Source organism: Paenibacillus cremeus (genome assembly GCF_007786445.1).
In the GTDB taxonomy this organism is placed as follows: domain Bacteria; phylum Bacillota; class Bacilli; order Paenibacillales; family NBRC-103111; genus Paenibacillus_G; species Paenibacillus_G cremeus.
In genome coordinates this window covers 1-48998 of the sequence record NZ_VNJI01000056.1, presented here as the reverse complement: position 1 = coordinate 48998, position 48998 = coordinate 1, and the positions used below count along the sequence as shown (strand labels likewise).

The 48998-nt window shown below is 55.2% G+C and carries 43 protein-coding genes, 16 tRNA genes and 2 rRNA genes; 13 read left to right on the top strand and 48 right to left on the bottom strand.

All coding sequences use genetic code 11. The annotated features are described in order from the left end of the window. Positions 1 to 121, bottom strand: a 16S ribosomal RNA gene (locus FPZ49_RS29590); the annotation flags it as partial. A 623-nt stretch (positions 122 to 744) separates the two neighbouring features. Here FPZ49_RS29590 and FPZ49_RS29585 point away from each other — a divergent pair. Both FPZ49_RS29585 and FPZ49_RS37705 read left to right on the top strand, forming a co-directional pair. After that, positions 745 to 924 (top strand): AbrB/MazE/SpoVT family DNA-binding domain-containing protein, encoded by a 180-nt coding sequence (locus FPZ49_RS29585; protein WP_144853979.1) that lies wholly within the window; start codon positions 745 to 747, stop codon positions 922 to 924. 50 nt (positions 925 to 974) lie between these two features. Beyond that, the gene (locus FPZ49_RS37705) at positions 975 to 1313 is read left to right on the top strand and encodes a CBO0543 family protein (RefSeq protein ID WP_391563881.1); all 339 of its coding nucleotides are present in this window, start codon (positions 975 to 977) and stop codon (positions 1311 to 1313) included. 266 nt (positions 1314 to 1579) lie between these two features. Here FPZ49_RS37705 and FPZ49_RS29580 read toward each other — a convergent pair whose 3' ends face one another. Beyond that, on the bottom strand, positions 1580 to 2404 hold the full coding sequence (locus FPZ49_RS29580; protein WP_144853978.1) for a TrmH family RNA methyltransferase: 825 nt from the start codon (positions 2402 to 2404) through the stop codon (positions 1580 to 1582). 166 nt (positions 2405 to 2570) lie between these two features. On the opposite strand from FPZ49_RS29580, the gene sspI reads away from it, so the two are divergent. After that, positions 2571 to 2774, top strand: a complete 204-nt coding sequence (gene sspI / locus FPZ49_RS29575) for a small acid-soluble spore protein SspI (protein ID WP_144853977.1) — start codon at positions 2571 to 2573, stop codon at positions 2772 to 2774. Between the two features lie 135 nt (positions 2775 to 2909). Here sspI and FPZ49_RS29570 read toward each other — a convergent pair whose 3' ends face one another. The 6 genes from FPZ49_RS29570 to FPZ49_RS37330 form a co-directional block, all read right to left on the bottom strand. Continuing rightward, the gene (locus FPZ49_RS29570; protein ID WP_144853976.1) at positions 2910 to 4013 is read right to left on the bottom strand and encodes a Gfo/Idh/MocA family protein; all 1104 of its coding nucleotides are present in this window, start codon (positions 4011 to 4013) and stop codon (positions 2910 to 2912) included. A 37-nt stretch (positions 4014 to 4050) separates the two neighbouring features. After that, complete coding sequence (locus tag FPZ49_RS29565) at positions 4051 to 4773, bottom strand: ThuA domain-containing protein (protein ID WP_144853975.1); 723 nt, start codon at positions 4771 to 4773, stop codon at positions 4051 to 4053. 26 nt (positions 4774 to 4799) lie between these two features. Next, positions 4800 to 5960, bottom strand: a complete 1161-nt coding sequence (locus tag FPZ49_RS29560) for a Gfo/Idh/MocA family protein (RefSeq protein WP_144853974.1) — start codon at positions 5958 to 5960, stop codon at positions 4800 to 4802. A 65-nt stretch (positions 5961 to 6025) separates the two neighbouring features. Continuing rightward, positions 6026 to 7171, bottom strand: a complete 1146-nt coding sequence (locus FPZ49_RS29555; protein ID WP_186446170.1) for a LacI family DNA-binding transcriptional regulator — start codon at positions 7169 to 7171, stop codon at positions 6026 to 6028. A gap of 223 nt (positions 7172 to 7394) precedes the next feature. Then, entirely contained in the window at positions 7395 to 9167 is a 1773-nt protein-coding gene (locus tag FPZ49_RS29550) for an S-layer homology domain-containing protein (RefSeq protein WP_144853973.1), read from the bottom strand. Between the two features lie 117 nt (positions 9168 to 9284). Continuing rightward, positions 9285 to 15356: a pectinesterase family protein gene (locus FPZ49_RS37330; RefSeq protein ID WP_144853972.1), complete on the bottom strand. Its 6072-nt coding sequence runs from the start codon at positions 15354 to 15356 to the stop codon at positions 9285 to 9287. A 335-nt stretch (positions 15357 to 15691) separates the two neighbouring features. Here FPZ49_RS37330 and FPZ49_RS29540 point away from each other — a divergent pair, with 335 nt between their 5' ends. After that, positions 15692 to 16408: a response regulator transcription factor gene (locus FPZ49_RS29540; protein WP_144853971.1), complete on the top strand. Its 717-nt coding sequence runs from the start codon at positions 15692 to 15694 to the stop codon at positions 16406 to 16408. Positions 16409 to 16411: 3 nt separating this feature from the next. Then, a complete protein-coding gene (locus FPZ49_RS29535; RefSeq protein WP_144853970.1) occupies positions 16412 to 17899 on the top strand; it encodes a sensor histidine kinase in 1488 nt (495 codons plus the stop codon). A gap of 225 nt (positions 17900 to 18124) precedes the next feature. Here the strand turns inward: FPZ49_RS29535 and FPZ49_RS29530 are convergent, their stop codons facing one another. From FPZ49_RS29530 to zwf, 6 genes are all read right to left on the bottom strand, one after another. Then, entirely contained in the window at positions 18125 to 18883 is a 759-nt protein-coding gene (locus FPZ49_RS29530) for a YheC/YheD family protein (RefSeq protein WP_144853969.1), read from the bottom strand. Then, on the bottom strand, positions 18838 to 20028 hold the full coding sequence (locus tag FPZ49_RS29525) for a glycosyltransferase family 4 protein (protein ID WP_144853968.1): 1191 nt from the start codon (positions 20026 to 20028) through the stop codon (positions 18838 to 18840). Before FPZ49_RS29525 ends, FPZ49_RS29530 begins: the two co-directional genes overlap by 46 nt. A gap of 190 nt (positions 20029 to 20218) precedes the next feature. Further along, the gene (locus FPZ49_RS29520) at positions 20219 to 21790 is read right to left on the bottom strand and encodes a peptide chain release factor 3 (protein ID WP_144853967.1); all 1572 of its coding nucleotides are present in this window, start codon (positions 21788 to 21790) and stop codon (positions 20219 to 20221) included. Positions 21791 to 21880: 90 nt separating this feature from the next. Next, positions 21881 to 22960 (bottom strand): metallophosphoesterase family protein, encoded by a 1080-nt coding sequence (locus tag FPZ49_RS29515; RefSeq protein ID WP_144853966.1) that lies wholly within the window; start codon positions 22958 to 22960, stop codon positions 21881 to 21883. Positions 22961 to 23066: 106 nt separating this feature from the next. Next, positions 23067 to 23696, bottom strand: a complete 630-nt coding sequence (locus FPZ49_RS29510; protein WP_144853965.1) for a cyclase family protein — start codon at positions 23694 to 23696, stop codon at positions 23067 to 23069. Between the two features lie 22 nt (positions 23697 to 23718). Next, positions 23719 to 25239 (bottom strand): glucose-6-phosphate dehydrogenase, encoded by a 1521-nt coding sequence (gene zwf / locus FPZ49_RS29505; protein WP_144853981.1) that lies wholly within the window; start codon positions 25237 to 25239, stop codon positions 23719 to 23721. A gap of 255 nt (positions 25240 to 25494) precedes the next feature. Here zwf and FPZ49_RS29500 point away from each other — a divergent pair, with 255 nt between their 5' ends. Then, a complete protein-coding gene (locus FPZ49_RS29500) occupies positions 25495 to 25860 on the top strand; it encodes a hypothetical protein (RefSeq protein WP_144853964.1) in 366 nt (121 codons plus the stop codon). A 63-nt stretch (positions 25861 to 25923) separates the two neighbouring features. Here FPZ49_RS29500 and FPZ49_RS29495 read toward each other — a convergent pair whose 3' ends face one another. Next, positions 25924 to 26367, bottom strand: a complete 444-nt coding sequence (locus tag FPZ49_RS29495) for a GNAT family N-acetyltransferase (protein WP_144853963.1) — start codon at positions 26365 to 26367, stop codon at positions 25924 to 25926. A gap of 255 nt (positions 26368 to 26622) precedes the next feature. On the opposite strand from FPZ49_RS29495, the gene fliD reads away from it, so the two are divergent. Then, positions 26623 to 27333: a flagellar filament capping protein FliD gene (gene fliD, locus FPZ49_RS29490; RefSeq protein ID WP_144853962.1), complete on the top strand. Its 711-nt coding sequence runs from the start codon at positions 26623 to 26625 to the stop codon at positions 27331 to 27333. A 23-nt stretch (positions 27334 to 27356) separates the two neighbouring features. Here fliD and FPZ49_RS29485 read toward each other — a convergent pair whose 3' ends face one another. The 7 genes from FPZ49_RS29485 to FPZ49_RS29455 all read right to left on the bottom strand — a co-directional run bounded on the left by FPZ49_RS29485 (position 27357) and on the right by FPZ49_RS29455 (position 32186). Further along, positions 27357 to 28004, bottom strand: coding sequence for a response regulator (locus tag FPZ49_RS29485; protein ID WP_144853961.1), 648 nt, complete (start codon positions 28002 to 28004; stop codon positions 27357 to 27359). After that, the gene (locus tag FPZ49_RS29480; RefSeq protein ID WP_144853960.1) at positions 27985 to 29061 is read right to left on the bottom strand and encodes a sensor histidine kinase; all 1077 of its coding nucleotides are present in this window, start codon (positions 29059 to 29061) and stop codon (positions 27985 to 27987) included. Before FPZ49_RS29480 ends, FPZ49_RS29485 begins: the two co-directional genes overlap by 20 nt. A 17-nt stretch (positions 29062 to 29078) precedes the next feature. After that, entirely contained in the window at positions 29079 to 29729 is a 651-nt protein-coding gene (liaF, locus tag FPZ49_RS29475) for a cell wall-active antibiotics response protein LiaF (protein ID WP_144853959.1), read from the bottom strand. A 181-nt stretch (positions 29730 to 29910) separates the two neighbouring features. After that, a complete protein-coding gene (locus tag FPZ49_RS29470) occupies positions 29911 to 30603 on the bottom strand; it encodes a PspA/IM30 family protein (protein ID WP_144853958.1) in 693 nt (230 codons plus the stop codon). 2 nt (positions 30604 to 30605) lie between these two features. Continuing rightward, complete coding sequence (locus FPZ49_RS29465; RefSeq protein ID WP_144853957.1) at positions 30606 to 31151, bottom strand: PspC domain-containing protein; 546 nt, start codon at positions 31149 to 31151, stop codon at positions 30606 to 30608. Further along, complete coding sequence (locus FPZ49_RS29460; protein ID WP_144853956.1) at positions 31148 to 31825, bottom strand: PspA/IM30 family protein; 678 nt, start codon at positions 31823 to 31825, stop codon at positions 31148 to 31150. Before FPZ49_RS29460 ends, FPZ49_RS29465 begins: the two co-directional genes overlap by 4 nt. Before the next feature lie 40 nt (positions 31826 to 31865). After that, positions 31866 to 32186 (bottom strand): LiaF transmembrane domain-containing protein, encoded by a 321-nt coding sequence (locus tag FPZ49_RS29455; RefSeq protein ID WP_144853955.1) that lies wholly within the window; start codon positions 32184 to 32186, stop codon positions 31866 to 31868. A gap of 219 nt (positions 32187 to 32405) precedes the next feature. Here FPZ49_RS29455 and FPZ49_RS29450 point away from each other — a divergent pair, with 219 nt between their 5' ends. Beyond that, positions 32406 to 32957, top strand: a complete 552-nt coding sequence (locus FPZ49_RS29450; protein WP_144853954.1) for a hypothetical protein — start codon at positions 32406 to 32408, stop codon at positions 32955 to 32957. Positions 32958 to 33025: 68 nt separating this feature from the next. On the opposite strand, the gene FPZ49_RS29445 is transcribed toward FPZ49_RS29450, so the two are convergent. Continuing rightward, positions 33026 to 34108, bottom strand: a complete 1083-nt coding sequence (locus FPZ49_RS29445) for a copper amine oxidase N-terminal domain-containing protein (protein ID WP_144853953.1) — start codon at positions 34106 to 34108, stop codon at positions 33026 to 33028. A gap of 143 nt (positions 34109 to 34251) precedes the next feature. Next, positions 34252 to 35445, bottom strand: coding sequence for a GNAT family N-acetyltransferase (locus FPZ49_RS29440; RefSeq protein ID WP_144853952.1), 1194 nt, complete (start codon positions 35443 to 35445; stop codon positions 34252 to 34254). 438 nt (positions 35446 to 35883) lie between these two features. On the opposite strand from FPZ49_RS29440, the gene FPZ49_RS29435 reads away from it, so the two are divergent. Beyond that, complete coding sequence (locus FPZ49_RS29435; RefSeq protein WP_261381678.1) at positions 35884 to 37089, top strand: C40 family peptidase; 1206 nt, start codon at positions 35884 to 35886, stop codon at positions 37087 to 37089. A gap of 118 nt (positions 37090 to 37207) precedes the next feature. After that, positions 37208 to 37300 (top strand): sporulation protein YjcZ, encoded by a 93-nt coding sequence (locus FPZ49_RS29430; protein ID WP_144853951.1) that lies wholly within the window; start codon positions 37208 to 37210, stop codon positions 37298 to 37300. Positions 37301 to 37373: 73 nt separating this feature from the next. Here the strand turns inward: FPZ49_RS29430 and FPZ49_RS29425 are convergent, their stop codons facing one another. The 7 genes from FPZ49_RS29425 to FPZ49_RS29395 all read right to left on the bottom strand — a co-directional run bounded on the left by FPZ49_RS29425 (position 37374) and on the right by FPZ49_RS29395 (position 43991). Next, entirely contained in the window at positions 37374 to 38636 is a 1263-nt protein-coding gene (locus FPZ49_RS29425) for a molybdopterin molybdotransferase MoeA (RefSeq protein WP_144853950.1), read from the bottom strand. A gap of 7 nt (positions 38637 to 38643) precedes the next feature. Beyond that, positions 38644 to 39651 (bottom strand): GTP 3',8-cyclase MoaA, encoded by a 1008-nt coding sequence (moaA, locus tag FPZ49_RS29420; protein ID WP_144853949.1) that lies wholly within the window; start codon positions 39649 to 39651, stop codon positions 38644 to 38646. 107 nt (positions 39652 to 39758) lie between these two features. After that, positions 39759 to 40376: a molybdenum cofactor guanylyltransferase gene (gene mobA / locus FPZ49_RS29415; RefSeq protein ID WP_144853948.1), complete on the bottom strand. Its 618-nt coding sequence runs from the start codon at positions 40374 to 40376 to the stop codon at positions 39759 to 39761. 50 nt (positions 40377 to 40426) lie between these two features. Beyond that, positions 40427 to 41104: an MOSC domain-containing protein gene (locus FPZ49_RS29410; protein WP_144853947.1), complete on the bottom strand. Its 678-nt coding sequence runs from the start codon at positions 41102 to 41104 to the stop codon at positions 40427 to 40429. A gap of 24 nt (positions 41105 to 41128) precedes the next feature. Next, complete coding sequence (locus FPZ49_RS29405; RefSeq protein ID WP_144853946.1) at positions 41129 to 42409, bottom strand: molybdopterin-dependent oxidoreductase; 1281 nt, start codon at positions 42407 to 42409, stop codon at positions 41129 to 41131. Positions 42410 to 42538: 129 nt separating this feature from the next. Beyond that, on the bottom strand, positions 42539 to 43345 hold the full coding sequence (locus FPZ49_RS29400) for a pyruvate, water dikinase regulatory protein (protein WP_144853945.1): 807 nt from the start codon (positions 43343 to 43345) through the stop codon (positions 42539 to 42541). 19 nt (positions 43346 to 43364) lie between these two features. After that, positions 43365 to 43991: a helix-turn-helix transcriptional regulator gene (locus FPZ49_RS29395; protein ID WP_144853944.1), complete on the bottom strand. Its 627-nt coding sequence runs from the start codon at positions 43989 to 43991 to the stop codon at positions 43365 to 43367. A gap of 236 nt (positions 43992 to 44227) precedes the next feature. Between FPZ49_RS29395 and glpX the strand changes: the two genes are divergently transcribed. The 3 genes from glpX to FPZ49_RS29380 all read left to right on the top strand — a co-directional run bounded on the left by glpX (position 44228) and on the right by FPZ49_RS29380 (position 47237). Continuing rightward, complete coding sequence (glpX, locus tag FPZ49_RS29390) at positions 44228 to 45196, top strand: class II fructose-bisphosphatase (protein ID WP_144853943.1); 969 nt, start codon at positions 44228 to 44230, stop codon at positions 45194 to 45196. Between the two features lie 81 nt (positions 45197 to 45277). Then, positions 45278 to 46096, top strand: a complete 819-nt coding sequence (locus FPZ49_RS29385; protein WP_144853942.1) for a sulfite exporter TauE/SafE family protein — start codon at positions 45278 to 45280, stop codon at positions 46094 to 46096. 91 nt (positions 46097 to 46187) lie between these two features. Continuing rightward, on the top strand, positions 46188 to 47237 hold the full coding sequence (locus FPZ49_RS29380) for a polysaccharide deacetylase family protein (RefSeq protein ID WP_144853941.1): 1050 nt from the start codon (positions 46188 to 46190) through the stop codon (positions 47235 to 47237). Between the two features lie 173 nt (positions 47238 to 47410). On the opposite strand, the gene FPZ49_RS29375 is transcribed toward FPZ49_RS29380, so the two are convergent. From FPZ49_RS29375 to rrf, 17 genes are all read right to left on the bottom strand, one after another. Continuing rightward, a tRNA-Leu gene (locus FPZ49_RS29375) sits at positions 47411 to 47490 on the bottom strand. A 3-nt stretch (positions 47491 to 47493) separates the two neighbouring features. After that, a tRNA-Arg gene (locus FPZ49_RS29370) sits at positions 47494 to 47570 on the bottom strand. A 20-nt stretch (positions 47571 to 47590) separates the two neighbouring features. Continuing rightward, positions 47591 to 47679 (bottom strand) — tRNA-Leu (locus tag FPZ49_RS29365). Positions 47680 to 47688: 9 nt separating this feature from the next. Next, positions 47689 to 47762 (bottom strand) — tRNA-Cys (locus FPZ49_RS29360). Between the two features lie 10 nt (positions 47763 to 47772). Continuing rightward, positions 47773 to 47847, bottom strand: a tRNA-Gly gene (locus FPZ49_RS29355). Between the two features lie 5 nt (positions 47848 to 47852). Further along, positions 47853 to 47924, bottom strand: a tRNA-Gln gene (locus tag FPZ49_RS29350). Positions 47925 to 47947: 23 nt separating this feature from the next. Beyond that, a tRNA-His gene (locus tag FPZ49_RS29345) sits at positions 47948 to 48023 on the bottom strand. 21 nt (positions 48024 to 48044) lie between these two features. Beyond that, positions 48045 to 48118 (bottom strand) — tRNA-Trp (locus FPZ49_RS29340). An 8-nt stretch (positions 48119 to 48126) separates the two neighbouring features. Continuing rightward, positions 48127 to 48212 (bottom strand) — tRNA-Tyr (locus FPZ49_RS29335). A gap of 18 nt (positions 48213 to 48230) precedes the next feature. After that, positions 48231 to 48306: transfer RNA gene (locus FPZ49_RS29330), tRNA-Thr, on the bottom strand. A 14-nt stretch (positions 48307 to 48320) separates the two neighbouring features. After that, a tRNA-Phe gene (locus FPZ49_RS29325) sits at positions 48321 to 48396 on the bottom strand. 42 nt (positions 48397 to 48438) lie between these two features. After that, positions 48439 to 48515 (bottom strand) — tRNA-Asp (locus tag FPZ49_RS29320). A gap of 12 nt (positions 48516 to 48527) precedes the next feature. Then, positions 48528 to 48604: transfer RNA gene (locus FPZ49_RS29315), tRNA-Met, on the bottom strand. An 18-nt stretch (positions 48605 to 48622) separates the two neighbouring features. Next, positions 48623 to 48698, bottom strand: a tRNA-Val gene (locus FPZ49_RS29310). 8 nt (positions 48699 to 48706) lie between these two features. Beyond that, a tRNA-Glu gene (locus tag FPZ49_RS29305) sits at positions 48707 to 48781 on the bottom strand. A gap of 7 nt (positions 48782 to 48788) precedes the next feature. Continuing rightward, positions 48789 to 48864: transfer RNA gene (locus FPZ49_RS29300), tRNA-Asn, on the bottom strand. Positions 48865 to 48875: 11 nt separating this feature from the next. Then, positions 48876 to 48992: ribosomal RNA gene (gene rrf, locus FPZ49_RS29295) — 5S ribosomal RNA — on the bottom strand. Between the last annotated feature and the right edge of the window lie 6 nt (positions 48993 to 48998).

Sequence of the window (48998 nt, the reverse complement as noted above, 5' to 3'; positions counted from 1 at the left end):
GGCAGGTTGCCTACGTGTTACTCACCCGTCCGCCGCTAGGGTCCGAAGACCCTCGCTCGACTTGCATGTATTAGGCACGCCGCCAGCGTTCGTCCTGAGCCAGGATCAAACTCTCCATTAAAGAAAAGCTGATTGTGCTCAAAAATTTACTACTGGCGAGAATTTGCATTCTCTTATTTATTGCACTCACTCGATGTTCAGTTTTCAAAGGGCAATTTATTTCCTCACCGCTCTTCAGCGGCCGGAGTGACAATATATCATATTGCTTAGGAGCTTTGCAAGCTTTTCTTTTTTCCAATTCGAGGGACAATTCCGCTTGATTCAGATCAAGATTACTCTCTTAAGTTCCGCTGCATCCCTGCCGTTCAACGGCCGGAGTGACAATATACCATATTCATTCACTCGAGTGCAAGTGGTTTTTTTCAATCCATTTCGACCACTTTTCACATCTCACCGCCACCGTTCGTGACAGCGAAAAGTAATATAACACATACCCAGAATGCAAAGCAAGCTCTTTTTTGCGTAAGAACATATTAAGAAAGCAACCGCCCCCCCGCAAACGGAGAGCGGGAGCCAGTTCCGTAATCAGCAGCTTCGGTACCTCGGTGTAGTCCACCGTCGCCGCGCTAGTCCTGTCCACGCTCAGCGGCCTGAAAGGTCCGGCCAGCTAGCTGGCAATGGAAGCATTGACCGCTAGCATTTTGAACATAAGCAGTAAAGATCAGCTGGGAAGGGGAAATCATCATGAAACTATCGACAATCAGTTCGAAAGGACAAATTACTGTTCCAAAACGGATTCGGGATATGCTTAATCTGAACGAGGGTGACCAGATCGCATTTATTTTGGAAAACGGAAATATCGTTGTTCGGAAAGCGAATGTGCGGATTCACATCGAGGATTTAGAAGGGTTAGCTATTGAGTGAAGAGATTGCTCGTGAAGCAAAGAGGGATTTTATGATCATTTTCAACTCAATTGCTTGGGTATTCGCTTCTTTACGTTGGAGCGATTGGAGAAATTGGAAAAAATACTTACATACCATTCTTTTTTTATTTCTATGAATTTATTTGTTACGACTATACATTATGGAGATTTAATCCTTCATTTTTATTGCCTAATGATACCGTGACGGATATTTTTTTTGATCTCACTGTTTTTCCTCCAACTGTTTTGTTGTTCTTGTCTAACAAGCCTAATGGCGTTAAAAGAAGGATAGTATGGATCTTTCTTTTTGTTACTATTTATATCTCTTTTGAAGGGTTACTTGTTTGGTTAAAATGGTTTAGCTACGATCACAACTGGAATATATGGTGAGCGTTCTGTTTGACTCCATCATGTTTTCAACTTTACTGATTCACGAATCAAGACCTTTGTTAGCATATTTAATCTCATTAACATTTTCTTTGTTTCTCATCATTACTTTTCATGTCCCAATTACAAGGCTTAAATGAGTTTGAGAGCTTCCATTGCAGAAACCAATATAGACGCTAGGCTGGGGAGTTGGGTGCGAATAAAAAATCCCGATAATCAAGGTGGTTGACTCATCGGGAATGATTCTTCTTCGAAATCTAAGTTACAATTTAGCCCCGTTGCCGCATCGCCTCGAACAGCACAATGGTGGCGGCCATCGCAGCATTGAGCGATTCCGCCCGGCCCTGCATCGGGATCTGAACATGATCTCCGGCCAGCGCCTGTACGGCAGCAGAGACGCCTTGCCCCTCGTTGCCGATCACAAACCACGTCGGCTGGCGGAAATCGTACGCGTAGATGCTCACCGCATTCTCCAGTCGCGTCGAGACGATCCGTACCCCGCGTTCCGCGGCTTGGGGCAGCCACTCGGTCAAGTCGCCCTGCACAATGGGCAAATGAAACAGCGACCCCATCGTCGAGCGCACCGTCTTCGGATTGTACAAATCGACGGTGCCCTTGCCGAGCAGCACGCCGGACGCCCCTACCGCATCGGCGCTGCGGATGATCGTGCCGAGGTTGCCCGGGTCCTGGATGCCGTCGATGACGGCGACCAGCCCGGCCTTCTCGCTCGCCGCAAGCAGATCCGCCGCCCGCCAAGGCAGCTTGGGCACCACCGCGAACACCGGCTGCGGCGTCTCCGTGTCGGTGCACTTGGCCAGCACCGCCTCCGTCACCGCCACGCATTCCAGCCCGCGCGTCTCCGCCTCCCGCAGCAAGCCCGCGACCGCGTCACGGCGCTCCGCCGAAAAGACGAGCACGTCCGGCGGAATGTCCGATCCGAGCGCCTCCTGCACGAGATGCACGCCCTCGATCAGGAAGCGTCCTTGCTTGTCCCGTCCTTTGCGGTCGAGCAGCTGCGTCCACTGCTTGACCCGCTCATTGTGTACCGAGCTAATAAAATTCGAATCCATCGTTCCTCTGCCCTGCTTTTCCATGTATCGTTGGTTCTCCTTATCCCGTTAACGCGTTTCCCCCTCATTATAACAAATCCTCCTCCAGGTACCAAAAATAAGCATGAAAAATCGCCCCTCGGAGCATATTAAGGGGAGTGTGCTATAGCGCCCCAAGCAAGCAGAATTGATAAGAAGCGAGGAACCTTCGATGAATTTAAACTTAAGACAAGCCATCATCCAGCGTATGCAGGATAAAGACAATGAGGAGCTCCAAGGTGTAATTCAGGATTCCATCGATGGAGAAGAACGGGTGCTGCCCGGCTTAGGCGTCCTGTTCGAAATCATTTGGAAAAACAGCGAGGCCGGCCTTCAAAATCAAATGGTCTCCACGCTCAAAGAACATTTGGCTTGATTCAGCGAAGCATTCCAGAAGCCTGCTCCCAAGGTGTTCAGTACTTGGGACAGGCCTTTTTTTATGCAGCAAAAAAAACGCGGAAGACGTGCAGCCGTCTTCCGCGCTCTCCTACATTATGAATAATGAATTCGATTAGTCCAATACGCCTCGAACCAATCCTTGCGGGAATGGCGCCGGTCGTTCGCAGCTGCTCTTCATGACATAGTGGCGGCCTTCGTCCGACGAATCGTGGAACGCATGCATCGCCTCCAGCACGTGATACGCGAGCTCTCCATTCGCCCGGTTGATGCGCTCATTCCGGATCGCATACGCCATATCCAGCACGCCCAAGCCACGGCTGTTCTCGGCATAGCCATGGGTCAGTGGGATTTCCTTCCATTCTTTCGAATCATGACGTTTCAACAGCACCGGGCCGCCGAATGTGTTCGGATCTGGGACGCTTAACGTTCCGAGACTGCCGTAAACCTCGATACGCGGAAGCTGTGCGCCGCCGAAAATGTCAAACGAAGTGATGATCGTCCCGATCGCTCCGTTATGGAAGTCCATGATGCCGGCCACATGCGTCGGGGTATCTACTTGAATGGTTTGGCCGAATTTCTTCTCGCTTGTGATCGTCCGCTCAGGGAAGGTCACCTTGGTCGAGCCGGTGATCCGCTTGATCGGCCCCAGGATTGCGACCAGCGCGGTCAAATAGTACGGCCCCATGTCGAACATCGGACCGCCGCCTTTGGCATAATAAAACTCCGGATCCGGATGCCAGTGCTCATGCCCCCGGCCCATCATAAAGGCGGTTGCGGCGACCGGCGTTCCGATCCAGCCGTCTTCGATCAGCTTGATGCAGGTTTGAATGCCGCCGCCCAGGAACGTATCCGGCGCGCTGCCGACCAGCACCCCACGCTCGCGGGCTGCGGCCAGAATCGCCTGACCCTCCTCGCGTGTCACCGCCAGCGGCTTCTCCACATAGACGTGCTTGCCGGCTTCAATCGCTTGCAAGCAAACGCTTGCATGGGCGGCTGGAATCGTCAGATTGAGGACGATGTCAATGTCAGGATCCGCAAGCAGCTCGGGAACGGAGCAAGCCTTAGGCACGCCATGCTCTTCCGCGCTAGCTGCCGCACGAGTCAGGTCCAGATCGGCGCAAGCCGCTACCTCAATGGCCGGGAAGCTGTTTAGATTTTTGAAATAGATGGCGCTGATTTTGCCGCAGCCGACAATCCCTACTCTGATCTTTTTCATGAGTTCAAGTTCCTCTCCAATTGGTTAAAATGAGAAATTAACGGCTGTCGCCCATGCCGGTATAAGCGGCGTCTGCAGCCTTGGCTGCGGCTGCGGCTTTCGCCTTGCCTTCCGCAACCCAGTGGAAGCCTCGGCGCATGATTTCCTTCACTGGCGGCATCTCGACGATGTTTGCCTTATGCCCCAAGGAGCAGTAATAGACGCGACCTACGCCCCAGCGCTTTGTCCAAACGACCGGCATATCCACCGCTTTATTCAAGGAATGCGGACCTTCCACCGTCGGGAACCGCGTCGTCGCCAGCACTTCTACGGCCGGATCGACGTGCAGGTAGTACTGCTCGCTTTTCACATCAAAATCCTCAATGCCTTCCAGCAGCGTGCTGGAGCTGTTCTTGATTTCAACTTTGTACTCGACCCCGTCATTGCCCGGATGAGCTACCCACTGGCCGCCGCACATAAACTGCCAATCCACATTATTACGGAACGAGTCGCACATGCCGCCGTGGCAGCCCGCAAGGCCTACGCCGCTTTGAACGGCGATGGATACATTTTTGGCCCATTCCTTGGAAATCTCGCCCATGGTCCATACCGGTACGATTAGATCAAGCGCCTTCAGCTTCTCCACATCACTGAACGACTCCAGCGTGTCGGATACCTCCACCTCATAGCCATCCGCCGTTAGCACCTGACGGAAAATTTCGGCAACTTCCTGCGGCTCATGTCCGAGCCAACCGCCCCATACGATCAATGCTTTTTTCATCGATTAATCTCTCCCCGTGTTCAAGTTTACAGCTCTTCGACCTGCACCCAGCGGCGCTCCGCAATCGACAGCTCGACGGCCTCCAGCACCTGCTGGCATTTCACTCCGTCCACAAAGTTCGGAACCGGCTGGCGGTCCTCGCCGATCGCCTGCATCAGCTCCACGATCTCGTGGATGAACGTATGCTCGTAGCCGATCGTATGACCCGGCGGCCACCAAGCCTCAGCGTAAGCATGCGAAGGATCTGTCGCCAGCACGCGGCGGAAGCCCTGCACATCGTCCGCATCGTCCGTAAAATACACCTGCAGCTCGTTCATCCGCTCGAAGTCGAACTTCACGCTGCCCTTGCTGCCGTTGATCTCAAACGAATTCGTGCAGCGATGTCCCGGCGCGAAGCGCGTGGCCTCGAAGCTGCCCAGTGCGCCACTAGCGAAGCGAGCGAGAAACAGCGTCGCATCATCGACGGTTACGGCACCCTTCGGCGCATCCTTGCTGCCCTTGGCGCTGAGCCCTGTCATGGAGGTCGGCAATGGACGCTCCTTGATGAACGTGTCGCTCATCCCGATCACCTCAGTCAGATCGCCAACCAGGAAATGCGCCAGATCGATTAAATGCGCGCCTAAGTCGCCATGAGAGCCAGAGCCTGCAATTTCCTTCTGCAAGCGCCAGACGAGCGGGAAATCGGGATCGACGATCCAGTCCTGCAGGAACCAGGCACGGAAGTGATAAATTTGGCCGAGGCGGCCTTCCTCGATCAGCTTCTTCGCCAGCTGCACCGCCGGAGCGAACCGATAGTTGAAGCCGACCATATGCTTCACGCCGGCTTCTTCCGCGGCCTTCAGCATCTCCCGGGAATCCGCCAGCGTCAGCGCCAGCGGCTTCTCGCAGAACACATGCTTGCCCGCAGCGGCAGCCGCCAGAGCAATCTCCTTGTGCGCGTCGCTCGGCGCATTAATATCGATCACATCGATATCGTCGCGCTTCAGCAGCTCCCGCCAGTCGGTGCATTGACCTTCCCAGCCGAACTGCTCCGCAGCTTGCGCAACCCCTTGCGCATCGCGCCCGCAGATGGCCTTCATGACCGGTCTGGCCACCTTCGGAAAAAACATCGGCACATCGCGGTAAGCGTGACTATGCGCCTTACCCATAAACTTATAGCCAATCATCCCTACACGAACTTGCTTCATCCGGCTTTGCCTCCCCTTTTGAGACCAGCTCGCGGTTGGAGCCCCTACCGAAAGCTGGCTAATGTTTAAGTACTGCGGCTAGACTTCCTTACCATTAGTGTGGTGCTAAGCTGTATATGAGGCCCCGCAGCTGCACTTGCTTGGGCTGAGGGACTAACTCCCATGACTCGATTCAGAACTCGCTCGGCGGCCAAACGGCCCATTTCATAAAATGGCACCGCCACACTGGTCAGCGGTGGATTCGTGACCCGCGCCGCATCGGAATCGTCATAGCCGACGATCGCGATGTCCTTGCCAGGTGTAAGGCCGTGCTCCCGCAGCCCCTGCATTAAGCCGATCGCCATCCGGTCGTTCGAGGCGAACACCGCTTCGATCTCGCTCCGGTACCGGTAAATGTCGGCAGCGGCCTTGTACCCGCTGGTGCGGCTGTAATTGCCCTCGTAATACCATTGCGGCGGGATCCGGCTCGGGTTGATCTCCCCGGTATCCGATGGCGGCACGTCCAGCAGCCCGGCTTCCGTCAGCGCCTTCGCATAGCCCGTGAGCCGGTCACGGCTGTTAGAATACTCCGGCGAGCCGTTCAAGAACCCAATGCGGCGGTACCCCTGATCCAGCAAATGCTTCACCGCACTGTAGCTGCCTCCCACGTGATCCGCGTCCACCTCTTGAAAGTGCTCGCCGCTAAAATGCTGATTGATCAAGCAGAACGGCTGTCCCGCTTCCTCCAGCTTGCGCAGCTCCGAGCGTTCCCCCGGCGTATCCGTCGCGCCTAGAATGACGCAGGCATCCACCTTTTGCGAACGAAAAATATTGCTGTAATCGCTTTCTTCACCTGGCGTTCGAAACATCAGCAGCATATCGTAGCCCGACTGCTTCACCTGCTCCCCAATGCCGCTTAACACTTCCGAAAAATAATAGGTCGAGAAGATATGCACCTTCGGAACATAAGGAAGCACGACGCCCAGATTACCGCTGCGGCGGCGGGCGAAGCTTTGAGCGATCGCATTGGGATGATAGTTTAATTTCTTGGCTGCCTCCAGCACCCGCTGCTTGGTTTCCGCCTTCATCGGGCCAATGCCGTTGAATACGCGCGAAACCGTCGCCTCGGATACCCCCGCTAGCTCCGCTACTTCCTTTCGAGTGACGATAGCTTGCCACCTCCTGCTATGTTGTTCTGCAAAAGAGTAATTTACAGCGTAAATGATCAACATGATGTAACCTTTTCCCAAATGTACACGCGTACATTATCTCACGACTCGCTCATTCTGACAAGGTGCCAATTTCATCTCTCCTCCGCTAAAATCGCATAAAAAGGAGCCTGTCATTCCCCAGGCCCCTTCATTCAAGCTTTTACTTATTGATTTGCGCCAGCAATCTGGAGACGTTCGCCCCACTCTTCCCCCTCTTCATACGATGCCTTCGCGCTCATTTCGTTTAGTTAATAAACTTCAAAACCTGCAGCGTCCGCTTCAGCATCACGGCACTCTCCGCTCTGGTTGCCTGCTGCTTCGCGGAGAAGGTCGTGCCGCTCGTTCCCTGCACGATGCCGGCAGAGATCGACTTAGCTGCCGCGTCCTGCGCCCAGTCCGCAATCTCGGCCCGGTCGCTGAAGCCGCTCAGGCTCGCACCGCTACCCTGAGCCTCTTGGCCACCGGCCTTCAGCGCCCGGACGATCATCGTGACCATTTGCTCCCGCGTGATCGGGTCGTTCGGTCTAAACGATTGATCCTCGTAGCCGCTGACCAGTCCCGCTTTCCGCGCGGTACCTACTGCTCCGGCGAACCAATCCGACGCCTGTACGTCGGTGAAGACCGTCTGCGGCATTTCCTCCAAGCCAAGCGCACGAACCAGCAGCGCGGCAAACTCCGCTCGGGTGATCGGACGATCCGGAGCAAACGCGTTCTCGCTCACGCCGCTGACGATCAGTTTATGAGCGAGCAGCTCCACGTCCCCTTGAGCCCAATGGTGCTGAAGGTCGGCAAAGACCGGAGGCTTCGTTTGGACGACCGTGTAAATGCTGTTGTGCGGCGAGTGAATCGTAATGACCGCCCTGCTGCCGTTGTTGGCAATCACGGACGGGATAAAGCGAAGCGTGTTGTTCTCATCGACCCAAACCGCCGTCACCTGGTTAGGGTCTACCGTACTGCTGACGCTTAGTGTGCGGTCTACATACGCCCCGTTAAAATCGGTCACAGACCGGCCATTCAGCTCGACGCTGAAATCGATCGGGCTCGTCAGTGATTGCGACCCGGCCTTTTGCGTTTCCGATAGAACGGCTTGGCTGGCTTCGCCCGATACCTTTGCAATAATGACGGAGACGACGCCATTTTGGGATAAGCCCTTAAGTACGCTGACCGGCAAATGATAGGTCACGTTCTCTTGCTTGATCTGGATGATCGCATTCGCCTGCTGGCCCGCCGCATCGGCTACCGCACTCACCGGCAGCTCGACTCGGACGACCGGGTCGCCACTCTGCACCTCCAGTGTAACGATGCCAGAGGCAGACTGGCCAACAACCGCCGCCAGTGCTTTACGGAGCTTGTCTCCATCCACCGCCACCTTCGTGACCGGTTGGCCGCCTTCAGTCTTCTCTTGGGTTACTTTGGCATCGGTAGTCATATCCAGCTTCGTAGCGTCGGCTACCGGCGATCCATTGGAGCTGGCCGGGCTGCCTCCTCCGCCTCCCCCTCCGCTGCTGTCACTGATCGTCACCGAAGCGGCGCTCTGGCCCTGCCATAAAGCTGCTTCCGACTTCGAATTAATTACCTTCACCGACAACAGCGTGATCGCGGCTGTTCCAGCCTGCTTAGCCGTAAACGTGAGTGAGTTCAAGCTTAGGTTGCCGCTCTCCCCGCTGCCTTGCCCGATTTTGGTAAACGCGATCGTGACTTGGTTTCCCGATAAGATCGGGGAAACCGTAAAGCCCGCGGCAGCCCCTGGGAACAGGCTCCCCGCTCCCTTGAACGCAAGGCGATCGGTGTCATAAGCGACCACCACTTCGTAGCCAAACACGTCCGACACATTCGTACCATATACCGAAGCCACAACGTCACCGCCGACGGACATCTGTGGAGTGCTAAGTGTCAGACCATAAACCGGTGCCTCTGCTGCAGCCGCTGCGACCGTAGCGCTTTTCCCAGGAAAGGCCATGGTGCAGAGCAGGCAGATCAACAGCACCCGGTTCAAAAATCCGATCGTTTGCTTCATTGCTTCATCCTCTTTTCCATTGCTCTATGGAGTAGTAGAGAGAGAAGGACGGCATACGCCATGGCAGCATACACAGCCCCCCTTCTCCCTCTTTGCATCAAGTCCTCGATAACCAGGCTAATTGATAATCAGTTTAGCTATCGCAACCAAATCAACAATATCGAGCTTGCCGTCGTTGTTGAAGTCTGCGTATTTTAAATCATTCCAATCCGTGCTGGCAGACGTTTTGCCGTAGTTCGCGGCCAGCTTGCCCAAGTCATAAATGTCGACCTTACCATCCCCATTGAGGTCCCCCGAGGAGTGAGCCGTATTTACCGACGCATTGAACGTTTGCAGCGCTTGATTCAGCGCATTCGCTGCGTTGTTGATCGCCGTTTGGGACGCAGCGCTGTCGTTCAGGACGCTGTTCGCGAGCGTAATCGCGGTGAGCAGCGCCGCCTTCGAGCCCGCCTTGTATTGGCCGATGCCTGTGCCCTCGAACGCCGCATCGTGCTGCGTTTGAGCGACGGAGATCAGCGCTTGCAGCGACGATTTGTCCGCAGGTGCAGCGGCCACCTGGATCGTCTCGGCCGATGGAGCAACCGACATAACACCGGCTCCATTGGAAGCGGTGACCGTAGTCACGACCAAGCTTGCCGTCTGAGGCTGAGCGACCGATCTTGCAAGCCAGTGCAGACTGAACACGTCGCCGCTGCCGGTGAGCGTGCCTGCCGCAATCACACGAAGCTGACCCGGCACTTCGGTCTTGATTTGCAGCACGCTGAATCCGGGACGAATCGAGTCAATAGACATGAAATCAATGGCATCCGTGCCGAAGCTGAGCGTCAAATCCAGCGCATACACGCTGCCCGTCACGTTATTTAAGCCAAAGCTGGTAGTGAACACCGCTCCGGGCGTTACCGTACTTGGTCCGGTCAGCGTGGTCAGGAGCGTAGAGCCGGATACGGCGCTTTGCCCGCTAAGGACCACATATTTCGAGCCCTGAACCGCACTTCCGTCAGTAGATGCAGCGACCACCTTCACAACGCCGTCCTTCTGTGCGGTGAGCAATCCTCCGGCCGTGACCGACGCTTTATCCGTTGGCGTAACGCCGTCGGATTCGTACACGTTCCACGTCACCGAACTGTTCGTCGCATTGCCCGGAAGCACAACCACCTGCATCTGCAGGGTACCGCCCTTCACAGTAATGCCGCTCACGCCTCCCGCCCCTACGACGGATACGGAGGTAACAGGTACGATGATCGCCACTGGCGTAGCGCTCGCCTGTTGGGAGCTGGCACTCTCCGCGCTCACATTAAGAGCCGTTACCACGTAGTAATAGGTGGTGCCATTCACCGCAGTCGTATCGACGTATCCCGTACCAAATACACTCGCTAGCAAGGTGTACGGCCCGCCGCTGGTGCTGCTGCGTTTCACCTTGTAGCCGGTGGCACCGCTCACCGCAGTCCAGTTCAGCACGACCTGCGCATTGCCTGCCGTGGCCGCGAGTCCCGTCGGTGCCGACGGAGCCGGGAGAGCCGGAACCACGCTAACCTCGCTCGAAACGCCGCTTTCCACGCCGCCGGTGACTTCCGATAAGACAAAATAGTACGTCGTGCCATTCGTCAAGCCGGTCAGCGTATAGCTAGTGTCTGCCACATTCGAAGCAACAACGCTGTACGGTCCGCCGGCCGTTGTGGCCATCTTCAGGTTGTACGTCGAGGCCCCAGACACCGCATTCCAGTTCAAACGCGTTTGCGAATCGCCTGCCGCAGCAGTCAACCCGCTAGGCGCCGCAGGAACGACCGGAGCGATCAAGGCTCGGCCGCCGGAGCCTGCATTCGCCAGCACCGTGCTTTTCACACCAGCCGCCGAATCTGCCGTATACGTGTAAAAGCTGCTTGGCGTCCAGTTGACATTGGGTCTCCAGACCGGAGTGCCGCTGCCGACGAAATTGCTGCCGACATCCTTGATGAAGCCCGGCGAGTAGGAGTCCAGGTTGCCGGCCGGTGTGACCGGAGTCGCGATATTTTCAAAATAATTGCTCTCGGAATAAATTTGAGCGGCTGCTCCTACCCCGATCCCATACAGGCCGGAAGGCGCGTTGTAGTAGTTGTTATACACGTGCACCTGACCGTAGCGGACGCGTGGAGCGCGCTGTGTGATATTGTCATAATAGTTGTGATGAATGGTCACTCGAAGGAATCCGCTGTCCGTCGTGCTGGAATCGCTGGAACCGATGAGCGACGTTTTGTCATGCCCGCTAAAATGATTGTACGACAGCGTCACCAAGTCCGATTTTTTCGTAATATCGACCAGGCCGTCATGGTGCTGATAGTGCCGCCCGTAATAAGCTTCATTCGGGTCATCCGGATGGCTGCCGTCGTTAAACGTGTTGTGATCAATCCAAATGTTGGTAGCTCCGGAGAGCGAGATGTTGTCGTATTGCGAATTCCAGTTTCCGGTGCTGCCGTCCGTCGGATCCCACTGCGGGAAGTAATCGTACGCATCCTGGAATTCGATATTGCGAATAATGACGTTCTTGTTGTTCGTCAGTATCAGATTGCCGCCGACCAGCTTGGCATCCGAGCCTAGGCCGACAATCGTGACATTGGAGCCTACATTGATTTTGATGCGCGCCCCTTGATTTTTCTGCGCGTTCACTCGCGCGGTCTCTTGGGCACCGGATGGCACCTGTGTTCTGCCCCAGGACCCGTTCGGATCGTAGGTTTGCAGGTACGTGTTAAAATCGTACCCCGTCCCTTGGCTGTATTCAGCCAGACCCATCGGATTGTTGTTGTCGTCCACATTCAAGTTAATCGTGCCGTTAATATAAACGATTCTCGGCGTCGTGTTCGACCCGTTGGTTGCATTGTTGCCTCCCAGAGCGGCAATCAGCTGGCTTCGGTTCGTTACCGTATAAATATTAGCCGAAGCGGCGCTGCTTCCGCCGGTCGTCCCTCCGTTATACGAAGCCCAGCCATCATTGGCGGCGAGCACCTGCTTGCCCAGATCCGCACTGTCGACAACCGTCACCGTAAGCGGCAGGCTGACGTTGGATGCGAATTTGAAGACCAGCGTCGTCGTGCCTACCGGCAATTGAGCGAGATATGACTTTTTAATCGTATACACATTGCCAGCCAAGCTGTAATCCGAAGCGCCCAGCGTATAAGCGCCGTTCGTGATCCCGGTTAGCGTATCGCCGTTCGCCTGCACCGTCACCGCCAGATCCGCCTGATTCGCAGGCTTCAGATCGAAGGTCCCCGCACTAGGCGTGATAACAGGCAGCTGAGCTGCACCAGGGTTCGGCATGATAACCGAGAGGGTAGGATCCCACCCGCCGAGCACAACCGGAATCGTCAACGCGCTGGCTTCCGGACCCGTCATTTGCTGTGACTTAATGATGGAATCATAGAGGCGAGTCGATGGGCCAGCCCCTGCTCCGGTGCTGTTATACTCTCTTAAATTATTGGCAATGCAAGAGGAACTGGAAGCGCAGGAAGCCGCCCAGCCTGCAGCTATGAAATGCGTCGTATCCATGCTCGTATTAATAAAGCTGACATTGGAATAATTTTTCCATGGACGCCCCAGGTCGAACGATCCAATCGGAGCCGTTCCGCTGACCGTAGAATCCACAATGCGATTGTTCATAAAGACATAGCCCGGATCCGTCGGATTAAACTGCGCAGCAGCCGTAAGATGACCACCGATGCTCGTACTGGTGGATTGCGTAGCCAGCACCAACGTATTGCTGTCAAACACAACCGCGCTCGCTTCCCCGAAAATAAAATCGACGTCGCCTTGAATCACACTGTTATGGTAGTACTGGCGAATCGACTTCGAGGCGCTGCCTCCCGTATAAAGCGTATCCTGGTAGCCGAGAATGCGCATATTTTCAAAGCTGGCTTTATCGCTTGTAACTGACAGTGCAACAGCGGTTCCGACCGTGGAACGAGGCCCGGCATTGTTTTGGATCGTCAGGTTCGATGCGGTAAAGTTGTCCCCCGTCACCGTCACCGTCGGGCTCTTGAACGTGCTGCCCACGTTGCCGGACTGTCCGTTCGGACCGCCGTAATCGCCATATACAATCGTAGTGACGCTGTTGCCCGCTCCGACAAAGCTGATGAACGGTCGATCAACGGTTACTTTTTCTGTGTAGGTGCCCGGCTTAATATAAATGACGATGCGCTGAGCATTGTTCGTAGGCACCTGATTCACGGCTTGCTGAATCGACGAATATTGGCCGCTGCCATCCTGTGCCACAACAATGACATGGGCGGGAACCAGAATCGTTTCCTCCGCATTCGGGCTCTCCCCGCTCGTATTCACCGCGGAAACGACATAATAATAAGTGCTTCCGTTCGTCACGCCGGTGTCGGTGAAGCTCGTATCCGTTGTGGTAAACATTGTGGCATAAGGCCCTCCACTGGTCGTTCCACGCTTCACCGTGTAAGAGGCAGCTCCAGCCGTCGCATCCCACTTCAAGGTCACGCTGCCGTCATACGCCGTGCCTGTAACACCTGAAGGCGTCAATGGCGCACCCGGAACAGGCGCATAAGGCGTCGCTTTCGTTTGACGGGAGATCATGCTCTCGATCGTCGAGTTCGAAGCCGTCACGACATAATAATAAGCGGTGCCATTCGTGACGCTGTGATCTGTGAAGGAAGCAGCCGTCAGGCCGGATTGAAGCGTAGTGTATGGCCCTCCATTGACGGTGCTGCGCTTCACACTGTAAGTGACTCCGGACATGCTATCCCAGGTCAAGCTCACTGTGCCGTCGGATGCTGCGCTATTTACGTTGGCCGGTGCAGCCAGCGGTACGCTTGGCAATAGTGCCAGCGGTGCGCTATCGGCGCCATCGCCGCCAACGCCAGAGCTGCTGATCGTATAATAGTAGGTCGTTCCATCGGTCAGACCCGTATCGTAATAAGTCGTCTGCGTATACGGGAGCGTGCTGCTGAGCACGACCGCGGAGGACATGTCCGCCGACGTACTGCGCTTGAGCGTATACTGGCTCGCGCTCGGAACCAGGTTCCAATTCAGCGTCACCGCCGAATCGCGTACCGTTCCGGTAAAGCCGGTCGGCGCCTGCGGAGCCGGAGTGGCATTCGTTGGCGTAATCGCCAGGACGGAGGACTCGGCCGATCCGTAGCTATTTTGGGACAGAACCTTATAATAGTACGTCGTCCCGTTCGTGAGTCCCTTATCTTTATACGGGCTGACCTGCGTAGGTGGGGTTGTGAAGCCGGCCCCTCCGGTCAAGGAAGTGAACGGTCCGCTGGCCGAATCGCTTCGCACCACATCATACGTGAGCGCGTTGTTCGCTGCCGGCCACCACAGCCAGGCTTGCCCATCCCCAGCGGAGGTCGTTACCGCAGGCGCATCCGGTGTCGCCATCAATTGATACACCTGGATGTTGTCCATCAGCAAGGACCAAGCCGCACTCCCGGATTTCCCTGCAAAATAAACCGTTTTATACAGCGTTGGATTGGCGGCATCGGTGGATATGTTTTTGAACGGATAATCGAGGAGCTGGCCGATCACCGTGCTTTTCGCCGCCGTCGTGCTCAAATAGTAGCTTCCTTTGGCATTGTTCAGGTCCAATACCGCCTTCAGGTGAAACCAAACATTGTTCGTCGTTCCGAGCGAACCGATGGGGCAATAGGCGGTCCCGCTGTACCAACCCAATGTGGCCCCCGAGCCGCTGCAGCCCGAGATGAGAGCCGGACCGTTTTTATTTTGAATATCGACTACAACCTTCCCGCCGGCATCCAGAACCTGAAACAAAGGACTGCCCTTCGTGCGGTCGGAAAAATTGAAATCAAACTCGACCGTCACCTGCCCTTGTACAAGGCCCGTGCTGGAAAAGTCCTTTTTCACCCCTACAAACTGCGAATTATTCGCCCCATTCACCGAATACTTCAATACCTTCGAATTCAGCGTGGCATCCTGCACCAGGGAGATCGAATCCGCACTTACATTGGAGCTGTTCATGACGGAAGTAAATCCGGCGATTGTAAGCCCCGTAGCAGCCGCAGGACCTGTCAAAGTGGCGGAATCCGTGTAGGTCCCGTCAAAATCCTCATTGATTAGCGGTGTATTACCTGCCGGTACGGTCAACGCGCTCGCTGCCAAGGCCCCTGTAAGAGGAACCGACACGAGCGTCAATAAAGCGCAAAGAATAAGCAGCACTGTCTTTTTCAATTTCATCGCTACTCTCCTATCTCAGATTTACACTTCCAGTTGCAGACGCTATCGTCGCAGCATCCCCTCCCAAGCAAATATGTAAGCGCATCCAATAAACCGAACCCCATCATTGTATACAACAAACGAGTGCAATTATATAAAGTTCATTGCTAATCAAGTGAAATAAATTTAATCTGTTTGCTCTGTTGAAAAAAGTCGGCTTATGACGCCTGCACGAAGTCACCTACACAAAGCTTGCCAACCGTCCACGAAGCGAATATGCTGAAGATAACTAGATTCGATTCGCTAAAATTCTGCAAAAAAACCTTATCATCCATATAAAGTAGGAGTGTGGCTCGATGAAGCTGCTGATAGCCGAAGACGACCGGTCGGTTTGTGAAATGCTGCAGTTGTTTTTCCAGAAGGAGCAATATGAGATGACGTTCGTTCATGACGGGCTGTCGGCGCAGGAGCAGGTAGAGCGTCGCACGTGGGATTTCATTATTCTGGACTGGATGCTGCCCGGCAAGGACGGCATTACCTTGTGCAAGGAGATTCGCCGCCGCTTCGACACGCCGATCATTCTGCTGACCGCCCGGGACCAGGAGCAGGACCGCATTCTGGGGCTAGAGCTCGGCGCGGACGATTACGTGACGAAGCCGTTCAGCCCGATGGAGCTGATTGCGCGGATGAAGGCCGTGCTGCGCCGTTATCAACGCGGAAACGCTCCCGACGGCGGGGAAGCCGCCGATGCGGGGGCGACGGATGACAGCGGCGACGAGGTGTTGAAGTACAAGCAGATTATCGTCAACTTCTCTGCGCGCACTGTAACCATCAGCGGCCGGACGATCACCAACCTGACGCCCAAGGAATTCGAGCTGATGTCCCTTTTTGTCCGCTATCCCAAACGGGTATTCACCAGGGAGCAGCTGCTGGAGAGCATCTGGGGCTACGATTATTTTGGCGAGGAACGCACCGTCGACGTCCATATCAAACGTCTGCGCAACAAAGTGTCCGCACCGGATCACCCGCTCGTCGTTACCGTCTGGGGCGTCGGCTACAAGCTGGAGGAATAACGAATGAAACCAGGCCGCTGGCGGTTCCGTTTCCGGTTTACGTTTTTTTGGCGTCTGTTTCTGAGTCATCTGATCGTCTCTCTACTGATTCTGGCGCCCCTCATTACCGGGTTTGCCTATTACATGAAGCAAAATATGTACAAAGCCAAGACCGAGGAGCTCAGCAACGTCTCCCGAGCCGTCGTACGAACGATGCTCAAGGAGGATGAAGAACCGACCGTCGCCCTTCAAGCCTACCGCACCCTGCTCGCGGAGCGAAAAATCTCATTCATCCTGCTCGACAAAGCCGGCGAGATCCTTTACCGCGATCCGAAAATGCCCGGCACCATGCGCAACAAAGCGTTCTTGGACAACCTGAGGGCCCACATGTTTGTGTCGAAGGCGAACGATAGCTTCGTCCTCCAGCAAGACACCGATGAGCCGCTCGTCGTCGTGTACAAGCCGATCCGGCCCAAGAGCCCGAGTCCTAAGGTCGACTCGAACCTGTTCGTTATCTCACCCTTGCAGGGCATTCAAGCTGCGCAGCAGACGCTCAACCAGACGCTGATCTACTTGACGATCTTCGTCTCGCTGGTGGCGATTATCGCCAGCTTCTTCATCTCCCACAGCATGAGCCGCAGCATCGGGTCACTGAGACAATCGACGCAGCAGATTGCGGCCGGCAACTACACGTCCCGCTCCCCGGTCAGGCGGTCGGATGAGCTTGGCGATTTGGCCAGCGATTTCAACTCGATGGCCCACCAGCTCGAGATCACCTCCGGCAAGCTGGAGCAGTATGAGACGCGGCGGCGCCATTTTGTCATGGATGTGACGCACGAGCTGCGCACCCCGCTGACCTCCATCCGCGGGATCATTGAGGGCCTCAAGAACGGGCTGGTCAGTTCCCCGGAGGAACGGGCCAAATATTACGGCATCATTGAAAAAGAAACCTTCCGCCTCATCCGGCTCATCAACGAGCTGCTCGATATGGAAAAAATTCAAAGCGGCCTGATCACGCTTCACAAGAAGCGGACGCCGCTGCACGAGCTGCTGGAGATCGTAGCGGAGTCGCTGGAGGTGCTGGCCGAGGAGAAGAAGCTGCACCTTCGCATCGAATGTGAGCCGAGCCTCTTGGTCTATGGCGATTACGATCGGCTGACACAAATTTTGATCAATCTAGTCAAAAACAGCATTCAATTCACCGAATACGGTACCATTGCGCTGAAAGGGTATGAGACGGCAGCCGCCACGGTCATCGAAATTGCCGACACCGGCCGGGGCATGTCCAAGGAGGAGCTCGCGCTCATCTGGGATCGCTTCTACAAAGCGGATCCTTCCCGCAGCAAGGCCGGCAGCGAAACCGGACTCGGGCTGTCGATCGTGAAGCAGCTGGTGGAGGCGCACCACGGGACGATCACGGCGGAGAGCACCCCGGGGCTCGGCACCAAGTTTACGATCACGCTGCCGCTTACCGATTCGGATATGACGATGGCGCTCGGCTCCGGGGAGTAACGACAAACCATTCGAACTCCAGATGCGTTATTTCGGGCAAAAGGGCCGCTGCGGGCGTGGATTCTTCTCAATTTTGGCCTCCATAAGCGCTTTACGATTCGTTAGAGAAGAAAGCAAGCATAGGCGGTCTTGCAACAAACGGGGTGATAGAGGAACCACATGTTCCTTTATCACCCCGTTTGTGCATGTTTTGAACCATCTCACAGCATGCGTCCATCACCCTGATTAATATTTCCCATACGCCTTGGCGTACCGGTAGATGCGGCGAAAAATGCGCTTATCCTTGAGCTTCAAGAAGATGAACGGGTCCGGGCTCGTATTAACCTCCAAAATCCAAGGATGGAGCCTCTCGTCGAGCGCCACATCGAGTCCAATTTCCTTGATGCCCTTATATTTGGAATGCAGCTGTCGGGCGGTGGTCGTACCGAGCGAGCGCAGCTTTCGGATGAAGCTGGCTCTTCTGGAGGTGTCCGTATACGCGCTGAGCAGCGTTTCCACCGGCTTGAGCGTACCGCCGTTGTGTACGTTGGTGACCACCTTCCGCGGAGCTGCGATCCGCCCGATCACGCCCGTCGTCACCCAATTACGTTTAGGGCTCAGCTGGACCATGACCCGCAGATCAAACCGCCGTTTGTTGTATTTGAGCAGGTGGATGCCTTTTTGCGCTAGGTAGGTGCGCTTGCGGGTCCGCCTCAAGATGGCGGCGTACATCTCATCGAAGCTTGAGAACTCTTGAGCTCGAGTGCCCGCCTGAAAGCGATACGAACTGTTGCCATGCCGCTCCACCCGCATGACACCGTTGCCGTAAGTCCCGCTGTTGGGCTTCACATAGACCATCCCGTACGTTTCTAGCATGTCGTGGAGGGAGTTCCGCCTCATTTTTCGGGTATCCGGGATATATTTCGCAATGGCCGCATTGCGCAGCAGCACCTTCGTTTTTAACCATTTGCTTGTGATATGTCTTCTGTAGTCTCGCTTGCCCATGACATCCACCTTTCTTCTTTGACTGCGATCAAGCCCCCATAGACCTCCGTCAATTTGGCGGCGGTCTCACTCCAGCCAAACCGCTCCAGCGCCGCCAGCCGGCCCTGCTCCGCCAGCTCCCGCGCAATCTCCGGCGATTGCATCAACGAAGCGATCGCCGCTGCGTACTCGTGCGAGGAGCGATACGACTTCACAAGCAGCCCGCTCGTGCCGTCCTGAATCACTTCCTTAATGCCGCCATTGTTGGCTGCAATGACGGGGATCCCCGAAGCCATCGCCTCCACATTCACCAGCCCGAAGGCTTCATGCCCCTGCGAAGGGCACACAAAGCAGTCGGCGAGCCGGTACACCCGGTGAATCCGGGCATGCGGGACCGTGCCGAGAAACCGCACCGTAAGCCGCAGCTTCTTGGCCAGCTTGCGCAGCGCTGCACCGTACGCCGCCCGCTGCGCGCCGCCGGCAATGACGAGCTGAATCGGGCGCCGGGTTTGGCGGCTCGCCTGACGCACCGCCCGCATCAGCACCGGAATGCCCTTGCGCGGGATGAGCCGGCCCGTGAACAGCACCGTGAAGGCGCTTCGCAGCCCATAGCGCCGCCGCTCTTCCATGCGCGCGGCGATCTCGACCGGCCGGAATCGGGTCGTATCTACACCTAGCCAAACCATCCGGATGTGATTCTGAATCGCCGGGAACCGCCTTGCAAGCTCCGACTGCAGCGAAGTGCTGTTCGCCACAATGACATCGGCACGGCGCAATCCGGACTCGGCCGCCTGGGGCTTGGCATACGGCTTGCTCACATAGGTGAGGGAATGCATGAATAAAGAAACCGGAATATCGGGAAACAGACGCTTGATAGGCACCACAAACCGAGGCCGGTTATCCACTTGAATCAGGTCGAACGTATGCTTCTTCAGCTCGCGCTTCACCCCGCGCAGATAGCGTCCGTCAGGTCCGGTCGGCACCCGGATGATGGTCAGCCGTCCTTCCACCGTCCGTCGCGGGTAGCGTCGATGCTGGCGGCTGATGATCGTCACATCATGCTGGACAGCGAGCTCCCTGGCAATGCCAAGAATGCATATTTCCACCGATCCGCCCAGGAGAGGAGGGATCGGGATTTGCTCCGGCGCTACAATCAGCAATCGCATGGAATAACGCCTGCCCTTCCACTACCTAAACCTCGAATCGAATCCATGTTATTGTATGCCCACGTCCCTCTGCTGGTCATGGATAGCGGCCTAAAATAGAGCACGCGAAAAAAGGCCCTCCGCGTGATCCCTATCCCATCGGGAACGCAAAGGGCCTACTTTGGATTTATGAAGAGGAGCGCCAATAGTGTTAAGGCGCCATCTCCAAAAACTTCAAATTCGGATTTTTCTCCATCGATGTCCGAAGCGCATACTCGTTCTCGAACAGCGCGACATAGTTGTCGTTCTTATCCTTCACCAGCTGCGAATTGATGCGGAACTTCGACGGATCGATATCACTGCCGACCAGCCAGCGTGCAAACTGGTAGCTCATCCGCGACAGCTGCACATCGACGCCGTACTCGCCCTTCATCCGGTATTCGAACACCTCGAACTGGAGCTGGCCGACCACACCGAGAATCAGATCCTCGAAGCCGATCGTTTTGAACACCTGGATCGTGCCTTCTTCCGTCAGCTGATCGACGCCTTTTTGGAACTGCTTGTGCTTCAGTGCGTTCTTGACCGTAACCTTAGAGAAAATCTCAGGCGAGAACGTCGGCAGCTCATCGAACTCCAGACCGTTAATTTGGCTCAGCGTGTCGCCGATGCGGAAGATGCCCGGGTCGAACAGACCGATGATATCTCCCGGGAACGCATCCTCAACGATATCCCGATCCTGAGCGAGAAACTGCTGCGGCTGCGCCAGCTTAATGTCTTTGCCCACCCGCACATGCTTCACGGACATGCCCCGCTCGAATTTGCCGGAGCAAATGCGCAGGAAGGCGATGCGGTCGCGGTGCGCCGGGTTCATATTCGCTTGAATTTTAAACACGTAACCTGTGAACTTCTCATTGAGTGGATCGATCTCGCCTTCGTTGCTCCTCCGCGAGGTCGGCGTCGGCGCCAGCTGCAGGAAGTTCTCGAGGAACGTCTGCACGCCGAAGTTGTTGATCGCACTGCCGAAGAAGACGGGTGTCAGCTCGCCGCTGGCCACCTTTTCCATATCAAACTCGTCGCCGGCCACATCAAGCAGCTCCAAATCCTGCACCAGCTGATCGTAGAAAAACTCGCCCGCAATCTCCTTTACCACCGGATCGTCGTAGCCGCTCACCTTTTGAACGCTGATCTCGCGATGGTCATCGCCTTGGAACAGCTCCACCTGCGTCAGCTTCCGGTCGTACACGCCGCAAAACTGCTTGCCCATGCCGATCGGCCAGTTCATCGGATACGAGCGGATACCCAGCACCTGCTCCAGCTCCTCCAGCAGCTCGAACGGATTGCGCCCTTCGCGGTCCAGCTTGTTAATGAACGTGAAGATCGGAATGCCCCGCTTGCGGCATACCTGGAACAGCTTCTTCGTCTGCGCCTCGACCCCTTTGGCCGAGTCGATCAGCATCACCGCGCTGTCCGCCGCCGTGAGCGTCCGGTACGTGTCCTCACTGAAATCTTGGTGACCCGGCGTATCGAGAATGTTGACGCGATGCCCTTCATAATCGAACTGCATGACGGAGGAGGTAACGGAAATCCCCCGCTGCTTCTCGATCTCCATCCAGTCACTGGTCGCGTGACGGCTGGCTTTGCGGCCCTTTACCGTTCCGGCCAGGCGGATGGCGCCCCCGAACAAGAGCAGCTTCTCGGTCAGTGTCGTTTTCCCTGCGTCAGGGTGAGATATAATGGCAAAGGTACGCCTTCTAAGTACTTCTTCTTCCAACTGTTGTGTCATGTAAACAAATTCCCTTCACTCTAAATCAGACTATTAGCATTATACACTTTTTCAAGGGGCGTGCGCTACGGAAGCAGCGACTTCAATCCGCTACGCTTGCTTCAACGGCACCGTCCAATTGGCCTCGTTCAGCCACGTCCGGTTCGAAAATTCCCTGCCGCGCAGCGTCACTTTATCCCGGAACACCTGCACGTACAGCCCTTGTGACTTGTGAGAGGCGGTATTCTGGTAATTTTTATCCAGCACCCGCCCTACGGAGGAATTATGGAAATAATGGAAGTTGCCATCCTTCACATAATGCTCCACCGTGTTTTGAAAATCCATGTGCCGATGCCCGCAGAACACAAACGCATTCTTATACGGCTGCAAAATCTCACGAAACTTCTTCGCCTTAATGAGCAGATGCGAGCCTCCATCCTGCCCTGCCGGCGGCAGCGGCTGATGCGTCATGATGAACACCGGCTTCCCGTCCTTATGCGAGGCCAGCCGTTCCTTCAGCCAATCCAACTGCTCATCGGAGTACCAGGCTCCTTCGCCGACCTCCGGCCGCTCCTGCACGTAGGCTTCCTGAGACAGCATAATCAGGTGATGGCCCTTCACCCAATCGTCGTGATACGGGTTCTTAAGCCCCCAGAACTTCTGAAACCGTTCGCGCGACTGCCAGTCGGTCTTGCCGTTCGGCATCGTATCCTTGTTGAACGCATCCTTTTTATCGATCCAGATGTCATAGTAGTCGTGGTTGCCCATATTCGCATAGATCGGCGGCAGCTTATAAGCGTCCAGCAGCTTCTTTAGCTCTTTGTAATCCTGCTCCCGCCCATAATCCGTCAAGTCGCCCGTCATGACCAGCGCCTCGATCGGCCCGTCGTTGAACTGCTTCATATCCTCGAGCGCTTCTTTCAAATGCTTGATCGTATTCGGATCATAGAGCGAGACGTGCAGATCGCTAATAATAAAATAAGAGAACAACGGCGCCTTCGGATCGACCGGTTCATGCACTACTTGAGCCGACTCCGACTTCGCATGCCCTTCTCCGGCTGTCTCCCCCAGCCCCTTGACCATCGTTTGCTCGCTGGCCGCTTTTTCCAGCAGCTTGAAGAGTCCGGCTCCGGCCGCCCCGATCATCACCAGAAGCCCCAGCAGCCACCGAATAAACTTGCGCCTTGACATACCTCACTTGCCCCCCGAAAACCCATCATATCCAATTCGATTTATTATACCACAAAAAAGAGACTGCGCCGCAGCACAGTCCCTTTCCTGTCTACCCTTACCAGCCTTACGATCCCAGCAAAAACGCCCGCGCCGGAGCCGCTTCAATCCCAGCCAGCTTCAGCGGAGCCAGCACGAAGAAATATGAGCCGCTAGGCACGTCCTTCAGCCGCAGCCCTTCCAAAATCAGAACGTTATTGCGCATCAGCGTCCGGTGCGTCGGATACTCCGACTGCGAGCGCTCGATCCCGAGCGCATCCGTGCCCACACCCTTGATGCCGAGCTCGGCCAAATACGCTGCCCCATCCGCGCGCAGGAACACAAACTCCACATCGAAGTTCGGCCCCTCGTTCAGCGAATTCCGCGTTTTGAATAGAATCCATTCGCCCTTCTGAATCGCAAACGGCTCCAGATCCTCGCGCGTAATCTCATGTGTCACATGGGTCAAATCGAGCACCCGCGCCGTTCCGACCAAATCCTGCAGCGGGATCGTCTCGATCGTCGCTCCGTCCTTTAGCATGTGCAGCGGTGCATCCAAATGCGTGCCCGTATGGGCGTCCAGGCTGATGCGCGTCTCATAGGTGCTGCCGGTTTCGTGGTTGCTCGTATTTTCAAATGTCGGACGCTTGGCATCCTTATCCTTCCACACTTGAATGCCTGCATCAAGAGTCATCGAAATATCGTACAGCTTAAACATCGTTCGTCCGCCTCCTTAGCGCTTAACGCTGTGTGAATTCCCACGCCACTTCGCCTTCATCTTGGCCGTTCACCGGCCACCAGCGGAAGCCGTCCTCGGCCACCAGCTGATGCCCTTGCTCCGGTCCCCACGTACCCGCACTGTAGAGGTGCAGATCGTCCGTACGCTCGCCCCAAACGGAGGCGATTTTGTCCACGTACTTCCATGCCAATGCCACTTCGTCCCAGCGGGTAAAATATGTCGAATCGCCGCGCGCAGCGTCGTACAAGAGGCGCTCATAGGCTTCCGGGGTGTTCAGGCCGACCTGGCAGCTTTGGCAGAAGTCCATCGCCACCGGCACAATCGTCCCTTCCGAGCCCGGCTGCTTCGCATTCATTTTGAAGTAAATGCCTTCCACCGGATTGATCCGGAAGACGAGCAAATTCGGCTCCAGCTTATGCTTACGCGAGAGGTATACGTTGTTAGGCACGTTCTTGAACTCAACCACGACCTCCGTCGTCTTCACCGGCAGACGCTTGCCTGTCCGAATGTAGAACGGCACGCCCGCCCAGCGGAAATTGTCCACGAACACGCGCGCAGCAAAATACGTCTCCGTCGTCGACTCCGGATTTACCTTGTCTTCCTCCCGGTAGCCCGGCACGTGCTTGCCCTTCAGGTTGCCTGCCACATATTGGCCCCGCACCGTATTGGCACGCACCTCGGCCGCCGATTGGAAGCCGCGCAGCGAGCGGAACACCTTCACCTTCTCATCGCGGATATCCTCCGGATGCATACGGCTTGGCGGCTCCATCGCCATAACGGCCAGCATTTGCAGCATATGGTTCTGCCCCATGTCCCGCAGCGCGCCCGAAGTGTCGTAATAGCCGCCCCGGTCTTCTACGCCGACGGTTTCGCTGAGCGTAATTTGAATATTGGAAATATATTTATTGTTCCAGAGCGGCTCAAAGAACGCATTAGCGAACCGCACGACGTTAATATTTTGCACCATCTCTTTGCCGAGGTAGTGGTCGATCCGGTATACATCCTGCTCTTCGAACACCTGGCGGATTTCGCTGTTGAGCTTCTCGGCCGACGGCAGGTCATAGCCGAACGGCTTCTCAATGACGAGGCGGTGCCAGCCGCTCGTTTCGAGCAAGCCTCCAGCCTGCAGGTTGTGCGACACATTGCCGAACAGCTCCGGTGCCAGCGCCAAATAAAAGAGCCGGTTGCCGCCGATATCGAACTTCGCATCCAGCTTACCTGTCAGCTCGTTCAGCTGGCGGAAGCCGTCAACGTCGTTGATGTCAAGCGACATGTATTCGAAGTGATCCGCAAACGACGACCACTGCTCGTCCTTCGTCACGTTATAGCGGGCGAACTCTTGAATTGACTCGAGCAAATCCTCGCGGAACTGTTCATTCGTTTTCGGCCGGCGGGCCACCCCGACCACGGCGAAGCGATCTCCCAGCTTCCGTTCCCGATATAGTGCGTAAAACGCCGGGAACAGCTTGCGCCGGGCCAAATCCCCGGTCGCACCGAAAATCAAAAATACGGCACTCGTCATAAGTAGCTCCATTCTTCCTCTTGAGATAACATGAATTCATTACCCGATTTCATGCTTTAAGGAGTAAGTTCCGATGGAAAAGCTATCCTTTTCCCGTTATCCCTTAGCATACCCAAATCCGAGACGAGATTCAATACTCACTGGTTAGGCTTATCACTAGAAAATAGGCGAATACCTCCGGGCATTCGTCCAGACACCGGGCGACTCCGCGCATAGACTAGGAGTGGTAGTAAACTCTTGCGGAGGTGAATACGGATGACACCCATTCATCCGATTAATTTAGAAGGATGCAAGCCGCACTACGGCAAAACCGTGTTTGTCATTCTCAAAGACGGTTCGGAGATCGTAGGCACATTAAGCCGGTTTAGCGGCAGCCAGTTGATTTTAAATGAAGAAAGCCAGATCGGGACTAAGAACGTGAAAAACACTAACTCTTCGAAAAAAGGCGGCCGTACAAAAAAAGGCAAGGTGCTCAAAACCAAAGTGATCGAAGAAACGAGCCAAGGAGCCCTGCCGTTCTTCCCACAGGAATTTTCCCAAGGCTTTACCCCTCCGGCACTTCCAAGCAACACCATCACGCTGGACCTGCCGATGATCGCCATGGTCTTTGTGCCGAACTGAACCATGCGGCCGCACGCAAAAAAACCAAGGCTCCGCACCCCTCAGAGGCGGAGACCTTGGTTTTTAAGCGATTTGCTTCGTCATGAAGTAGCAGCGAAGCCGGTGATCGTAATTCGTCGGCATATAGCCGTTCCGCAGATAGAAGCGCTGGGCCTGCTTGTTGGCTTCATCGACCCACAGTGTGACCTCCCGACAGCCATACTGCTGTGCGGTTCGCTCCGCTTGATGCATGAGACGGGCGCCGACCCCCAGCCCTTGATACTTGGAACTCACCGCCAGCATATCGACCGACAGCCGTTCCCGGTCCGGCTTCAAGGATACAAACCCGATCGTCCTTCCTCCGGCGGACATCGCCACATAGGTCGTACAATCATCCAATCGTCTGCGGAGCATCGTAGCGTCCAGCCGAAGATCCGGCACCGTTTCTTTCGCGAAAGGGACAAGCAGTTGTTCCACCAGCTCCATAATTACGGCGTCATCCCGGCTTGGAATGCGTTTCCGAAGCATATTCAGGACATCCTTTCCCACCATTTCAACGCGTACCATATCGTATGAAACGAGAGTCGGGATGGTTTAGGCCTTTACTTTAAATATTTTTTACCGACGAACGCCATGAAAAAGACGCACGCGACAGCAATCACAACAATAACGATCCATTGAACCCAATTCATTTTTTTAAAACTCCTTAAAAATAAGGTTGATAAAATATCATACTGCACAGTATAATACCTGTCAAGATCAACCAATTGCGAGGTGAACTGCATGCTCGCTCCAACTGAGCGGATTACTCGTTCCTATCGCGCGAATGCGCTGTGGTTTGCCATGGACGGCAGGCCGAAGAAGCCTTTAGGGAGCTCACCCTACCCGTCCCGCGAAAGCGGTTCCCTGGCCAAGCTTCCGTATGGCTTTGAGCGCTTGTCGCTGCGAACGGCCCAAGGGATGGCCAACATTTTGTTTACGGCCAAAATGGCGCAGCAAACGACCGACCAGCTGCAGTCGGCCTCGAACCCGGAAACCGCACGCAAACAGATTGAGCAGCTGGTCGACAACCTGAACGCCTTCGGGACATCGCTGGATCAAGCCGAAGGGTGGCTGAATCCCTCCATTTTCAGCCGAATTCAAAGCGAGCTGCCGATGGAGAAGCTGGAAAAGCTCGGGATTCATGTCAAGGAAAACGGAGAGCTTGCGCTGGACGAGGCGGAGCTGAACAACGTATTAAACGAGCACTTCGAGGATGTCCAAGAGAGCTTGACCGGCGAGGACGGCTTTGCAGCAGCGCTGAAACGGTCTGTCGGACAGCTGCAGTCGATGCCAGCGGATACGCTGCTGAATCGTCGTTCCACCAGCTTCCGGACCATGACCAACTATTCCGCCGCTGGCAAGTACGGCTATAACTATGGCCCGGGCAATCCGGCCTATCGCTCCTACTGGCCGATGCCGATCAAGGGGTATTTATTGAACGAATATTTTTAACCGCTGGTCACTCAGACTAGGGCTCACTCGGCAAGCCCATGCTTGAAGGCATAAATCGCCGCCTGCGTGCGGTCCTCTACCCCGAGCTTAGCCAGAATGTTCGTGACATGGAACTTGACCGTCTTCACGCCGATGAACAGCTCGTCGGCTACGTCCTGATTGGACTTGCCTGCAGCGATCAGCCGCAGCACCTCCATCTCTCGTTCGGTCAGCTCCTCATGGGGCTGGGCAATCTGCTTCGGCTGGCGGAACCGGTTCATCAGCTTGGAGGCCACCTGCGATTCTAACACCGACTGCCCCTTCATGGCCGAGCGAATGGCCTGCGCAATCTCCGCCGCGCGTGAGGTTTTGAGCAAATAACTGAATGCGCCCGCTTCAATGACGGGATAAATTTTCTCGTCATCGATAAAGCTGGTCAGCACAATTACCTTACAATTCGGATGCTGCGCGAGCAGCCGCCGAGTCGTTTCAATGCCATCCATCCCTTCCATCACCAGGTCCATCAGCACGACATCCGGCTTGTATTCCAGCGCGAGGCGTATCCCTTCCTGTCCGCTGCTTGCCTCGCCTACCACCTCAATATCGTCTTCCGTGCTGAGCACCGCGGCCAGACCGATCCGCACCATTTCATGATCATCCACCAGCAGTACCTTAATCGTCGTCTCTTCCATACCTAGACCCTCCTTCCGCTACGATCGGAATCCGAATATCAATCCGCGTTCCTTTGCCCGGCGCCGTAATCAGATTGAGCGAGCCGCCGATCTCGATCACCCGCTCCTTCATGGTCATAATGCCGTACGACGCCTGCTTCTTCTCATCCATGTTGAACCCCACGCCGTTGTCGCGAATCAGGAGGCGAACCGCGTCCGCCGACGGCTTCGTGAGCCGCACCTCCAGCTTCGTCGCCTTCGAATGCCGAAGCGCATTGGACATCGCCTCCTGCGTAATGCGAAACAAGTGGTCTTCAATGCCCTTCGGCAGCTTGATGTCCTCCGTCAGCTCCAGATCAATCTCCATCGGCACCTTGGCGGCCAGCTCCTGCGTCAGCTCCTCCAAGCCTTCGGAGAGCCGCTTGCCCTCCAGATGCACTGGCCGCAGGTGCAGCAGCAGCGCGCGCATCTCCGATTGGGCGACGGAGGCCATTTCCTCAATCAAATGAATCTGCCGCTGCGCCTTGTCAAAATCCTTATCCAGCGTCCGGCCCACCGCCGTCGCCGTCATCGAGATCGCGAACAGCTGCTGGCTCACCGCGTCATGCAGCTCCCGGGCGAGTCGCTGCCGCTCTTCGACGATCGCGGAATATTTCGCCTTCTGCGCCAGCTGCGCATTGTTATTGGAGAGGCGCTGCAGCGAAGACACCTGCTCCTCCCATTTTTTCGTGATGACGTTGAGCTGCTCGCCCAATCGTCCGATTTCGTCTTCCCCCAGCGGAGGCACGGAGCGGCTGAGGTTTCCTTTTTCCAGGGACAGCATCACTTCCCGGATTTCCTCCAGCCTGCGCTTCATCCGGCTGCTGTACCAAAGTCCGTAGGCAGCGCCAATGCCGACCACCACCATGATCAGCGTTAAGCTTAGGCGGACGCCGGCCTGCCACGTATCGAACGGTCTGATGTAGCCGTTGGTCTCCAGGACATAGATCACAACGCCAAACAAAACAAGGCTGAGCCCAATGGACTCACCCATGCTTCGCCATATCATATTGGTCAGACGATTGTCATGCCCGTCCATACCACAGTCCTCCGCCGTCATACGATTTTAATATCAATATCCGCAACGACATACGAGATTTCCAGCTTCACTTGGCGGTCCGCCGTCCAGTAGTTGGGCGATTGCCATACCATCCGGTTGAGCACCCCGGCCTCTTTATCGAACCCGATGCTCATTTGCCCGAACAGCACGGAGGCGGTCACGGACAAGCCCACATCCTCCGGCACGATCAGATCGACATCCGCGATGATGCCCTGCAGCACGATCGTCGTTTCCTTTTGCTCCGGAATGGCGTAGGTTAAATCCATCTGCAGCTCGCCGAGCACGTTCCAAATGGACATATTCCGCAGAATCCAAGGCTCCTTGCCCCAGCGTATACTCTCGATAAGACTCTGCTTTCGCAGGTGCTTGTAAACCCGATGCATTTTGCGCGTTTTATTATAGAAAAAGCCGAGCGAGATCAGAATGACCGCAATAACCAGCGGAAGATTGCCGCTAATGATCATGAGCAGCCCGATGATCATCATAATGTAGCCTTTGCGCTCCGAGCCCGTTCGAATCTTATGCACGCCGAATAAAAGCAGAAAGAGGGCAACCACGGTGAAAAATCCCATGTGATGGTCCATAAGCAAAAACAAACCGGCGCCAATCAGCACAAGCGCGATATTCCGGTTCCGTTTGCGATGCATCCGTAATGCCCCCTTTCTGGTAGTCTGATAGCTTCTGGCGGCAGAACGAAGGAAGTCCATCCATCGGTCTGCCGCATGGTTGTAGTTATGCAAAAAGCCATAGCGGGCGGGTAGGCCTTTTATGGCAATTTGCCTTACATAGCATAACATATCTGAAGCATGCGCTCCAAGAGCTTCTTGATTAACCTTGCTCGCCGGCAAGCTTCTCTTTCATCAGCTGAAGCTGATCCTCAATGCGCTGCTGCTTCACTGGATCCACAGCTGGCGTGCCGTACGTTGTGCCTGTATAAGCGGAGCTAACATAAGGAGTGCGTGCGATTTCCGCCTCGACTTCCATGGTCATGATCTTCTCTTCCATACGGCGGAAGCCCTTCGCGGCATTGCCGCCCTCGATCACGTTGTTTGCCGTAACTTCAGCCATTTGCTTCTTCGCTTTGGCCATTTGAGCGCGGGAAACCAGCTCGCTGCGCTTGTTGCGCATTTGATAGAACGCATCCTTCATCTCATGCAGCTGCTGTACCAGCTCAGTCGCTTGCGCTTTCGCCTGCTCGTGCATTTCCGCATACTCGGTGATTTTGCCTTCATAGTACAGCTTTTGCTCGAGCGCTTGACGTGCTGCTTGCTCTGCGCCGCCTTTAAGCGCTTCTTTTGCTTGGCCTTCAAACTGTGCGGTCAGACGAACCGCCTCTTCCAGGCGCTCCTTCAGCTTGCGCTCGCCGGCGATTTGACGGGCAACCGTCACTTCCGCTTGAGCGATTTCCTGCTCCATGTCGCGAAGGTACTGATTCAGCATAATGATCGGATCTTCTACCTTATCCAACAGCTCGTGCATCGATGCCTTCGTCATATCCTTGATTCTTGAAAATACTCCCATGATTATACCTCTCCTTTAGTGGATTGTTGTTGTTGTTCATAGTGCTTCACTTTGGCGCGCAGCTCTTCGATTTCTTTCCACATCGCCTTTTTCTCGATATCCTTCATCAGGTCATCCAAGTGACTACTATTTTCTTCACGGGCCCCAGCCTGGTGGTGGTGCGCGTACTCGGCCTCATATTCCGCATGCTCATGATGCGGCGGCGTCCAGCCATACTTTTGAGCTTTGCGATAGTGACGCTCGGCGCGCTTCCAATCCTTCCAGCTGCCATACTGTTGACCGAACTGCGGTCCAAAGCTGCGGCCTCTGCCGCAGCCGCCAGCCCCCCCGAAGCCATAGCCCGGACCCTGCGGTCCGCCATGCCAAGGCTCGCTTGGGATCACCAGCGTAGCGATGAAATACAAAGGGATGAGAATGCCTCCGGAGAAAAAAACCGTTACGACTGCGATGAGCCGTAGCCACGTCGCCTCGATGCCGAATGCTTCGGCCAAGCCTCCGAATAAGCCGGTTATTCTGCGATTAGTACGGGAACGATAGATGTTCGTCATGATCGATTCCAGCCCTCCTGTTCCAATTTCGTGCGAAGCTTGGCGAGCTCTTTCTCCAAGGCACTGCTTGCCGCGCTGCCTACAGCCGACCAAGCGTCACGCACCTGGCCTCGCACTTCCCGCAGTGTACGGGAGGTGAGCTCCATATCGGAGATGCGCTCCTCCAGACGATCAAACGCTCTCGTCGAAGGTCCTCCTACGTTACGAAGACGCTCGTTCATGCGCTGCTGCAGTCTTACGGACTCCAATCTTGCGATATAGTAGCTGCGCTTCGAGGCGATTTCGTCAAAATCCGCCTTCATCTGCTGCAGCTGCTCCTCCAGCTCCACAATGCCGAGCTTACTTTGGTTGTACAGCGTCTTGTACTGCTCCGCTTTTTCTTCCTGCTGCAGCTTCTCCTGCAGGGCGATACGTGCGATGTCCTCTTCGCCGGCCTTCATCGCCAGCAGCGCTTGCTGCTCACGGCGATCCCGCAGCTGCTCCGCCGCGCTGTACTGCTGGCGAAGCGAAGCGGCATGGGTTAAGCATTGCTGCAGCAGCCGCTCGGACTCGCGAATTTGCTCCAATTGCGAAGCCAAGTATTTATCGATCAGGCGGACCGGATCTTCTGAATTTTCAAGCATCTCATTGAACGTTGCGACCGTAATGTCACGGATTCGTTTGCCTAGACTCATGCGTAGTTCAACCACCTTTGCTAGTGTTTTTTTCTAAGAATTAGTGTACGGATCGGTTGCGGAACATCGAAACGCCGTAGAGGATCAACCCGATAGCCACCGCAATGGCGATCAACCCGGACAGCTGGCCCAGCAAGGAGCAGCCCCCGATGACGACCAAAATCAGGCCGATCACCCGCTTCCCGTTTTTTAAGCCCAAAGCTCCAAGACCAATTAATGCGGCCGAGAATAGGATCCCGATCAGATGGCCGAACAGGCTTCCGAAGAAGTGTCCATGCTGCAAGCCCAGCTTGTTCAGAAGAATCAAGCCGCCAAAGAAGATTAACAGAAGTGCAAATCCTGTGTGTCGGTTCATTTTCATTTATGTAGTCACCGCCTTTCGTTGTTTGTCGTTTGCTTATGTTCTTATTCTAGGTGGAACCGCGGTTTCCCAAAACGGACCTGCGTCGGTTTTTGCTCCTAGACCTAAGTCCAGTGCCCTCCAAGCCTATAGACAAGACCCCGCTCCGACCTCCCGCGCATGATGCGTAGAAAGAAGGCCATACTAAAGGCAACCTACGCGTGCAAAGGATGGATTGCCTTGAAAAAAACGCTGCCGCCCCCCCTACTGACCCTGATCGCACTGTTGCTTGCTTTCTCACTCTGGCCTGGACTCGCAGCTGCTACAGCTGCCGCCCAAGAAGAGCCCGCGGCCGAGAAGCCGGTGCTCATTTATGACGTCAATCAAGAGCGCGTTGTCGGCGCTTTCCCGAACGCTCCAGATATTCGCCAAGAAGCAGCCAAATGGCTGGGAAAAGCCAAGCATATTTCCACCAAAGTCAAAATTGGCTACGACAGCGGCATCATCGTCCGCATCCCGTTTGAGCCGCTGCTGCAAGTCACTCAAGCCGATAAAACCTACAACTGCCGGGATTTATTCGTCATCATTCCAGCGGCGGACCGAAAAAAAGAACATCCCCAGCTGCTGGCGTTCAGCGCTGAGGATGAGACGTTCATCTATGAATGTAAGCTGTCCGAGCTGAAGCCCTTCTTGGAAAAGCACGACCTGATGCACTGGCTCCTGAACCGATTGAAAAAAGGCTCTCACCCCGCCGTCAACCCCTGGGCCACCGCGCCTTGGGAGCGATATTGAATGCTTATTGGGTATATAATAAAAGGCTGCCCCCTCTTCAATGAAGACTGGAGCAGCTTTAGTGTTGTTTACTCAGGAACGGACTTGCCATCCTTGAACATGCCTTTGAAATAAATCGTTCCGTTCAAATTATAGAGTGTCCCCTCGCCATCTCTAACCCCACCCTTATACGAGCCTTCATAGATAACAGAGCCTGTGGTATTATAGAACTTCCCCTGACCATCAAGCCTATTATTGTGGAAGTCTCCTTCAAGCCGTACACCGCCATTGGCATAAAAGGTTTTGCCCAGCCCCTCGTACACCCCATTTTTGAATTGGCCTTCGTAGACTAGGGTACCTTTTTCGGTAACATATTGGCCCTGTCCCGTGGCATTGCCATCCACCAGATCTCCCTTATAATAGTCCCCGTTCAAATAATACAGCGTACCTGTACCCTGAATTTTATTGCTCACCATCGTAATCTGGTCATACCAGAGCGTCCCTCGCTCCGTATACAGCTTCCCTAAGCCGTTCATGAACCCGTTAGACCATTGTCCTTCATAATATTTTTGCCCGCCCTGCCAGTACAGGATACCTTGGCCTTCCATCTTGCTATCTTTAAATTCCCCTTCGAACACGAGCTTGCCATCGGAAAATAATTTCCCGTACCCGCTTCGCTTCCCGTCCTTCATCTCCCCGGTGTAGGTCAGCTTGCTATTATTGTTGATCATATTCATGAAATAGGCTGTGAGGCTATCACGAAGAAGGACCGTATGATACGTCTCGTCCCACACGACCTTCTTGCCGGTCACTTCCCCAATAAATCGCAAAGGAACGAGGGTGTTGCCATTGACAATCTTAGGTGCCACCGACAGCTCTTCTGTTTTCTCATTCACTTTTACAGACTTGCTGCCAATCTGAAGCTCCACGGCCGCTGTGCCCCGAGTTCCCTTCACCGTTTGGGTATCTTTATTCCAAGTGACGCTCAATCCCAAAGCCTCAAATACCGGGCGAAAAGGGACCAACGTAGAGCCATTCTCAATCATCGGCTGAACCTCAAACGATACCGGCGCTCCATTGATGAAAACCGGGATCGAATCGGCCGCCTTCGTTAGGCTGGGTATGCTGATCAGCAAGGCTGCTGCTGTTATGATCGTTAGTGATTTTTTCATGATTTCTCCCCTGATAGAACCAAATTATTCCTTATAAATTATAAGGCCGATACCTTTGTAGCTTGCTAATCGAATTCCTCCTCAAATCAAAAAAGCCCCCGGCAGTCTCACCGACTACACAGAGGCCACCACCCGTCCTGCTCTTAAAAATAATCCGGCAAATACGTCTGCCGCACCGGAATCAACCGCTCCAGCGTCTCCAAAGCCTCATCCGGCCCCTCGAGCCGGCCGATCTCATGCAAAAACGCCGGCCGCTGATAGCTCATCAGCATTGCCATAAGTGTCTGAACATCACAGCTCACGCGCGGCACTCCCACGGCCGCCACCTTCTCATCTGAAGCAGCAGCCTCCACCCGCGCCGTACCGGATTCATCAACAACCAGCTGGAACAAGCCATCGTTCCACTCCGCCTGCGCATCCTTCACGTCCAGCAGCAGCGTACTTTCCTCGCCCGAAGCGAACGGATACTTCTCCAAAAACGCGGCCACATCCACGATTCGCGCCATAAAATACGGTACCAGCTCCTGCTTAATCCGCGGATTATCCAGCAGGAACGGCAGCCTATCGTCCGCCGGCACGCTCATTTTAACCATGTTGATCATCGAATCGTGATCCGCGAGAAAGCGCCAGATCGCGAGCCGCGCACCATGGTTTAGCGCCACCAGCTCATGGACCGTGAGCACCCGCTCCTTTACCACATAGTGCACATACCCGCTAGGCTGCCCAGCCGCATCATAATAAACCGAGAAGCTTCCAGCCTTGCGAGCAAAGATGCGGTCCTTCCACCAGCGCTCAGACCGCACCAAGCTGCCGTTGTACCGCGCCGCATATGCACTGTAAATCCGATGCAGCAGCTCGATGTCCTGTCCGACCCGCACCATCCGGCCCGGCTGTGGCTCCAGCTTCGGCAGCAGCGCCACTGGAATCTCATACGTTTTGTACTCCGTATACGTCTCCCATCCGAATCGCCGATAGAACCCGAACTGAAACGGGTGCAGGAACGAAACTGTCTGCCCGTTCTCCCGCATTACGCGAAGCGCGTTGTCCAGCAGCCTGGACACCAGACGTCCGCGGCGGTATTCCGGCCACGTCGCTACACTGGCTAACCCGCCCATGGCAAACGCTTTGCCCTGGATCCAAGCTTGCAGCTCCAGAATACGCATCCCGGCAGCGAGCCGGCCATCCACATACGCACCCCAGGCTTCATTCGAGCTCACAGACGCTATGCGCTGCTCCCGATCCTCAGCGGACATGTCCAATTGAAAGGCAAACGACCACAAATCCAATAGCTCCGAGACCTGCTCTTTTGGAACAAGGCGAATATCCGATGACTGCATAGTGTACATATCTCCTTTTTGGAAAAAAATGCACGATAATGGTGCTATTGTACCCCATTTCCCTACCAAACACCATGTCGTTAAATCACAGTGTCTTTCCATAATAATCCTATATTTCCATTTGTCGATCCAGCACACTCTCCATCTACCATCGTAATCCACCTTTCGTCGGTGACTTTAGGCCTATTTTCTCGCCCACCCACACGTTGCAGATGCAAGCGCCAGTACCTAAAAATCAAACCTGCACAAACATTGATTCCAAAGCAACTGAAATCTTTATCTCCCAGTGTATACGCGACCACAGACTAGTTCTTATGGCAGGGGATAGAGTCATTTTCCAATCGGGAATTGCTATGTTTTTCCACTAATCGTCCCCCTGAGCCCTATGCTATCATCAAACTATCAACCAATTGAATCCAATCCGGGAGGTCAACTAGAATGATGAAAAAGAAGTTTCTGGCTCTTTTGATCAGTGCAGCCGTGTCATTATCCGCCATCCCTTATCAGGCACTTGCCTACTCCACTACTGTTCAAAAAGTAACGGTAGTGAATACGGTAAATTTCCGCGATCAGCCTTCTACGAGCGGGGCGCGTATCCGCTATTTGCAGCCGGGGGAAGTACTGGACATCGTCAGCACGCCGAATGACAGCTGGCTTCAAGTCAAAGACAGCTCCGGAAAAGTCGGTTACGTTTCGTCTTCTGCAAGCTATGTCAAGTTCACGGATGTAAAAGTGCCTGCACAGCCGAATGGCAAAATCGTCAGCTCCGTTTCCTTCCGTACAGGCCCGTCCACCGATGACAGCCGCATCCGCTATCTGCAAGCCGGCGAGCTCGTGCTCGTCATGGAGCAAGTGAACGCCTACTGGTACAAGGTACAGGATAAAAACGACGTGGTCGGCTACGTCAGCACCAGCGATCAATATATCGATACGGACTTCGGACAAGCCGCCGAGCCGGAAGAGCCGCTTTTCCAGTCGCCGCCAAACGCAACCATCGTTAGCTCGGTGTCCTTCCGTACAGGCCCATCCACCGATGCTGACCGCATGCGCTATTTGCAAAAAGGCGAGAAGGTCCTCGTACTGAACAAAACGAGCGCCAATTGGTACAACGTGCAGGATCAAAACGGCGTGATTGGATACGTCAGCACCAGCTCCCAATACATAACGACTACCTTTGTTGAACCGTACAAGCTGCTCGATCCGGCCGTAGCCGCACAAAAAGTAATCGACGCCGGCATGAAATACTTAGGCGTGCCGTACGAGTTCGGCTCCAGCCGCAGCGACACCAGCACGTTCGATTGCTCCGATTTCGTCCGTCAAGCCTACATCGATGGCATCGGGCAAGTGCTTCCGGGCGATTCCCGCAGCCAAGGCGCTTATGTCACCTCCGTGGGTAAAACAACCACCGACTGGCACCAGCTCAAGAAAGGCGATCTGCTCTTCTTCATGAGCTCCAAAGGCTACGGCGCCTCTAACTACGTAGGCATCGACAAATCGAAGGAAACGATCACGCACGTAGGCCTCTATCTTGGGGATGGCAAAATGCTGCACACCTACTCCACCGCATCCGGCGGCGTGCACGTCGAAAATATCGCTGGCTCGCAGTGGGAGCTTCGCTTCCTCTACGGAGGCTCGACCTACTAAGATCGGCCGTCTACACCTAGAAGACACCTGTGTTTTTGCCATAAATCGGGCTATCGTCCAGTCCGCATCCGTCATTCGCTCATATGATTAATCATGTCTTCTGAAAGGGGGATGTCACATGAGCGCAGTTGGCGGATTCTTTACTAGCACAGGAACAATTTTGGTGCTCTTCATTCTGCTGGTAATCGTTCTTCGCGGCATGTATATCTAAGCGCAACACAAAGAGACCCCTGGTAGGCACTGGTTCAGTGTCCCGCCGGGGGTTTCCCCTTTTTCATTCGTCCTCAATGCTGCTGCAAGCTGATCGTCCGCACAAGCTCACCTTGCTCGGCCCCGCGTCCTCCAGCAGGAACACAGATCAAGCAATCTGCATCCTTGATCGAGATCATGATGCTGGATTTGTCGCGTCCGGCAGGCCGTACCTTCACCTGCCCCGCCTCTACGCGGCTGGTCCCGCGAACATAGCGCGGATAAGCGGAGCCCTTGCGATACTCCGCATCCAAGAAGGCCGTTCCCGTCTGCGGCAGCGGATCGACAGCGCCTAGCGCCTTGCGCAGGTAAGGCCGGACAAGCAGCTCGAAGCCTACATAGGAGGCGCCAGGATTGCCGGAGAGGGCAAAGATCGGCTTCCCCCGCCACTGACCAAAGGAGGTCGGGCTGCCCGGACGCATCGCAATTTTGTTAAAATGCAGCTCCCCGTCCCACCGCTCGAACAGCTCCACCAGCACGTCTTTGTCCCCTACGGAAACACCGCCGGTCGTTATCACGATATCCGCCCAGGACAAGGCGGCCAGAAGCTCCGCCTGCACCTGCTCCACCTCATCGGGCAAAATCGGCATGATGCTCGGCTCGCCTCCCGATTCCCTCACCTGGCAGGCCAGCATATAGCTGTTGCTGTTGCGTATGCGTCCGGGCGCAAGCGTCTCTTCGACCGGCAGCAGCTCCGCCCCAGTGGAGAAAATCGCCACCCGTGGACGCACAAAAACCGGCACCATGCTATAGCCGAACGTCGCGAGCACCGCTGCCTCGCCTGGTCCTATTACAGTCCCAGCAGCCAGAAGCTTCTCGCCCTCTCCGCACTCCTGCCCGACAGCTGTAATATTCTCGCCCGGCGCCATCGCCTTCCGGATCTCGACAACAAGCCCCGCTTCCTTACCCGCGAGCTCCTGCCGATCCGTCATCTCCACCATGACGACCGCATCAGCCCCTTCCGGGACGACCGCGCCCGTCATAATTCGGGAGGCTTGTCCCGGAGCTAGCCGCTGGGTGGGCACGGTGCCGCACGGAATCGTCTCCAGCACCTCAAGGCTCACCGCAGCGCCGCCTGTGGCCGACGCCGTATCCTCCGCACGGACCGCGTAGCCGTCTACGCCCGCGCGCCGAAAATGCGGCACCGAATGATCGGCGCTAACCTCCACTGCCAGCCGCCTCCCCATCGCTTCCTCCAGCCGCACCTGCTCGGCGGGCTGTACGCGTACGGTCCGCAGCACACGCTCCTGCGCCTCTTCTAGCTGAATTAGGTCTCTCCCAAACCTTAAGCTGCCCAAAAGGATGCTAACCCCCAATCTGCGACATCCGGCGTTCGGTCGGCGTGTGGCTCTGACTTTCGCTCAGCAGCGCCTTGGCCATTTCGTGGCTCTCCGGCTTCACGTCCAGCGCGCGGAAGAACAGGTCGGCCAGCGCCTCATCGTCTCCAATCACTTTTCGAACGTTGAACTCATCCGACCAGTACAGGCACGGCTTAATGTTGCCATCCGCCGTCAGGCGAAGCCGGTTGCACGTTTCACAAAAGTGATCGCTGACGGGATGAATGAGTCCGAACGTCCCCAAGGCCCCAGCGATGCGAAAATTTTGCGAAGGCCCGTTCCCCCGCAGCCCCTGCTCATAGGCTTCAACCACCCAGCCCTGCTTCTCACATCGTTCCAGCACCGTGGACAGCGGAATATATTTCGACTTCCAACCCTGGTCATCATGACCGATCGGCATATATTCAATAAATCGAACATTAAGCTTACGTTCAATGGTCAGACGCAGGAAATCCTCGATCTCATCCTCGTTGATCCCTTTCATCAGCACTACGTTCAGCTTGATCGGATCGAGCCCGACGCGCACCGCTTCTTCGATCGAAGCCAGCACCCGCGTAATGTCGCCGCCCCGCGTTATTAGCGCAAAGCGATCGGCACGCAGCGAATCCAGGCTAATGTTAATCCGTGTCAGCCCCGCTTCTCGCAGCCGTTCCGCCCTCGAGGCAAAATAAATCGCGTTCGTCGTCAGCGCGATATCCTCAATACCAGGAATGGCGCTCAGCATGGCAATCAGCTGCTCCAGGTTTTTGCGCACCAGCGGCTCCCCGCCGGTAATGCGAAGCTTGCGAACCCCGTAGCCCGCCAGCACACGGACGACCTCGGTAATCTCGTGAAAGCTCAGCAGCCGCTCTTCTGGTTCAAATTCCATGCCCTCTTCCGGCATACAATAAACGCACCGCAGATTGCATCGATCCGTCACGGAAATCCGCAAATAATCATGGATGCGTCCGAATCGGTCCGTTAGTACTTGTGCCATGCTGTTTCCCCTCCATTCCGCCTAATCATTCCATTATGTCATAAAAACTAACAAAGAATATATACCGCACTTTTTATGTAAATATTCCTCACATTAAATTCATCCGATCACGAACGATGCCCGAGCAGCGCTTCATAATCATCCGGATCATTAATATTTTGGCAAAAGCTCACTGCTCCCCGGAGGCCCTCCCGCTCCAGCCAAGTCTCATCGACCTCCAGCCAGCGGATCCGGTCAAACAAGCGCATCACCCGATAGTCCCCCGCCACAAGCATCGCCTCAACTAAAGGCAGACAGCGGCGGTGATAAACGCCGTGCAGCGGGTGCAAGCGACCGCCCAGCCGCGCGATCACCGCGTCAGCCTCCTCCGCCGTCAGGAGACGGGCAAGTGCGGCCGCCACCGGTGCGCTAATATGCGGCATATCGCAGCCAACAACCCACAGCACGTCGCTCTCCACTACGCTCATCGCGGTTTGCAAGCCAGCCAGCGGACCTTTGCCCGGCTGCAGATCGCGTACAACCCGCACTTCGCCGGGAACATCCCGAAGCGCATCTCCATAAGCCTCCGGCTCGTTTGTCACCAAGATCCGCTCCTCGCAGAGCATCGCCAGCTCTTCCAGCTGCCGCCCCAGGAAGGTACGCCCATCCAGCGTCAGCAGCGCCTTGCGCCGGCCTCCCATTCGGCGGTTCATGCCGCCGGCCAGAATTACGCCTGCTAATCTCATGGCTTCCTTCCCTCCGTTCGCGCCACAGCTCCCTCTAGCTTACATCCGGCTTACTTCTCTTCCAGCCGCCGTTCGAACGACTCCCGCCAGCTGGCCGACAGTGCCTTCACCTGCAGCAGCTTGCGAACACCTTCAACATCCTGCTTATCATGATATTTCAGCCGATTCGCTTCCGCCACGGTCACGCCGAGCGCATCGCGTTCCATAAGCCGGAACGGCTGTCCTGCCTCCACGCGCCCTTCCTGCAATACACGAAAGTAGTATCCTGTATATCCGGTCGCCTGCACCTGAGCGGGGAGATCAGTCACTCCATGCTTGACCGCAAGCTTGAAGCACGGCTGTCGCGGCTGGCTGACTTGCACCACCGCCTCACCGATCCCAAACACGTCGCCAATACACAGCTCCGATTCCGTCATGCCGCTGACCGTGAAGTTTTCGCCGAAGGCGCCAGAGCCGGACAGCTTCCCATCCAGACGCTCCTCCCAATAAGGGTAGTGCTCCGAGCAGTAGACGCAGACCGCTTTGTCCTCTCCCCCATGGTACACCAAATCCGCCTGTCCATCGCCTTCCAGATTCACCCGGCTAAGAAACACGCTTCCACTCACCGGCTCCTTATAAATGCCGGTCTCCAATGACTTGCCGTTATACTCCACCGTGACCGGTTTGCTGACGTTAAGTGACTCCAGCCTCACGAGACAGGCCCTCCCTATTCGATCCTTTCCCTCCATATTAACGGCAAAGGAGCCGTGTGTCTACGTACGACGGCTCCCTGGTACCCATGCATCGTTATCGTAGCCTCGCAGCTCCCAATAACCGATATGTTCTTTATCGATTAGCTCAATCGCCTGCAGCCATTTAACCGACTTGTAGGCATACATCTGCGGAACGACCAGCCGCACCGGTCCTCCGAGATCCTGTGGAATCGGCTTCCCATCGATCATGACGGCCACCATCACATCGTCCATCTTCGCCTGCTCCAGGGACAAGCAATCCGTATACACTTTATCCCCGGAATAAAATTTAACGAATTTCGCCTGCGGCTTCACCTGCGCCAGCTTAAGCAGCTCCGATAGCGGGATGCCCTCCCACGTGTTCTTATAGACCGACCAGCCCGTAACACAGTGAAAATCGCTGACCTGCACCTTCCGCTTGAGGTCCAAGAACTGCTTCCAGTCCCACACCTGCTCCTTCTCCACCAGCCCGGAGATCGCGAACTTCCAATTATCGCTGGAGAACGACGGAATGTCCGTCACCGTATAAATCCGGAACTGCCCTTTGCCCCCTCCTCCAACCGGCGGATTCGACTCCGGAAGCGCGACAGGCGGCGGATCCATATGATTTCCATCCTCGCCCCGGATCAGCGACAGATCCGTCCCTCCCGTATCCGAAACCCCTTTCATCCAGCGGTAAAAAGAAGGCCCCACACATAGCAGCAGCAGCGCCCCTACCGTCATACGAAGGAACGCCGAACGGGAGACCTTCGCCTTTTGCAGCATGTCGATCACCCTGCCTGCCGCGGTCCGCTCCTCTACCACCTCAGCGCCTGCGGCGGAAGCCTTCTTCGCTCGAGCGGCTTTCATCCACCGGCTGCGTGAAATCGAATGATACACGGCGTAAGGCGCGCCCACCCAGGTAAACAGATCATGCAGAATCAGCGCCACATTCGTCCACCCTGGAGGCAAGCTGCGCAGCTGCCAAAGCATAATCCCGGTGACGATCCAGCCTACGAGCAGAAACAGCACCAGTCCCAAATTCAACCTTTGTGAGGTTTTGGCGCGAAGCTGCTTCCAATGCTTGGAGAGCAAGGGCAGGTACAGCACGAGCACGATAATCGAAATAACACCAAGCCAAATATGCGCTTGCTTCAGCCAAGCCCGGCCTTCCCCGAGCTCCCGCACGCTAGGTACGAATAGCAGAATCCCCGTCACCGTCAAAAACAGCAGCAGCCAAGCATTCCAGCTGTGCAGCTTTTTTAGCTTTTTCCCGTACGCCACGCCGGACAGCCATTCAATCCACGGCTTCCTCTCCTTCATCCCAAACGCCTCCCCAGGCCGTAAATCTTCCTACTTCTATTAACGTATGGCAGCAGTGTCTCGGTTCGCCCATCACCCAGTAATTTTTTTGCCCCGCGATGATAAAAAAAGCTCGAACCGCATATCGGCTCAAGCTAAATACCCCATAATGATGCCCGCTGTTTCCTCAATCGCTTTATCCGTCACATTGATCATTAAACAACCCAGCTGCTTCATCAAGGCATGTGCATAATCGAGCTCCTCGGCAATCCGCTCCATCGTCGCATATTTAGCGCCGAACGGCAGGCCGACGGCCTTCAGGCGCTCCGTCCGGATCTTAAACAGCTGCTCGGCGTCCATCGTTAGACCGACAATTCGGCTGCCCGGCACCAAAAATAGCTCCTTCGGCGGCTTCACTTCCGGCACAAGCGGAAGGTTGGATACTTTGATCCCCTTATGCGCCAAAAAAATGCTAAGCGGCGTCTTCGATGTACGCGATACGCCAACGAGCACCAGATTCGCCTTCAGCAGCGCGCTCGTGTCCCGGCCGTCATCGCATTTGACCGCGAATTCGATCGCTTCCACCCGGCGGAAGTAATCCTCATCCAGCTGATGCAGCAAGCCCGGCTTCCGCTTCGGTGCGTCGTTAAACGTCTCGATAAACGCCTCCATCATCGGTCCCATAATATCGACGGCGCGAACGCCGAGACGAAGAGACTCTTCCTTCATCATCTCGCGAAGCTCCGGCTGCACCAGTGTATAGGCGATAAAGCCGCCGCGCTTGGCCGACTCCTCCACAATCGCGCGAACCTCATCCTCGCTCTTGATATGCCCGATCCGTTTGGTCGTCACATGGTGACCGTCGAATTGACGAATCGTCGCCCGAACAACCGCCTCGGCCGTTTCCCCAACGGAATCCGAGCATATCGTAATTTCGTAAGCTTGATCATCCTTCATCCGTTTGTTCTCCTCTCGATTACCGCCGAACAGCCAAATCCAGCAGCACCTTCGTCATAATCGTCTTCGTTACGCGCCCCACCACGTCATAACGCTTTCGGCCCTGTATCGGCTCACACTTGGATTCGACAACGACGGGCAGACTGTCGATCTGGTGATGAATCATCTTGCTTGCGGCCTCGAATACCGAATCCTCAGGCGTAACGTGTATCACATTAGGCTCCCGTGTCATCACCATACTCACCGGCATAGCTGCAACATTCGCATTGCCGAGCGTAAATTTAAGCAGATCCTTGCGCGAAATAATGCCGGACAAGCAGCCATCGTCATCCACTGCGATCAAGCTGCCGACATTTTCAAGAAAAAGCGCCACCACCGCATCGTGCACAGAAGAATGCTCGCGAACGACGACCGGCATGGACTGGACATCTTTGATCTTCATGCTTTGCAGCTGCCCGGCGGCGATCGCCCCTGGCGTTACTGCGGAACCCGGCGTGTAGCCCACCTTCGGCTTGGCATCTACTAAACCCAGCATAACTAGCAAAGCTAGATCCGAGCGAAGCGTCGGCCGGCTAAGCCCTAGCAGCTCGGCTATTTGTTCCCCGGTAATGGGGGCGTTGGCTTTAACAAGCTCTACAATCTGCAATTGGCGTGCAGTCAGTTCGATGGCAGTTCCCCCCTATTTGCGCGTCCTGTCACATCAGTTTCTTTTATTGTATCAAAAATAGACCCAATCTCATAGAAGTGAAAACGCACACTTCTCCGATCATGCTTTAAATGCACATTATATCTATTTACAAAACATTTATTGTACATTATATTTTAATTATTATAACATATTTAACGTTTAATACACCTTTTTGGTTAGGGAGATGGGGATGTATGGAGAGAGAGCTTGCACTGGAGTTTGTTCGCGTGACCGAGCTGGCTGCTTTGTCTGCCGCCCGTTGGATGGGCCGCGGCGATAAGCATGAGGCCGACGGAGCAGCTACTTCGGCGATGCGCGCTATGTTTGATACGGTGGCGATTCGTGGTACGGTGGTGATCGGGGAAGGCGAGATGGACGAAGCGCCGATGCTGTATATCGGTGAGCAGGTGGGCAATGGCCAAGGACCGGAGGTCGATGTTGCCGTCGATCCGCTGGAGGGAACCGAGCTGGTCGCCAAAGGACTGAACAACGCATTGGCGGTACTCGCAATTGCCAACAAGGGGAACCTGCTCCATGCACCGGATATGTATATGGAGAAGCTCGCCGTAGGCCCGCTGCTGGCCGGCAAATTAAGCCTCGCCGATCCGCTTGAAACTACGCTTAACCGCGCGGCCGAAATCTTGGGCAAGCCGCTCAGCAACCTCACCATTATGATTCTCGACCGCGAGCGTCATCGGGAGCAGATCCAGACGCTGCGCCGCGTGGGCGTGCGGATCAAACTCCTGAGCGACGGCGATGTCGCTGGTGCGATGGCTCCAGCGATGGCCGAGTCCGGCATCGACATGTACGTCGGCTCCGGCGGCGCTCCTGAAGGCGTGCTGGCTGCGGCGGCGTTGTGCTGCTTGGGCGGCGAGCTGCAAGGCCGACTGCTTCCTGCCGACGAGGAAGAGTACAACCGCTGCATTCAAATGGGGCTGGACGATCCTCGCAAAATTTTAACCATGGAGGACATGGTCGGCACCGATGATGTGATCTTCGCCGCTACCGGTATTACACCAGGCGAATTTTTAAACGGAGTCCGGTACTTGCCCGATCTTCGAGCGGAGACCCATTCCATCGTCATGCGTGCGAAGACCAAGACCATCCGCTTTATTCAGTCCATTCATTATTTACCTAATAAAGCACATATCAACGAAATTTAACACGCTCCCCAAATTGCTATTTCCTTTCACTGTGTTAATATTTAACTTGTTATATATCGACACGGAAGAAGGTTAAATGGCATGAGCATCTTTTTTTATACCGCAGTCGGGTTGATCTCGGCCACTTTCGGCAGCTTGGTCGGACTCGGCGGCGGTATTATTATTGTTCCTGCATTAGTTTATTTAGGGCCATTATTGCTGGGCCAACCAATCTCGGTTGCGAATGCCGTGGGCACCTCGCTGGCGGTCCTCATTTTTACAGCGCTATCCTCCACGCTTACCTTCGTCAAACAAAAGCGCGTCGATTTCAAAAGCGGCTGGATCTACTTCATCACCTGCGGCCCAGGCTCGATGCTCGGAGCTTACACGACCCAATTCATTAACGCCAAATCGTTTCAGCTCAGCTTCGGCATCTTTATGCTGTTCATGGCCATTCTGCTTATAATTAGAGACCGACTAAAGCCGCTGAACGTCAAATGGCGCATCGAACGCACCTACACGGACAGCCAAGGCAAAATCTTTCAATATGGCTACAGCCTTCTCCCTGCATTAGCGATTGGTCTGGCTGTCGGCTTTATCTCCGGCTTGTTCGGCATCGGCGGCGGCTCGCTATTCGTCCCGGCCATGGTTCTCCTCTTCCGCTATCCGCCGCATGTGGCGACAGCGACATCGATGTTCGTCATTTTGCTCTCCTCGATTATGGGCAGCTTTACGCATCTGGGCCTTGGCGAAGTCGATTTGTGGATGGTCCTCGGCCTTGCGCCTAGTGCGGTGGTTGGCGGGTGGCTGGGAGCGCTCATTGCAAGCCGTCTTAGCAGCTCTGCGCTGCTCTGGGTCCTGCGAATCACCTTCGTCGTCGTGGCCATCAAAATGATCTGGGAAGGCCTCACCATCAGCTAAGCTACAGTGCCGCGGTCGCTCAAGGATAAATTCTCCCCTTTTATCAAACACTAAAGTACCAATCAGACTGGTATGAAGGGGGAGTATACGGATGAAAAAACATGCGATCGCGGTACTTAGTTATGGAATGGCACTTAGTCTCTTGCTGTGCTCCTGCTCCTCCTCGACACCCAAAGCGGCTCCACCCAGCATGCCCGACATGTCCTTTATGGAACAGTCCAACAGCGCTGCCGAAGCCCAGCCTCAATCCAATCCCAGAACCATTGCGCCGACAGAACAGCGGCCTTTAGCCAATACTACACCCATTGTACAAAGCACTCCTGTACCAGAAGCGCCCGCGGCAACCCCAGCTCCAGCGCCGCAAGCCGCTCCTGTAGTTCCTCAGCCTGCAGCCGAGCAGCCTGCCATGCCTAAGGTCAAGCCAAAAACCAACGTCCCGCCAGCCTCACATCCGGCCAAAGTGACTACCAGCCAAAGCCAACGCTTGACGCTCTCCCAGCTGGTGAAGAAATACCCGGACCTACTCCGGCTAAAGGGCTCCTCCAATTCCAAATCGGTCGCCCTTACCTTTGACGATGCGCCGGACGAAACTTATACACCGCAGGTCCTAGACATTCTGAAAAAGCATCACGTCCGTGCCACCTTTTTCTTACTCGGCGTCCAAGCCGTCAAACACCCCGCTATCGTCAAGCGAATCGCCAATGAAGGGCACGTGATCGGCAATCATTCGTATAACCATAAGCTGTTTACAAAGCTGTCGGACGACGTCTTCCGCCTCCAAATACAGAACACGCAAAAAGAGCTGCACAAGCTCATCGGCTATTCCCCGAGGCTGCTCCGCCCTCCCTACGGCGAAATTAGCGAGAGCCAGCTGATTTGGGCATCCGATCAAGGCTTCACGATCGTGAATTGGAACGTCGACTCGCTCGATTGGAAGCAGCTCGGAGCGTCCCAAGTATCCGCCAACATCCTGAATCATACGCACGGCGGCTCGATCATTCTGCAGCACTCCGGCGGCGGCCCTGGCCAGAACCTATCCGGCACCGTCAAAGCACTCCCCAACGTCATTCAGACGCTTAAGGACCGCGGCTACAACCTCGTCACCTTACCCGACCTGCTTCAGGTCCCGAAGGATAAATAAGCATTTTACGTAAAAAAGGGAGACCCATCACTGCTTGCTCTCGCAGCTCTGGTCTCCCCACTCTTTATATGAAAAGCTCCTGATCGGGAGCCGCCCTTATTCGATGAAGCAATCCTTATCTCAATAAAAAAGAGCGTCATGAAGTTTTCACTTCATAACGCTCTTTTGTGTGATGCCGGTGAAGGGACTCGAACCCCCACGGTTTCCCTCACGATTTTGAGTCGCGCGCGTCTGCCAATTCCGCCACACCGGCAAGTGGCGTGCCCTAAGAGATTCGAACTCCTGACCTTTTGATTCGTAGTCAAACGCTCTATCCGGCTGAGCTAAGGGCACGCAATATAATATTGTTGGAGTGGTGCCGAAGACCAGACTTGAACTGGTACGGTAGTCACCTACCGCAGGATTTTAAGTCCTGTGCGTCTGCCGATTCCGCCACTCCGGCGAAAAGCTTTGGAGGCGCCACCCAGATTCGAACTGGGGGTAAAGCTTTTGCAGAGCTCTGCCTTACCTCTTGGCTATGGCGCCATAAATAAAATGGAGCGGAAGACGGGAATCGAACCCGCGACCCTCGCCTTGGCAAGGCGATGCTCTACCGCTGAGCCACTTCCGCATAAACTGGGGATCTAGGATTCGAACCTAGGCATGACGGAGTCAAAGTCCGTTGCCTTACCGCTTGGCTAATCCCCAATGTATTTGTTTTTTGTAAAGAATGGGGCGATCGATGGGACTTGAACCCACGAATGCTGGAGCCACAGACCAGTGCGTTAACCCCTTCGCCACGACCGCCACAGTGTAAATATATTTAATTGGCAGGGGCAGCAGGAATCGAACCCACACCAAAGGTTTTGGAGACCTTTGTTCTACCTTTAAACTATGCCCCTATAAAAACTGGTGGAGGCTGATGGATTCGAACCACCGAACTCGTACGAGAACAGATTTACAGTCTGCTGCGTTTGGCCACTTCGCTAAGCCTCCGTATGAAGTTGTAAAACATGGTGCCGCCGAGAGGACTTGAACCCCCAACCTACTGATTACAAGTCAGTTGCTCTACCAATTGAGCTACAGCGGCATAGTTAAGTTACATGGTGGCTCGGGACGGAATCGAACCGCCGACACGAGGATTTTCAGTCCTCTGCTCTACCGACTGAGCTACCGAGCCATATTATATTACATTACTAGATTCATTGCAACTTGAAAATCATGGCGGAGCCGACGGGATTCGAACCCGCGGTCTCCTGCGTGACAGGCAGGCATGTTAGGCCTCTACACCACGGCTCCACACAAGAAATTTGGTTGCGGGGGCAGGATTTGAACCTGCGGCCTTCGGGTTATGAGCCCGACGAGCTACCGGGCTGCTCCACCCCGCGTCAGTAAAAAATATTATATGGTGGAGGCTGACGGGATCGAACCGCCGACCCTCTGCTTGTAAGGCAGATGCTCTCCCAGCTGAGCTAAGCCTCCATGGGATTTGGTGACCCGTAGGGGATTCGAACCCCTGTTACCTCCGTGAAAGGGAGGTGTCTTAACCCCTTGACCAACGGGCCTTGATAGTGGCTCCCCGAACAGGACTCGAACCTGTGACAACTCGATTAACAGTCGAGTGCTCTACCAACTGAGCTATCAGGGAATATATTATCCGCTTGGCGACGTTCTACTCTCCCAGGACCCTGCGGTCCAAGTACCATCGACGCTGGAAGGCTTAACGGTCGTGTTCGGGATGGGTACGCGTGGTTCCCTTCCGCCATCATCACCAAACGGATT

What these genes read in the sequence shown, in the direction of transcription:
- FPZ49_RS29585 (WP_144853979.1), top strand. Translation starts at nt 745, where the DNA reads ATGAAACTATCGACAATCAGTTCGAAAGGACAAATTACTGTTCCAAAA.
- FPZ49_RS29580 (WP_144853978.1), bottom strand. Translation starts at nt 2,404, where the DNA reads ATGGAAAAGCAGGGCAGAGGAACGATGGATTCGAATTTTATTAGCTCG.
- sspI (WP_144853977.1), top strand. Translation starts at nt 2,571, where the DNA reads ATGAATTTAAACTTAAGACAAGCCATCATCCAGCGTATGCAGGATAAA.
- FPZ49_RS29570 (WP_144853976.1), bottom strand. Translation starts at nt 4,013, where the DNA reads ATGAAAAAGATCAGAGTAGGGATTGTCGGCTGCGGCAAAATCAGCGCC.
- FPZ49_RS29565 (WP_144853975.1), bottom strand. Translation starts at nt 4,773, where the DNA reads ATGAAAAAAGCATTGATCGTATGGGGCGGTTGGCTCGGACATGAGCCG.
- FPZ49_RS29560 (WP_144853974.1), bottom strand. Translation starts at nt 5,960, where the DNA reads ATGAAGCAAGTTCGTGTAGGGATGATTGGCTATAAGTTTATGGGTAAG.
- FPZ49_RS29555 (WP_186446170.1), bottom strand. Translation starts at nt 7,171, where the DNA reads ATGTTGATCATTTACGCTGTAAATTACTCTTTTGCAGAACAACATAGC.
- FPZ49_RS29550 (WP_144853973.1), bottom strand. Translation starts at nt 9,167, where the DNA reads ATGAAGCAAACGATCGGATTTTTGAACCGGGTGCTGTTGATCTGCCTG.
- FPZ49_RS37330 (WP_144853972.1), bottom strand. Translation starts at nt 15,356, where the DNA reads ATGAAATTGAAAAAGACAGTGCTGCTTATTCTTTGCGCTTTATTGACG.
- FPZ49_RS29540 (WP_144853971.1), top strand. Translation starts at nt 15,692, where the DNA reads ATGAAGCTGCTGATAGCCGAAGACGACCGGTCGGTTTGTGAAATGCTG.
- FPZ49_RS29535 (WP_144853970.1), top strand. Translation starts at nt 16,412, where the DNA reads ATGAAACCAGGCCGCTGGCGGTTCCGTTTCCGGTTTACGTTTTTTTGG.
- FPZ49_RS29530 (WP_144853969.1), bottom strand. Translation starts at nt 18,883, where the DNA reads ATGGGCAAGCGAGACTACAGAAGACATATCACAAGCAAATGGTTAAAA.
- FPZ49_RS29525 (WP_144853968.1), bottom strand. Translation starts at nt 20,028, where the DNA reads ATGCGATTGCTGATTGTAGCGCCGGAGCAAATCCCGATCCCTCCTCTC.
- FPZ49_RS29520 (WP_144853967.1), bottom strand. Translation starts at nt 21,790, where the DNA reads ATGACACAACAGTTGGAAGAAGAAGTACTTAGAAGGCGTACCTTTGCC.
- FPZ49_RS29515 (WP_144853966.1), bottom strand. Translation starts at nt 22,960, where the DNA reads ATGTCAAGGCGCAAGTTTATTCGGTGGCTGCTGGGGCTTCTGGTGATG.
- FPZ49_RS29510 (WP_144853965.1), bottom strand. Translation starts at nt 23,696, where the DNA reads ATGTTTAAGCTGTACGATATTTCGATGACTCTTGATGCAGGCATTCAA.
- zwf (WP_144853981.1), bottom strand. Translation starts at nt 25,239, where the DNA reads ATGACGAGTGCCGTATTTTTGATTTTCGGTGCGACCGGGGATTTGGCC.
- FPZ49_RS29500 (WP_144853964.1), top strand. Translation starts at nt 25,495, where the DNA reads ATGACACCCATTCATCCGATTAATTTAGAAGGATGCAAGCCGCACTAC.
- FPZ49_RS29495 (WP_144853963.1), bottom strand. Translation starts at nt 26,367, where the DNA reads ATGCTTCGGAAACGCATTCCAAGCCGGGATGACGCCGTAATTATGGAG.
- fliD (WP_144853962.1), top strand. Translation starts at nt 26,623, where the DNA reads ATGCTCGCTCCAACTGAGCGGATTACTCGTTCCTATCGCGCGAATGCG.
- FPZ49_RS29485 (WP_144853961.1), bottom strand. Translation starts at nt 28,004, where the DNA reads ATGGAAGAGACGACGATTAAGGTACTGCTGGTGGATGATCATGAAATG.
- FPZ49_RS29480 (WP_144853960.1), bottom strand. Translation starts at nt 29,061, where the DNA reads ATGGACGGGCATGACAATCGTCTGACCAATATGATATGGCGAAGCATG.
- liaF (WP_144853959.1), bottom strand. Translation starts at nt 29,729, where the DNA reads ATGCATCGCAAACGGAACCGGAATATCGCGCTTGTGCTGATTGGCGCC.
- FPZ49_RS29470 (WP_144853958.1), bottom strand. Translation starts at nt 30,603, where the DNA reads ATGGGAGTATTTTCAAGAATCAAGGATATGACGAAGGCATCGATGCAC.
- FPZ49_RS29465 (WP_144853957.1), bottom strand. Translation starts at nt 31,151, where the DNA reads ATGACGAACATCTATCGTTCCCGTACTAATCGCAGAATAACCGGCTTA.
- FPZ49_RS29460 (WP_144853956.1), bottom strand. Translation starts at nt 31,825, where the DNA reads ATGAGTCTAGGCAAACGAATCCGTGACATTACGGTCGCAACGTTCAAT.
- FPZ49_RS29455 (WP_144853955.1), bottom strand. Translation starts at nt 32,186, where the DNA reads ATGAAAATGAACCGACACACAGGATTTGCACTTCTGTTAATCTTCTTT.
- FPZ49_RS29445 (WP_144853953.1), bottom strand. Translation starts at nt 34,108, where the DNA reads ATGAAAAAATCACTAACGATCATAACAGCAGCAGCCTTGCTGATCAGC.
- FPZ49_RS29440 (WP_144853952.1), bottom strand. Translation starts at nt 35,445, where the DNA reads ATGCAGTCATCGGATATTCGCCTTGTTCCAAAAGAGCAGGTCTCGGAG.
- FPZ49_RS29435 (WP_261381678.1), top strand. Translation starts at nt 35,884, where the DNA reads ATGATGAAAAAGAAGTTTCTGGCTCTTTTGATCAGTGCAGCCGTGTCA.
- FPZ49_RS29430 (WP_144853951.1), top strand. Translation starts at nt 37,208, where the DNA reads ATGAGCGCAGTTGGCGGATTCTTTACTAGCACAGGAACAATTTTGGTG.
- moaA (WP_144853949.1), bottom strand. Translation starts at nt 39,651, where the DNA reads ATGGCACAAGTACTAACGGACCGATTCGGACGCATCCATGATTATTTG.
- mobA (WP_144853948.1), bottom strand. Translation starts at nt 40,376, where the DNA reads ATGAGATTAGCAGGCGTAATTCTGGCCGGCGGCATGAACCGCCGAATG.
- FPZ49_RS29410 (WP_144853947.1), bottom strand. Translation starts at nt 41,104, where the DNA reads ATGGAGGGAAAGGATCGAATAGGGAGGGCCTGTCTCGTGAGGCTGGAG.
- FPZ49_RS29405 (WP_144853946.1), bottom strand. Translation starts at nt 42,409, where the DNA reads ATGAAGGAGAGGAAGCCGTGGATTGAATGGCTGTCCGGCGTGGCGTAC.
- FPZ49_RS29400 (WP_144853945.1), bottom strand. Translation starts at nt 43,345, where the DNA reads ATGAAGGATGATCAAGCTTACGAAATTACGATATGCTCGGATTCCGTT.
- glpX (WP_144853943.1), top strand. Translation starts at nt 44,228, where the DNA reads ATGGAGAGAGAGCTTGCACTGGAGTTTGTTCGCGTGACCGAGCTGGCT.
- FPZ49_RS29385 (WP_144853942.1), top strand. Translation starts at nt 45,278, where the DNA reads ATGAGCATCTTTTTTTATACCGCAGTCGGGTTGATCTCGGCCACTTTC.
- FPZ49_RS29380 (WP_144853941.1), top strand. Translation starts at nt 46,188, where the DNA reads ATGAAAAAACATGCGATCGCGGTACTTAGTTATGGAATGGCACTTAGT.